General features: G+C 63.6%; 64 protein-coding genes (2 of these 64 running past the window's edge). 44 read left to right on the top strand and 20 right to left on the bottom strand.

Annotated features, from left to right (window positions below; translation table 11 throughout):
* The 34 genes from rpoC to NFH97_RS10875 form a co-directional block, all read left to right on the top strand.
* Positions 1 to 1,199 carry the 3' end of a DNA-directed RNA polymerase subunit beta' gene (gene rpoC, locus NFH97_RS10710; protein ID WP_045990866.1) on the top strand. The gene continues 3,019 nt to the left of window position 1, outside the view, so only the last 1,199 of its 4,218 coding nucleotides appear in the window; its start codon lies off the left edge, out of view; the stop codon is at positions 1,197 to 1,199.
* Positions 1,200 to 1,346: 147 nt separating this feature from the next.
* Positions 1,347 to 1,721: a 30S ribosomal protein S12 gene (gene rpsL, locus NFH97_RS10715; RefSeq protein ID WP_045990865.1), complete on the top strand. Its 375-nt coding sequence runs from the start codon at positions 1,347 to 1,349 to the stop codon at positions 1,719 to 1,721.
* Between the two features lie 112 nt (positions 1,722 to 1,833).
* The gene (gene rpsG, locus NFH97_RS10720; RefSeq protein WP_023007554.1) at positions 1,834 to 2,304 is read left to right on the top strand and encodes a 30S ribosomal protein S7; all 471 of its coding nucleotides are present in this window, start codon (positions 1,834 to 1,836) and stop codon (positions 2,302 to 2,304) included.
* 30 nt (positions 2,305 to 2,334) lie between these two features.
* Positions 2,335 to 4,455, top strand: a complete 2,121-nt coding sequence (gene fusA / locus NFH97_RS10725; RefSeq protein ID WP_045990864.1) for an elongation factor G — start codon at positions 2,335 to 2,337, stop codon at positions 4,453 to 4,455.
* A 28-nt stretch (positions 4,456 to 4,483) separates the two neighbouring features.
* The gene (gene tuf / locus NFH97_RS10730; RefSeq protein ID WP_045990863.1) at positions 4,484 to 5,677 is read left to right on the top strand and encodes an elongation factor Tu; all 1,194 of its coding nucleotides are present in this window, start codon (positions 4,484 to 4,486) and stop codon (positions 5,675 to 5,677) included.
* Positions 5,678 to 5,837: 160 nt separating this feature from the next.
* Positions 5,838 to 6,149, top strand: coding sequence for a 30S ribosomal protein S10 (rpsJ, locus tag NFH97_RS10735; protein ID WP_045990862.1), 312 nt, complete (start codon positions 5,838 to 5,840; stop codon positions 6,147 to 6,149).
* Positions 6,150 to 6,301: 152 nt separating this feature from the next.
* A complete protein-coding gene (gene rplC / locus NFH97_RS10740; RefSeq protein WP_045990861.1) occupies positions 6,302 to 6,940 on the top strand; it encodes a 50S ribosomal protein L3 in 639 nt (212 codons plus the stop codon).
* Between the two features lie 14 nt (positions 6,941 to 6,954).
* Positions 6,955 to 7,563, top strand: coding sequence for a 50S ribosomal protein L4 (gene rplD / locus NFH97_RS10745; protein WP_045990860.1), 609 nt, complete (start codon positions 6,955 to 6,957; stop codon positions 7,561 to 7,563).
* On the top strand, positions 7,560 to 7,856 hold the full coding sequence (gene rplW, locus NFH97_RS10750; RefSeq protein WP_045990859.1) for a 50S ribosomal protein L23: 297 nt from the start codon (positions 7,560 to 7,562) through the stop codon (positions 7,854 to 7,856). The genes rplD and rplW overlap by 4 nt, the downstream gene beginning before the upstream one ends.
* Before the next feature lie 17 nt (positions 7,857 to 7,873).
* Complete coding sequence (rplB, locus tag NFH97_RS10755; protein WP_108133879.1) at positions 7,874 to 8,704, top strand: 50S ribosomal protein L2; 831 nt, start codon at positions 7,874 to 7,876, stop codon at positions 8,702 to 8,704.
* A gap of 33 nt (positions 8,705 to 8,737) precedes the next feature.
* Positions 8,738 to 9,013, top strand: a complete 276-nt coding sequence (rpsS, locus tag NFH97_RS10760; RefSeq protein WP_045990857.1) for a 30S ribosomal protein S19 — start codon at positions 8,738 to 8,740, stop codon at positions 9,011 to 9,013.
* A gap of 18 nt (positions 9,014 to 9,031) precedes the next feature.
* Positions 9,032 to 9,364: a 50S ribosomal protein L22 gene (rplV, locus tag NFH97_RS10765; RefSeq protein WP_045990856.1), complete on the top strand. Its 333-nt coding sequence runs from the start codon at positions 9,032 to 9,034 to the stop codon at positions 9,362 to 9,364.
* An 11-nt stretch (positions 9,365 to 9,375) separates the two neighbouring features.
* The gene (rpsC, locus tag NFH97_RS10770) at positions 9,376 to 10,074 is read left to right on the top strand and encodes a 30S ribosomal protein S3 (RefSeq protein ID WP_045990855.1); all 699 of its coding nucleotides are present in this window, start codon (positions 9,376 to 9,378) and stop codon (positions 10,072 to 10,074) included.
* Positions 10,075 to 10,089: 15 nt separating this feature from the next.
* Positions 10,090 to 10,503: a 50S ribosomal protein L16 gene (gene rplP, locus NFH97_RS10775; RefSeq protein ID WP_045990854.1), complete on the top strand. Its 414-nt coding sequence runs from the start codon at positions 10,090 to 10,092 to the stop codon at positions 10,501 to 10,503.
* Complete coding sequence (gene rpmC / locus NFH97_RS10780; RefSeq protein WP_045990853.1) at positions 10,503 to 10,694, top strand: 50S ribosomal protein L29; 192 nt, start codon at positions 10,503 to 10,505, stop codon at positions 10,692 to 10,694. The genes rplP and rpmC overlap by 1 nt, the downstream gene beginning before the upstream one ends.
* Position 10,695: 1 nt before the next feature.
* Positions 10,696 to 10,956 (top strand): 30S ribosomal protein S17, encoded by a 261-nt coding sequence (gene rpsQ / locus NFH97_RS10785; protein ID WP_045990852.1) that lies wholly within the window; start codon positions 10,696 to 10,698, stop codon positions 10,954 to 10,956.
* 48 nt (positions 10,957 to 11,004) lie between these two features.
* Positions 11,005 to 11,376, top strand: a complete 372-nt coding sequence (gene rplN, locus NFH97_RS10790) for a 50S ribosomal protein L14 (protein WP_009723896.1) — start codon at positions 11,005 to 11,007, stop codon at positions 11,374 to 11,376.
* Between the two features lie 14 nt (positions 11,377 to 11,390).
* The gene (gene rplX / locus NFH97_RS10795; protein ID WP_045990851.1) at positions 11,391 to 11,708 is read left to right on the top strand and encodes a 50S ribosomal protein L24; all 318 of its coding nucleotides are present in this window, start codon (positions 11,391 to 11,393) and stop codon (positions 11,706 to 11,708) included.
* An 18-nt stretch (positions 11,709 to 11,726) separates the two neighbouring features.
* The gene (rplE, locus tag NFH97_RS10800; RefSeq protein WP_045990850.1) at positions 11,727 to 12,266 is read left to right on the top strand and encodes a 50S ribosomal protein L5; all 540 of its coding nucleotides are present in this window, start codon (positions 11,727 to 11,729) and stop codon (positions 12,264 to 12,266) included.
* Positions 12,267 to 12,276: 10 nt separating this feature from the next.
* Positions 12,277 to 12,582: a 30S ribosomal protein S14 gene (rpsN, locus tag NFH97_RS10805; protein WP_206944196.1), complete on the top strand. Its 306-nt coding sequence runs from the start codon at positions 12,277 to 12,279 to the stop codon at positions 12,580 to 12,582.
* Between the two features lie 32 nt (positions 12,583 to 12,614).
* Entirely contained in the window at positions 12,615 to 13,007 is a 393-nt protein-coding gene (rpsH, locus tag NFH97_RS10810; protein WP_045990848.1) for a 30S ribosomal protein S8, read from the top strand.
* A 9-nt stretch (positions 13,008 to 13,016) separates the two neighbouring features.
* Positions 13,017 to 13,547 carry a 50S ribosomal protein L6 gene (gene rplF, locus NFH97_RS10815; RefSeq protein WP_349624802.1) on the top strand — a complete coding sequence of 177 codons (531 nt, stop codon included), beginning with the start codon at positions 13,017 to 13,019 and terminating at the stop codon, positions 13,545 to 13,547.
* A gap of 9 nt (positions 13,548 to 13,556) precedes the next feature.
* A complete protein-coding gene (gene rplR / locus NFH97_RS10820; protein ID WP_045990846.1) occupies positions 13,557 to 13,907 on the top strand; it encodes a 50S ribosomal protein L18 in 351 nt (116 codons plus the stop codon).
* Positions 13,908 to 13,918: 11 nt separating this feature from the next.
* Entirely contained in the window at positions 13,919 to 14,419 is a 501-nt protein-coding gene (gene rpsE, locus NFH97_RS10825; protein WP_045990845.1) for a 30S ribosomal protein S5, read from the top strand.
* Positions 14,420 to 14,425: 6 nt separating this feature from the next.
* A complete protein-coding gene (gene rpmD, locus NFH97_RS10830; RefSeq protein ID WP_045990844.1) occupies positions 14,426 to 14,608 on the top strand; it encodes a 50S ribosomal protein L30 in 183 nt (60 codons plus the stop codon).
* A gap of 3 nt (positions 14,609 to 14,611) precedes the next feature.
* On the top strand, positions 14,612 to 15,046 hold the full coding sequence (gene rplO / locus NFH97_RS10835; RefSeq protein ID WP_045990843.1) for a 50S ribosomal protein L15: 435 nt from the start codon (positions 14,612 to 14,614) through the stop codon (positions 15,044 to 15,046).
* Positions 15,047 to 16,378 (top strand): preprotein translocase subunit SecY, encoded by a 1,332-nt coding sequence (secY, locus tag NFH97_RS10840; RefSeq protein ID WP_045990842.1) that lies wholly within the window; start codon positions 15,047 to 15,049, stop codon positions 16,376 to 16,378.
* 49 nt (positions 16,379 to 16,427) lie between these two features.
* A complete protein-coding gene (gene rpmJ, locus NFH97_RS10845) occupies positions 16,428 to 16,541 on the top strand; it encodes a 50S ribosomal protein L36 (RefSeq protein ID WP_031384759.1) in 114 nt (37 codons plus the stop codon).
* A 122-nt stretch (positions 16,542 to 16,663) separates the two neighbouring features.
* On the top strand, positions 16,664 to 17,020 hold the full coding sequence (gene rpsM, locus NFH97_RS10850) for a 30S ribosomal protein S13 (protein ID WP_045990841.1): 357 nt from the start codon (positions 16,664 to 16,666) through the stop codon (positions 17,018 to 17,020).
* 39 nt (positions 17,021 to 17,059) lie between these two features.
* Complete coding sequence (gene rpsK, locus NFH97_RS10855) at positions 17,060 to 17,446, top strand: 30S ribosomal protein S11 (protein WP_013331014.1); 387 nt, start codon at positions 17,060 to 17,062, stop codon at positions 17,444 to 17,446.
* A gap of 12 nt (positions 17,447 to 17,458) precedes the next feature.
* Positions 17,459 to 18,079, top strand: coding sequence for a 30S ribosomal protein S4 (rpsD, locus tag NFH97_RS10860; protein ID WP_045990840.1), 621 nt, complete (start codon positions 17,459 to 17,461; stop codon positions 18,077 to 18,079).
* A gap of 80 nt (positions 18,080 to 18,159) precedes the next feature.
* Positions 18,160 to 19,158 (top strand): DNA-directed RNA polymerase subunit alpha, encoded by a 999-nt coding sequence (locus tag NFH97_RS10865; RefSeq protein ID WP_108133880.1) that lies wholly within the window; start codon positions 18,160 to 18,162, stop codon positions 19,156 to 19,158.
* A gap of 39 nt (positions 19,159 to 19,197) precedes the next feature.
* Entirely contained in the window at positions 19,198 to 19,587 is a 390-nt protein-coding gene (rplQ, locus tag NFH97_RS10870) for a 50S ribosomal protein L17 (protein ID WP_045990838.1), read from the top strand.
* 226 nt (positions 19,588 to 19,813) lie between these two features.
* A complete protein-coding gene (locus NFH97_RS10875) occupies positions 19,814 to 20,389 on the top strand; it encodes a lysozyme inhibitor LprI family protein (RefSeq protein WP_287165704.1) in 576 nt (191 codons plus the stop codon).
* Between the two features lie 162 nt (positions 20,390 to 20,551).
* Here NFH97_RS10875 and uvrA read toward each other — a convergent pair whose 3' ends face one another.
* Entirely contained in the window at positions 20,552 to 23,422 is a 2,871-nt protein-coding gene (gene uvrA, locus NFH97_RS10880; protein WP_045990837.1) for an excinuclease ABC subunit UvrA, read from the bottom strand.
* Between the two features lie 184 nt (positions 23,423 to 23,606).
* On the opposite strand from uvrA, the gene NFH97_RS10885 reads away from it, so the two are divergent.
* Together NFH97_RS10885 and ssb are read left to right on the top strand one after the other, a co-directional pair.
* Positions 23,607 to 24,992 carry an MFS transporter gene (locus NFH97_RS10885; protein ID WP_108133424.1) on the top strand — a complete coding sequence of 462 codons (1,386 nt, stop codon included), beginning with the start codon at positions 23,607 to 23,609 and terminating at the stop codon, positions 24,990 to 24,992.
* Positions 24,993 to 25,246: 254 nt separating this feature from the next.
* Entirely contained in the window at positions 25,247 to 25,909 is a 663-nt protein-coding gene (ssb, locus tag NFH97_RS10890) for a single-stranded DNA-binding protein (RefSeq protein ID WP_348814953.1), read from the top strand.
* Positions 25,910 to 26,102: 193 nt separating this feature from the next.
* Here ssb and nadE read toward each other — a convergent pair whose 3' ends face one another.
* Entirely contained in the window at positions 26,103 to 26,933 is an 831-nt protein-coding gene (nadE, locus tag NFH97_RS10895) for an NAD(+) synthase (protein WP_349624803.1), read from the bottom strand.
* Positions 26,934 to 26,959: 26 nt separating this feature from the next.
* A complete protein-coding gene (locus NFH97_RS10900; RefSeq protein WP_045990833.1) occupies positions 26,960 to 27,484 on the bottom strand; it encodes a CinA family protein in 525 nt (174 codons plus the stop codon).
* Positions 27,485 to 27,688: 204 nt separating this feature from the next.
* Between NFH97_RS10900 and NFH97_RS10905 the strand changes: the two genes are divergently transcribed.
* The 3 genes from NFH97_RS10905 (at position 27,689) to NFH97_RS10915 (ending at position 30,346) form a co-directional block, all read left to right on the top strand.
* Positions 27,689 to 28,462 (top strand): sulfite exporter TauE/SafE family protein, encoded by a 774-nt coding sequence (locus NFH97_RS10905; RefSeq protein ID WP_045990832.1) that lies wholly within the window; start codon positions 27,689 to 27,691, stop codon positions 28,460 to 28,462.
* Positions 28,463 to 28,697: 235 nt separating this feature from the next.
* A complete protein-coding gene (locus NFH97_RS10910; protein WP_045990831.1) occupies positions 28,698 to 29,594 on the top strand; it encodes a sugar nucleotide-binding protein in 897 nt (298 codons plus the stop codon).
* A complete protein-coding gene (locus NFH97_RS10915) occupies positions 29,591 to 30,346 on the top strand; it encodes a lysophospholipid acyltransferase family protein (protein ID WP_045990830.1) in 756 nt (251 codons plus the stop codon). Before NFH97_RS10910 ends, NFH97_RS10915 begins: the two co-directional genes overlap by 4 nt.
* 72 nt (positions 30,347 to 30,418) lie before the next feature.
* Here NFH97_RS10915 and NFH97_RS10920 read toward each other — a convergent pair whose 3' ends face one another.
* The 4 genes from NFH97_RS10920 to fabA form a co-directional block, all read right to left on the bottom strand.
* Positions 30,419 to 30,982 carry a PH domain-containing protein gene (locus NFH97_RS10920; protein ID WP_287165702.1) on the bottom strand — a complete coding sequence of 188 codons (564 nt, stop codon included), beginning with the start codon at positions 30,980 to 30,982 and terminating at the stop codon, positions 30,419 to 30,421.
* 87 nt (positions 30,983 to 31,069) lie between these two features.
* On the bottom strand, positions 31,070 to 31,825 hold the full coding sequence (gene loiP / locus NFH97_RS10925) for a metalloprotease LoiP (protein ID WP_287165701.1): 756 nt from the start codon (positions 31,823 to 31,825) through the stop codon (positions 31,070 to 31,072).
* A gap of 292 nt (positions 31,826 to 32,117) precedes the next feature.
* Positions 32,118 to 33,335 (bottom strand): beta-ketoacyl-ACP synthase I, encoded by a 1,218-nt coding sequence (gene fabB / locus NFH97_RS10930; RefSeq protein WP_045990828.1) that lies wholly within the window; start codon positions 33,333 to 33,335, stop codon positions 32,118 to 32,120.
* A gap of 13 nt (positions 33,336 to 33,348) precedes the next feature.
* Positions 33,349 to 33,864 carry a 3-hydroxyacyl-[acyl-carrier-protein] dehydratase FabA gene (gene fabA / locus NFH97_RS10935; protein WP_045990827.1) on the bottom strand — a complete coding sequence of 172 codons (516 nt, stop codon included), beginning with the start codon at positions 33,862 to 33,864 and terminating at the stop codon, positions 33,349 to 33,351.
* 222 nt (positions 33,865 to 34,086) lie between these two features.
* Here fabA and NFH97_RS10940 point away from each other — a divergent pair, with 222 nt between their 5' ends.
* Positions 34,087 to 35,943 (top strand): putative bifunctional diguanylate cyclase/phosphodiesterase, encoded by a 1,857-nt coding sequence (locus tag NFH97_RS10940; protein WP_213230099.1) that lies wholly within the window; start codon positions 34,087 to 34,089, stop codon positions 35,941 to 35,943.
* 19 nt (positions 35,944 to 35,962) lie between these two features.
* On the opposite strand, the gene NFH97_RS10945 is transcribed toward NFH97_RS10940, so the two are convergent.
* The 10 genes from NFH97_RS10945 to NFH97_RS10990 form a co-directional block, all read right to left on the bottom strand.
* A complete protein-coding gene (locus NFH97_RS10945; RefSeq protein ID WP_349624804.1) occupies positions 35,963 to 36,463 on the bottom strand; it encodes a DUF2878 family protein in 501 nt (166 codons plus the stop codon).
* Between the two features lie 11 nt (positions 36,464 to 36,474).
* Entirely contained in the window at positions 36,475 to 37,743 is a 1,269-nt protein-coding gene (locus NFH97_RS10950; protein ID WP_108133432.1) for an SAM-dependent methyltransferase, read from the bottom strand.
* The gene (locus NFH97_RS10955; RefSeq protein ID WP_045990823.1) at positions 37,740 to 38,549 is read right to left on the bottom strand and encodes a DUF1365 domain-containing protein; all 810 of its coding nucleotides are present in this window, start codon (positions 38,547 to 38,549) and stop codon (positions 37,740 to 37,742) included. Before NFH97_RS10955 ends, NFH97_RS10950 begins: the two co-directional genes overlap by 4 nt.
* Positions 38,546 to 39,877, bottom strand: a complete 1,332-nt coding sequence (locus tag NFH97_RS10960; protein ID WP_349624805.1) for an NAD(P)/FAD-dependent oxidoreductase — start codon at positions 39,875 to 39,877, stop codon at positions 38,546 to 38,548. The genes NFH97_RS10955 and NFH97_RS10960 overlap by 4 nt, the downstream gene beginning before the upstream one ends.
* Positions 39,874 to 40,686, bottom strand: a complete 813-nt coding sequence (locus NFH97_RS10965; RefSeq protein WP_045990821.1) for an SDR family NAD(P)-dependent oxidoreductase — start codon at positions 40,684 to 40,686, stop codon at positions 39,874 to 39,876. The genes NFH97_RS10960 and NFH97_RS10965 overlap by 4 nt, the downstream gene beginning before the upstream one ends.
* A 219-nt stretch (positions 40,687 to 40,905) precedes the next feature.
* Positions 40,906 to 41,346, bottom strand: coding sequence for a nuclear transport factor 2 family protein (locus NFH97_RS10970; protein ID WP_045990820.1), 441 nt, complete (start codon positions 41,344 to 41,346; stop codon positions 40,906 to 40,908).
* A 229-nt stretch (positions 41,347 to 41,575) separates the two neighbouring features.
* Positions 41,576 to 43,006 (bottom strand): deoxyribodipyrimidine photo-lyase, encoded by a 1,431-nt coding sequence (gene phrB / locus NFH97_RS10975; RefSeq protein ID WP_349623020.1) that lies wholly within the window; start codon positions 43,004 to 43,006, stop codon positions 41,576 to 41,578.
* 79 nt (positions 43,007 to 43,085) lie between these two features.
* Positions 43,086 to 43,997: a MerR family transcriptional regulator gene (locus tag NFH97_RS10980; protein ID WP_045990818.1), complete on the bottom strand. Its 912-nt coding sequence runs from the start codon at positions 43,995 to 43,997 to the stop codon at positions 43,086 to 43,088.
* A 315-nt stretch (positions 43,998 to 44,312) separates the two neighbouring features.
* Positions 44,313 to 44,699, bottom strand: coding sequence for a sirohydrochlorin chelatase (locus NFH97_RS10985; RefSeq protein WP_349624806.1), 387 nt, complete (start codon positions 44,697 to 44,699; stop codon positions 44,313 to 44,315).
* Between the two features lie 52 nt (positions 44,700 to 44,751).
* On the bottom strand, positions 44,752 to 45,780 hold the full coding sequence (locus NFH97_RS10990; protein ID WP_348827175.1) for an NAD(P)/FAD-dependent oxidoreductase: 1,029 nt from the start codon (positions 45,778 to 45,780) through the stop codon (positions 44,752 to 44,754).
* Positions 45,781 to 46,155: 375 nt separating this feature from the next.
* On the opposite strand from NFH97_RS10990, the gene NFH97_RS10995 reads away from it, so the two are divergent.
* Positions 46,156 to 47,067, top strand: coding sequence for a TIGR01777 family oxidoreductase (locus NFH97_RS10995; protein WP_124805177.1), 912 nt, complete (start codon positions 46,156 to 46,158; stop codon positions 47,065 to 47,067).
* Between the two features lie 161 nt (positions 47,068 to 47,228).
* On the opposite strand, the gene rapA is transcribed toward NFH97_RS10995, so the two are convergent.
* Together rapA and NFH97_RS11005 are read right to left on the bottom strand one after the other, a co-directional pair.
* On the bottom strand, positions 47,229 to 50,168 hold the full coding sequence (rapA, locus tag NFH97_RS11000) for an RNA polymerase-associated protein RapA (protein ID WP_349624807.1): 2,940 nt from the start codon (positions 50,166 to 50,168) through the stop codon (positions 47,229 to 47,231).
* A 343-nt stretch (positions 50,169 to 50,511) separates the two neighbouring features.
* Positions 50,512 to 51,321 (bottom strand): TlpA family protein disulfide reductase, encoded by an 810-nt coding sequence (locus NFH97_RS11005; RefSeq protein WP_348827173.1) that lies wholly within the window; start codon positions 51,319 to 51,321, stop codon positions 50,512 to 50,514.
* Between the two features lie 169 nt (positions 51,322 to 51,490).
* On the opposite strand from NFH97_RS11005, the gene NFH97_RS11010 reads away from it, so the two are divergent.
* Complete coding sequence (locus NFH97_RS11010) at positions 51,491 to 51,769, top strand: hypothetical protein (RefSeq protein ID WP_222517124.1); 279 nt, start codon at positions 51,491 to 51,493, stop codon at positions 51,767 to 51,769.
* Positions 51,770 to 51,778: 9 nt separating this feature from the next.
* On the opposite strand, the gene NFH97_RS11015 is transcribed toward NFH97_RS11010, so the two are convergent.
* The gene (locus NFH97_RS11015) at positions 51,779 to 52,198 is read right to left on the bottom strand and encodes a VOC family protein (RefSeq protein ID WP_045994223.1); all 420 of its coding nucleotides are present in this window, start codon (positions 52,196 to 52,198) and stop codon (positions 51,779 to 51,781) included.
* 411 nt (positions 52,199 to 52,609) lie between these two features.
* On the opposite strand from NFH97_RS11015, the gene phnC reads away from it, so the two are divergent.
* Both phnC and phnD read left to right on the top strand, forming a co-directional pair.
* Entirely contained in the window at positions 52,610 to 53,479 is an 870-nt protein-coding gene (phnC, locus tag NFH97_RS11020; RefSeq protein WP_108133444.1) for a phosphonate ABC transporter ATP-binding protein, read from the top strand.
* A 58-nt stretch (positions 53,480 to 53,537) separates the two neighbouring features.
* Positions 53,538 to 53,820: the start of a phosphonate ABC transporter substrate-binding protein gene (phnD, locus tag NFH97_RS11025; RefSeq protein ID WP_045994225.1), read on the top strand. Its footprint extends 749 nt past the window's final position; the window shows 283 of its 1,032 coding nt (coding positions 1-283); it begins with the start codon at positions 53,538 to 53,540; its stop codon lies beyond the right edge, outside the window.

Raw genomic sequence — 53,820 nt, forward strand, 5'->3', positions numbered from 1 at the left:
GTGACGGTGATGCGGTCGATCCCGGCCAGGCCGTGGCCAAGTGGGATCCGCACACCCACCCGATCGTCGCCGAAGCGGAAGGCCAGGTGCACTACGTCGACATGGACGAAGGCCTGACCATGCACCGCAGCGTCGACGAGATGACCGGTCTGTCCTCGATCGAGATCATCGAGTCCGCGGCGCGGCCGATGGCCGGTCGTGACAAGCGCCCGATGATCATGCTCAACGACGCCGCCGGCAAGCCGGTGACCGTCTCCGGCAGCGACACTCCGGTGCAGTACCCGCTGCCCGGCAAGGCGATCGTCACCGTCGACAATGGCTCGTCCATCGGCATCGGTGAGATCGTTGCGCGTATCCCGGTGGAGGCGTCCGGCAACAAGGACATCACCGGTGGTCTGCCGCGCGTCGCCGACCTGTTCGAGGCGCGCAAGCCGAAGGAGCCATCCATCCTGGCCGAGATCAGCGGTGTGATCAGCTTCGGCAAGGAAACCAAGGGCAAGCGTCGTCTGACCATCACCCCGTCCGAAGGCGACCCCTTCGAGATGCTGATTCCCAAGTGGCGTCAGATCGCGGTGTTCGAGGGCGAGACGGTCGAGAAGGGCGAGGTGATCTCGGATGGTCCGAGCAACCCGCACGACATCCTGCGACTGCTCGGCATCGCCGAGCTGGCCAAGTACATCGTGGCCGAGGTGCAGGACGTCTATCGTCTGCAGGGCGTTGGCATCAACGACAAGCACATCGAAGTGATCGTGCGTCAGATGCTGCGCAAGGTCGAGATCACCGACGCCGGTGACTCCGACTTCATTCCGGGTGATCAGGTCGAGCTGGTCCGTGTGCTGGAGCAGAATGCCGTGCTCCAGGCCAATGACAAGTTCCCGGCCAAGTACCAGCGCCTGCTGCTGGGTATCACCAAGGCCAGCCTGGCCACCGAGTCGTTCATCTCTGCGGCCTCCTTCCAGGAGACGACCCGCGTGCTGACCGAAGCGGCGGTCACCGGCAAGCGCGACTACCTGCGCGGCCTGAAGGAAAACGTGGTGGTGGGACGTCTGATCCCGGCCGGTACCGGTCTGACCCACCACGAGGAGCGTCGTCGCAAGCGTGAAGACACCGAGCGACTGCTCCAGCCGTCGGCCTACGACGTCGAGCAGGAGCTGGGCGCCCAGCTCACCGCGCTGGACTCGGACGACGACGAGATCTGATGTCGGCAAAAGCCTGGAGCCTTTGCGGCTCCGGGCTTGACGCGCCTTGGCATCAGCCAGTAGAATGCGCAGCCTTTAACAGTGGGGTGGGTGTATCCGCGCCACTGTGAAAAGGCTTAGGCAACCCATTGGAGTCAGCTAACAGCTATGGCAACGATTAATCAGCTCGTGCGCAAGCCGCGCAAGCGTCAGGCCGCGAAGACCGACGTGCCTGCGCTTCAGGCCTGCCCGCAGAAGCGCGGCGTTTGCACCCGCGTCTACACCACCACCCCGAAGAAGCCGAACTCCGCACTGCGGAAGGTCTGCCGTGTGCGCCTGACCAACGGCTACGAGGTGTCCTCTTACATCGGCGGTGAAGGCCACAACCTCCAGGAGCACTCTGTGGTCCTGATTCGTGGCGGTCGAGTAAAGGACCTTCCGGGTGTGCGTTATCACACCGTTCGCGGCGCTCTCGACACCTCTGGTGTCCAGAACCGTCGTCAGGGCCGTTCCAAGTACGGCACCAAGCGTCCGAAGTCCTAAGGGCTGCGTCGCTTTCCATTACCAAGTTTGACCCGGTCTGATAAGAGTAAGGTCGAGCCGCCAAGCGCGAGTCTCGGGTTTACCTGAAGGACCCTTCAACCGAGGGCTTATCATGCCTAGAAGAAGAGTTGCGGCCAAGCGCGAGATTCTGCCGGATCCCAAGTTCGGATCCGAGCGTCTGGCCAAGTTCATGAACCACCTGATGATCAGCGGCAAGAAGTCCGTAGCTGAGCGTATCGTCTATGGTGCGCTGGACAGGGTTGCCGAGCGTTCCAATGAAGAGCCGCTGGAAATCTTCGACAAGGCGCTGGAAACCATCCAGCCCATGGTCGAGGTGAAGTCTCGCCGCGTAGGCGGTGCGACCTATCAGGTGCCGGTCGAAGTCCGTCCGTCCCGCCGCCAGGCGCTTGCCATGCGCTGGCTGGTGGACGCCGCTCGCCGTCGTGGCGAGAAGACCATGGTGCAGCGTCTGGCTGGCGAAATGCTGGATGCAGCCGAAGGCAAGGGTTCGGCAGTCAAGAAGCGTGAAGACGTGCATCGCATGGCAGAAGCCAACAAGGCCTTCTCTCACTACCGCTTCTAAAGCGCATCGCCAACCAACGGGAGTTACATCGTGGCTCGCAAGACTCCGCTTAAGCGTTACCGCAATATCGGTATCGTGGCCCACGTCGACGCCGGTAAGACGACTACTACCGAGCGTGTCCTGTTCTATACCGGTCTGTCCCACAAGGTCGGTGAGGTCCATGAGGGCGCCGCCACCATGGACTGGATGGAGCAGGAGCAGGAGCGTGGTATCACCATCACCTCCGCGGCGACCACCTGCTTCTGGCAGGGCATGAACAAGCAGTTCGATGAGCACCGCATCAACATCATCGACACCCCTGGACACGTTGACTTCACCATCGAAGTCGAACGTTCCCTGCGTGTGCTTGACGGTGCCGTCGTCGTGCTGTGTGGCTCCTCCGGTGTGCAGCCGCAGACCGAGACCGTCTGGCGCCAGGCCAACAAGTACGAAGTTCCGCGCATGGTGTTCGTCAACAAGATGGACCGCAGCGGCGCTGACTTCTTCATGGTCGTCAACCAGCTGAAGGATCGTCTCGGCGCCAACGTCGTGCCGATCCAGATCAACTGGGGCTCCGAGGACGAGTTCAAGGGCGTCATCGACCTCATCCAGATGAAGGCCATCCTGTGGGATGAAGACAACTTCGGGATGAACTACGACCTCGTCGATATCCCGGCGGAGCTCCAGGAGACCGCCGAAGAGTATCGCGAGCAGATGGTCGAGGCCGCCGCCGAGGCGTCCGAAGAGCTGATGGACAAGTACCTCGAAGAGGGCGAGCTGACCAACGACGAGATCAAGGCTGGTCTGCGTCGTCGTACCCTCGACAACGAGATCGTGCTGGTCACCTGTGGCTCTGCGTTCAAGAACAAGGGCGTTCAGGCCGTTCTCGATGGCGTCATCGAGTACATGCCGTCACCCACCGAGGTCAAGGCGATCGAAGGTGAGCTCGACGACAAGGACGGCACCATCGCGACCCGTGAGGCCGATGACAGTGCGCCTTTCGCCGCGCTGGCGTTCAAGATCGCGACCGACCCCTTCGTTGGCACCCTGACCTTCATCCGCGTCTACTCCGGCGTGCTGAAGTCAGGCGACAGCGTCTACAACTCCGTCAAGCAGAAGAAGGAGCGCGTCGGTCGTATCGTCCAGATGCACTCCAACTCGCGCGAGGAGATCAAGGAAGTTCTGGCCGGCGACATCGCCGCCTGTATCGGCCTGAAGGACGTGACCACCGGTGATACCCTGTGCGACCTGAACGACAAGATCGTTCTCGAGCGCATGGAGTTCCCGGATCCGGTTATCTCCGTGGCCGTGGAGCCGAAGTCCAAGGCTGACCAGGAAAAGATGGGTATTGCACTGGGCAAGCTGGCCCAGGAAGATCCGTCCTTCCAGGTCAAGACCGACGAAGAGACTGGCCAGACCATCATCTCCGGCATGGGCGAGCTTCACCTCGACATCATCGTTGACCGCATGCGTCGCGAGTTCAAGGTCGAGGCGAACATCGGCAAGCCGCAGGTGGCCTACCGTGAGACGATTCGTCAGAGCGTCGAGCAGGAAGGCAAGTTCGTTCGTCAGTCCGGTGGTCGCGGTCAGTACGGTCACGTACACCTGCGCATCGAGCCGTTGACGGCCGAAGACAAGGGCGACGACGAAGAGATGCACTTCAAGTTCGCTTCCGAGATCGTCGGCGGCGTGGTTCCGAAGGAATACGTGCCGGCCGTCGAGAAAGGGGCCTATGAGCAGCTCCAGAACGGTGTCATCGCGGGCTACCCGATGATCGACGTCAAGGTAACGCTGTTCGACGGTTCCTACCACGACGTGGACTCCAACGAGACCGCGTTCAAGGTCGCCTCTTCCATGGCGATCAAGCAAGGCGCTCCCAAGGCCAAGGCAGTTCTGCTCGAGCCGGTGATGAAGGTCGAGGTCGTGACCCCTGAAGAATTCATGGGTGACGTCATGGGTGACCTGAACCGCCGCCGGGGCCTGGTCCAGGGTATGGATGACTCTTCCTCCGGCAAGGTCATTCGCGCCACCGTGCCGCTGGCTGAGATGTTCGGTTACGCAACCGACCTGCGCTCTCAGACCCAGGGCCGCGCAAGCTACACCATGGAGTTTGCGGACTACGAAGAGGCGCCGTCCAGCGTCGTTGAAGCCGTCATCAACCAGAACGGTTAACCGTTAGCTAACGAAAGAGGTCATAGCAGTGGCTAAGGAAAAATTCGAACGTTCCAAACCGCACGTCAACGTCGGCACCATCGGTCACGTCGACCACGGCAAGACTACCCTGACGGCGGCCCTGACTCGCGTTTCTGCCGAGGTGTTCGGCGGTGACTGGCGTGAGTTCGACACCATCGACAATGCTCCGGAAGAGCGTGAGCGTGGTATCACCATCGCCACCTCTCACGTCGAGTATCAGTCCGAGGAGCGTCACTACGCTCACGTCGACTGCCCGGGACACGCTGACTACGTCAAGAACATGATCACCGGTGCTGCCCAGATGGACGGCGCTATCCTGGTCTGTTCCGCTGCTGACGGCCCCATGCCGCAGACTCGCGAGCACATCCTGCTGTCTCGTCAGGTTGGCGTTCCGTTCATCGTCGTGTTCCTGAACAAGGCCGACATGGTCGACGACGAAGAGCTGCTCGAGCTGGTCGAGATGGAAGTTCGTGAACTTCTGTCCGAGTACGACTTCCCGGGCGACGACACTCCGATCATCACCGGCTCTGCCCTGATGGCTCTGGAAGGCAAGGACGACAACGGCATGGGTACTACCGCCGTTGCCAACCTGATCAAGGCTCTGGATGCTTACATCCCCGAGCCGGAGCGTGCTGTCGACCAGCCGTTCCTGATGCCGATCGAAGACGTGTTCTCCATCTCTGGTCGCGGTACCGTTGTGACCGGTCGTGTCGAGCGCGGCATCGTCAAGCCGGGCGAAGAGATCGAGATCGTTGGTATCAAGGACACCACCAAGACTACCGTTACCGGTGTCGAGATGTTCCGTAAGCTGCTCGACGAAGGTCGTGCTGGCGAGAACGTCGGTGCCCTGCTGCGTGGTACCAAGCGTGACGAAGTCGAGCGTGGTCAGGTTCTGGCCAAGCCGGGCACCATCACTCCGCACACCCAGTTCGAGGCGGAAGTGTACGTGCTGAGCAAGGACGAGGGTGGTCGTCACACTCCGTTCTTCAAGGGCTACCGTCCGCAGTTCTACTTCCGTACCACCGACATCACCGGTACCTGTGAACTGCCGGAAGGCGTCGAGATGGTCATGCCGGGCGACAACGTCCAGATGGTCGTCAACCTGATCGCTCCGATCGCCATGGACGAAGGTCTGCGCTTCGCCATCCGCGAAGGCGGCCGTACCGTCGGCGCTGGCGTCGTGGCCAAGATCCTGGTCTAAATCAGACCGGTGATCACCGAAGGGGGCTCCGCAAGGAGCCCCCTTTTCTGCGCATCGTCATTGAGGGTTTGACTCTCGATGGCGCGGCGCATATAATGCGCATCCTTTGAATGCGTGGGTTGACGGCTCGCGCCGTCAAGTTCCATTGGAGTTAGGGCAAATGCAGAACCAGAAGATTCGCATTCGGTTGAAGGCTTTCGACCATCGCCTGATCGACCAGTCCGCCGCGGAGATTGTTGAAACCGCCAAGCGTACCGGCGCCCAGGTTCGTGGTCCGATTCCTCTGCCGACCAATCGCGAGCGTTACACCGTGCTGGTTTCCCCGCACGTGAACAAGGACGCCCGTGATCAGTACGAGATTCGTACCCACAAGCGTGTGCTCGACATCGTCGAGCCGACCGAGAAGACCGTTGATGCCCTGATGAAGCTCGACCTCGCCGCTGGCGTGGACGTGCAAATCAAGCTCGACTGATATCACTAGACACTCGCGGCCCAGCGTCCCTCTCATCCAGTAGAGGTTCAGCAGCCGCCACGCCGGGATGGCGTTACACAACGTGCTAGTGGAATGCTCTGGAAAGGGCAGCCATAGCGGGTGATAGCCCCGTACACTAAAGGAGACTAAGCATGACTATCGGTTTGGTCGGTAGGAAGGCCGGCATGACCCGTGTCTTCACCGAAGACGGCGCGTCTGTGCCCGTAACCGTTATCGAGGTTGATCCCAACCGCGTGACCTGCGTGAAGTCTGTCGAATCCGACGGCTACGCCGCGGTCCAGGTGACAACCGGCTCCCGCAAAGCCAAGCATCTGTCCAAGGCCCAAGCTGGCCTGTACGCCAAGGCAGGTGTCGAGGCTGGTCGTTCCCTGATGGAGTTCCGCCTGAGCGAAGGCGACGAAGCTCCGGAAGTGGGCGGCGAACTCACCGTATCCCTCTTCGAAGCTGGTCAAAGCGTTGACGTGACCGGCACCTCCAAGGGTAAGGGCTTCCAGGGCGCAGTGAAGCGCTGGAACTTCCGTACCCAGGACAACAGCCACGGTAACTCTCTGTCCCACCGTGCTCCGGGTTCCATCGGCATGTGCCAGACCCCGGGCCGCGTGTTCAAGGGCAAGAAGATGGCCGGCCAGATGGGCAACGCACGTTGCACCGTTCAGAGCCTGGAAATCGTCCGTGTCGATGCCGAGCGCAACCTGCTGCTGATCAAAGGCGCCGTTCCTGGTGCTACCGGCAGTGATGTCATCGTGCGCAGCGCCGTCAAAGCTGGCTGAAGGGGAACTTTCCAATGAATCTGAATCTTGCAGGTGCAAGCGCCGGGACCGTTGAGCTGTCCGACGCTACCTTTGGCAAAGAATTCAACGAAGCGCTCGTGCACCAGGTCGTCACCGCCTATCTGGCTGGTGGTCGTCAGGGCACCCGCGCCCAGAAGAACCGCTCCGACGTCCGTGGCGGCGGCAAGAAGCCGTGGCGCCAGAAGGGCACCGGTCGCGCTCGCGCCGGTACCATTCGCTCGCCGATCTGGCGCAGCGGTGGTGTGACCTTCGCGGCCCGTCCGCAGGACCACTCCCAGAAGGTCAACCGCAAGATGTACCGTGCGGCCATGCGCTCGATTCTGTCCGAGCTGGTCCGTCAGGAGCGTCTTGTTGCCGTTGATGCCTTCTCTGTCGAGTCACCCAAAACCAAGCAGCTGGTCGCCAAGCTTTCCGACCTGGGCCTGGAGAAGGTGCTGATCGTCACCGAAGAAGTCGACGAGAACCTGTACCTGGCAGCCCGCAACATCCCCAACGTGGATGTGGTGGACGTCGCCGCCGCCGACCCGGTCAGCCTGGTCGCCTTCGACAAGGTCCTGGCTACCGTCTCCGCACTGCGCAAATTCGAGGAGAAGCTGGCATGAACCAGGAGCGTGTATTCAAGGTTCTGCTTGGTCCGCACGTGACCGAGAAGGCCGCCATGGCCGCCGAGCGTAACCAGTACGTGTTCAAGGTGGCGAGTGACGCAACCAAGCCCGAGATCAAGGCTGCCGTCCAAGAGCTGTTCGGCAAGAAGGTCGATCGCGTTTCTGTTCTGAACGTGAAGGGCAAGACCAAGCGCACCGCGCATGGTGTTGGTATGCGCAAGGGTTATCGCAAGGCGTACGTGACACTGGCCGCCGGCGAGACGCTTGAAGACTTCTCTGGCGCCGAGTAAAGGCAGGAGTACGGATCATGGCAATCGTCAAGACAAAACCCACATCCGCCGGTCGTCGCCACGTCGTCAAGATTGTTGGTGAGGAACTGTACAAGGGCCGCGCTTACGCGCCGTTGCTCGAGAAGCAGTCCAAGTCCGGTGGTCGTAACAACCAGGGTCGCATCACCACTCGCCACGTCGGCGGTGGTCATCGCAACCACTATCGGATCATCGACTTCAAGCGCACCAAGGATGGCGTTCCGGCCATCGTCGAGCGCCTGGAGCATGACCCGAACCGTAGCGCCCACATCGCGCTGCTGAAGTACATCGACGGTGAGCGTCGCTACATCATCGCCCCCAAGGGCGTGAGTGCCGGTGATCGCCTCGAGTCCGGCGTCAATGCGCCGATCAAGAAGGGCAACGCACTGCCGCTGCGCAACATCCCGCTGGGTTCCACGGTGCACTGCATCGAACTGAAGCCTGGCAAGGGTGCTCAGATCGCACGCAGCGCCGGTACCAGCGCCCAGCTGGTGGCTCGTGAAGGCAACTACGCCACCCTGCGTCTGCGCTCCGGCGAGATGCGCAAGGTGCTGGCCGAGTGCCGCGCGACCCTGGGTGAGGTGAGCAATTCCGAGCACAGCCTGCGTCAACTTGGCAAGGCCGGTGCAAAGCGCTGGAGAGGTGTGCGCCCGACTGTTCGCGGTGTCGCGATGAACCCGGTGGATCACCCGCACGGTGGTGGTGAAGGCCGCACCAGCGGTGGTCGTCATCCGGTGTCCCCGTGGGGTATGCCCACCAAGGGCCACAAGACCCGCAAGAACAAGCGCACCGACAAGCTGATCGTCCGCCGCCGCAAGGCTCGCGGTTAAGATCCCACGCCAAGACATTAAGAGGTAACGGCTGTGCCACGTTCACTGAAGAAAGGTCCTTTTGTAGACCTTCATCTGCTGAAAAAGGTTGAGACTGCAGCGGAAAAGAACGATCGCAAACCGATCAAGACCTGGTCGCGTCGTTCAATGGTCCTGCCCAACATGGTCGGGCTCACCATTGCAGTCCATAACGGTCGCCAACACGTCCCGGTGCACGTCTCCGAGGAAATGGTTGGCCACAAGCTGGGCGAATTCGCTGCTACCCGCACCTATCGCGGCCATGCGGCGGATAAGAAAGCCAAACGGTAAGCCAGAGAGGATTAAGAGATGGAAGTCACAGCAAAGCTGCGTGGCGCCAGTTTATCCGCCCAGAAGGCCCGTTTGGTGGCTGATCAGGTGCGCGGTAAGCCTGTCGCCGAAGCAATCGACCTGCTGACCTTCTCACCGAAGAAGGCGGCCAAGCTGGTCAAGAAGGTGCTGCAGTCCGCCATCGCGAATGCGGAAGAAAACAACGGCATGGACATCGACGAGCTGCGCGTCTCGACCATCTGTGTCGATGAGGGTACGACGCTCAAGCGCATCCGTCCGCGCGCCAAAGGCCGTGCGGATCGCATTTTGAAGCGCACTTGCCACATCACCGTCAAGGTAGCCGAGAAGTAGGAGTCGACCAGATGGGTCAGAAAGTCAATCCGACAGGCATCCGACTGGGTATCGTCAAAGACCATACCTCTGTCTGGTACGCCGAGCGCGGCGCCTATGCCGATAAGCTCAACAACGACCTCGCGGTGCGTAGCTTCCTGGAAGAGCGTCTGAAAAACGCCTCCGTTAGCAAGATCACCATCGAGCGTCCCGCGAACAACGCGCGCATCACCATTCACACTGCCCGTCCGGGCATCGTGATTGGCAAGAAGGGCGAAGATGTCGATCGCCTGCGTCGCGACGTCACCGAGATGATGGGCGTGCCTGTTCACGTCAACATCGAGGAAGTTCGCAAGCCCGAGCTGGATGCTCAGCTCGTCGCACAGAACATTGCCGGCCAGCTCGAGCGCCGTGTGATGTTCCGTCGCGCCATGAAGCGCGCTGTCCAGAACGCCATGCGTCTGGGCGCTGGCGGCATCAAGGTGCAGCTCTCCGGTCGCCTCGGCGGCGCGGAAATTGCCCGCACCGAGTGGTACCGCGAAGGTCGTGTTCCGCTGCATACCCTGCGTGCGGACATCGATTACGCCACCTACGAAGCAAAGACCACCTACGGCATCATCGGTGTCAAGGTCTGGGTCTTCAAGGGTGAAATCCTCGGGGGCATCGAGGAGGTCCGCGCCAAGGCGAAGCAGAGCCAGGCAGCGCCCTCCAAGAAGAAAGGTTCCAGGTAAGGGGAGAGCGATTCGATGTTACAACCCAAGCGTACAAAATTCCGTAAGGTGCAGAAGGGCCGCAACCGTGGCCTGGCGCATCGCGGAAGCAAAGTGAGCTTCGGCGAGTTCGGCCTCAAGGCCACCGGCCGCGGTCGTGTCACCGCCCGTCAGATCGAAGCTGGCCGTCGTGCCATCACCCGTCACGTCAAGCGTGGCGGCAAGATCTGGATCCGTGTCTTCCCGGACAAGCCGATTTCCAAGAAGCCCCTGGAAGTCCGGATGGGTAAAGGTAAGGGCTCCGTCGAGTACTGGGTCGCACAGATCCAGCCCGGTCGTGTCCTTTACGAGATCGAAGGCGTTTCCGAGGAACTGGCCCGCGAAGCTTTCGCACTGGCCGCCCAGAAATTCCCGGTCTCCACCACCTTTGTGAAACGGACGGTGATGTGATGAAAGCCCAGGAAATTCGTGAAAAGTCCGCCGAGCAGCTCAACGAGCAGCTCCTCGAACTCCTCCGCGAGCAGTTCAACCTGCGCATGCAGAAGGCCACCGGCCAGCTGAGCCAGACTCATCTGCTCAAGCAGGTTCGTCGGGATATCGCCCGCGTGAAGACTGTGCTCAACGAGAAGGCAGGTGTCTGAGATGGCCGAAGAGAAAAAAGCCCGTACGCTCACCGGCAAGGTGGTGAGCGACAAGATGGACAAGTCCATCGTTGTAATGATCGAGCGTCGTGAGCGCCACCCGATCTACGGCAAATACGTTAAGCGCTCCACCAAGCTGCACGCCCACGACGAGACCAACCAGGCCAAGGCCGGTGACACGGTATCCATCCAGGAATGCCGTCCGCTGTCCAAGAAGAAGGCCTGGACCCTGGTCGAGGTTGTCGAACAGGCCAAGGGTTAAGGCCACGGCCTTAACCTCGTGCAGTCAGTTTAGGTTTGGAGAAAACCGATGATTCAGACTCAGACAATGCTGGATGTCGCCGACAACAGCGGAGCGCGCCGGGTGCAGTGCATCAAGGTGCTGGGTGGTTCACACCGCCGCTACGCTCGCGTTGGTGACGTCATCAAGGTCACGGTGAAGGAAGCTATTCCGCGCGGCAAGGTCAAGAAAGGCCAGGTGCTGAAAGCGGTAGTTGTCCGGACCCGCAGTGGCGTCCGTCGCAGCGACGGTTCGCTGATTCGCTTCGATGGAAATGCGGCCGTCTTGTTGAACAACACCAACGAGCAGCCGATCGGTACCCGTATCTTCGGGCCGGTGACGCGTGAACTTCGCAACGAGAAGTTCATGAAGATCATTTCCTTAGCGCCTGAAGTGCTGTAAGGGAGCGAGGCGACATGCAAAAGATCAAACGTGATGATGAAGTGATCGTCATCGCCGGCAAGGACAAGGGTAAGCGCGGTACCGTGAAGCGCGTCCTCAAGGACGAGCGGTTCGTGGTAGCGGGTGTGAACATGATCAAGCGTCACACCAAGCCGAACCCCATGGCCGGCAATCAGGGCGGTATCGTCGAGCGCGAGGCTCCGATTCACGCGTCCAACGTAGCCATCTTCAATCAGGAGACCGGTAAGGCGGATCGCGTCGGCTTCCAGATCAAGGAAGACGGTACCAAGGTACGTATCTACAAGTCGACGCAAGCGCAGATCGACGCCTAACGCGAGTCGGGTAGCAAAATGGCGAACTTGAAAGAACGTTATCAAAACGAGGTGGTGGCTCAACTGAAAGAGCAGTTCAGCTACGCCAACGTTATGCAGGTACCCCGGATCACCAAGGTGACTCTGAACATGGGTATCGGCGAAGCGACCAGCGATAAAAAGCTGATCGACGCTGCCGTCGGCGACCTGGAGAAGCTCTCCGGTCAGAAGCCGATGGTGACCAAGGCACGTAAGTCCATCGCGGGCTTCAAGGTGCGTGAAGGCTGGCCGATCGGCGTGAAGGTCACACTGCGCAGTGAGCGCATGTGGGACTTCCTCGATCGCCTGGTGAATATCGCGATCCCCCGCGTTCGTGACTTCCGTGGTCTCAACCCGAAGTCCTTCGACGGTCGTGGCAACTACAGCATGGGGGTGCGTGAGCAGATCATCTTCCCGGAGATCGAGTATGATAAGATCGACCGGATTCGTGGTCTGGATGTCACCATCACCACCACTGCCAACACCGATGACGAAGGTCGTGCGCTGCTGAGCGCACTGAACTTCCCGTTCAAGAAATAGGGGTGGGATCATGGCAAAGAAGAGCATGATTGAGCGTGAGCAGAAGCGCGCGCAACTGGTTGAGAAGTATGCTGCCAAGCGTGCCGAGCTCAAGGCGATCATCCAGGACGTGAACAGCTCCGATGAGGAGCGCTTCGATGCGCAGCTGAAGTTGCAGTCGCTGCCGCGTGACTCCAGCCCCGTGCGTCAGCGTAACCGCTGCCGCGTGACTGGCCGTCCGCACGGCTACTACAACAAGTTCGGCCTCGGTCGTAACAAGCTGCGTGAAGCCGCCATGCGTGGCGACGTGCCCGGACTGAAGAAGTCCAGCTGGTAACGCCACGTAGAATCATCAGGAGCGCAAGTTAAATGAGCATGCAAGACACTCTGGCGGATATGTTTACCCGTATCCGCAATGCGCAGCAGGCCACCAAGGAGACGGTCACCATGCCGTCCTCCAAGATCAAGGTTGAAGTGGCCCGCGTGCTGAAAGAAGAGGGTTACATCACTGACTTCGCCGTGAGCGAATCAGCCAAGCCCGAGCTGACCGTCAGCCTCAAGTACTTCGAAGGCAAACCGGTCATCGAGCATCTGCAGCGGGTTTCCAAGCCGTCCCTGCGTAGTTACAAGGGCAAGGATGCGCTGCCGAAGGTCGCCGATGGCCTGGGTGTCGCGATCGTCACCACATCCAAGGGTGTGATGACCGATCGTGCCGCGCGTCAGGCTGGTGTCGGCGGCGAAGTCCTCTGCACCGTATTCTAGGAGTTTGGAATGTCCCGCGTAGCCAAATATCCGGTTAAAGTGCCCGCTGGCGTCGAGGTCAAGATCGACGGCGCCACGCTGACCGCCAAAGGCGGTCAGGGCACCCTCTCCATGCCCGTTCACGACGATGTCGTGGTCGCGCAGGAAGATGGCCAGCTGACCTTCCAGCCGAGCGAATCTGCTAAGAGCTGGGCCATGGTCGGCACCACCCGTGCCCTGGTTCAGAACCTGGTCACCGGCGTGTCCGAGGGCTTTACCAAGTCTCTCGAAATCATCGGCGTCGGTTATCGCGCTCAAGCGAAAGGCCAGACGCTCAACCTGACACTGGGCTTCTCTCACCCGGTCGACTATCAACTGCCTGAAGGTGTCACGGCGGAAACGCCGAAGAACACCGTCATCGTGCTGAAGAGCGCGGACAAGCAGAAGCTCGGCCAGGTCGCAGCGGAAATCCGCGCTTTCCGTCCGCCTGAACCCTACAAGGGCAAGGGTGTGCGTTACGCGGATGAGCAGGTCCGCCGTAAAGAAGCCAAGAAGAAGTAAGGCAGGGTTATGAACGCGAAGAAAGAATCTCGTCTCCGTCGTGCCCGCCGCGCTCGCGCGAAGATCCGCGAGCTGGGCGTGTCTCGCCTGTGCGTCAATCGTACCCCCCGTCACATCTACGCGCAGATTATCTCGCCGGATGGTGGCAAGGTCCTGGCCAGCGCTTCCACGCTGGACAAGAGCCTGCGCGAGGGTTCGACCGGCAATGCAGACGCCGCAGCCAAAGTTGGTGCGCTGATCGCTGAACGCGCCAAGGAAGCGGGCATCACCCAGGTGGCCTTCGACCGCGCTGGCTTCAAGTACCACGGTCGTGTGAAGGCCCTGGCCGACGCCGCACGTGAAGGCGGCCTGGAATTCTAAAGGGTTTTACGATGGCGAAGAACGAACAGCAAAACGGCGATCTGCAGGAAAAGCTCGTGCAGGTCAACCGTGTCGCCAAGGTGGTCAAGGGTGGCCGTATTTTCGGCTTCACCGCTCTGACTGTCGTGGGCGACGGTAACGGTCGCGTCGGCTTCGGTCGTGGCAAGGCACGTGAAGTGCCGGTCGCGATTCAGAAGGCGATGGACCAGGCGCGCCGCAACATGATCAAGGTGAACCTGGTCGGCGGTACCCTCCAGTATCCGGTCAAGGCTCGTCATGGCGCCTCCAAGGTGTACATGCAGCCGGCCTCTGACGGTACTGGTATCATCGCCGGCGGCGCCATGCGCTCCGTGCTGGAATTGGCCGGCGTGCACAACGTCCTGGCCAAGTGCTATGGCTCCACCAATCCGGTGAACGTGGTCCGTGCGACCGTGAATGGCCTGGCTTCCATGCAGTCGCCGGAAGACGTGGCCGCCAAGCGCGGTCTCTCAGTCGAAGCGATCACGGGGTAATACACCATGGCAGCTACGATCAAGGTTACCCAGACCCGCAGCACCATCGGCACGTTGGCCAAGCACAAGGCCACCATGAAGGGCCTCGGCCTGCGCCGCATCGGTCACACGGTTGAACTGGAAGACACCCCTGCCGTTCGCGGCATGATCCACAAGGTCAACTACCTTGTGCGTGTTGAGGGAGAGTAATCCATGAAACTTAACAGCCTGAGCCCGGCACCGGGCTCCAAGCACGCTGAAAAGCGCGTCGGTCGTGGCATCGGTTCCGGTCTGGGCAAGACCGGCGGCCGTGGCCACAAGGGCCAGAAGTCGCGCAGCGGTGGCAGCGTGAAGCCCGGCTTCGAGGGCGGTCAGATGCCCCTGCAGCGTCGTCTGCCGAAGTTTGGTTTCACCTCCGCCAAGTCTTTGGTTTCCGAGGAAGTCCGCCTGGCCGAGCTGGCCAAGGTCGCGGGTGACGAAGTCACCCTGGAAAGCCTCAAGGAAGCCAATGTGCTGAAGGATTCCACGCAGCATGCGAAGGTGATCCTTTCCGGCGATCTGAACAAGGCGGTCACCGTTCGCGGTCTGCGGGTCACCAAGGGTGCCCGCGCAGCGATCGAAGCCGCCGGTGGCAAGGTAGAGGACTAAATGGCCAAGTCAGGAAACATGCCGGCGATGGGCAGCGGTCTGAGTGAACTGTGGGCGCGTCTGCGCTTCGTGCTCCTCGCCATCGTGGTCTACCGTATCGGTGCCCACATACCCGTTCCCGGTATCAATCCTGACCAGCTTGCTGCCTTGTTCAGGGAGCAGCAGGGCACCATCCTGGGCATGTTCAACATGTTCTCGGGCGGTGCCCTGGAGCGCATGAGTATCCTCGCCCTCGGCATCATGCCGTACATCTCGGCGTCGATCATCATGCAGCTCCTGACCGCCGTCTCGCCCCACCTCGAGCAGTTGAAGAAGGAGGGCGAGAGCGGCCGCCGCAAGATCAGCCAGTACACGCGCTACGGCACGGTGGTGCTGGCCCTGGTTCAGGCCACCGGCATGTCCGTGGGTCTGGCCAGCCAAGGCATTGCCTATACGGCCGATCTCAGCTTCTATTTCACCGCGATCATCACCTTCGTGAGTGGCGCGGTGTTCTTGATGTGGCTGGGTGAGCAGATCACCGAGAAGGGCATCGGCAACGGCATTTCGCTGCTGATCTTCGCGGGTATCGTCGCCGGCCTGCCCGGAGCTGTGGCTCAAGCCTTCGAGCTTGCCCGCAACGAGGGCGCGTGGAATGTGTTGCCGCTGTTGGCGCTTAGCCTTCTGGGTATCGCCACCGTGGCGTTCGTCGTGTTCATCGAACGCGGCCAGCGCCGGATCACGGTGAACTACCCGCGCCGCCAGGTAGGCAACAAGATGTATGCAGGGCAGAGCAGCTACCTGCCGCTCAAGGTCAACATGGCGGGTGTCATTCCGGCCATCTTTGCCTCGAGCATCCTGTTGTTCCCCGCCTCCCTCGGTCAGTGGGTAGGTGCGGGCGACGGCATGGAATGGTTGCAGCGCGCGTCCCAGGCGTTGGCCCCAGGTCAGCCCCTTTATATCTTGCTTTTCGCGGCGGCGGTGGTATTCTTCTGCTTCTTTTACACAGCGCTGGTCTTCAACCCCAAGGATGTGGCCGACAACCTCAAGAAGTCGGGTGCCTTCCTTCCGGGGATTCGTCCTGGCGAGCAGACCGCTCGTTATGTCGACAAGGTCATGACTCGTCTGACCCTGTTCGGCGCTCTCTACATCACTGCGGTTTCCCTGATGCCCCAGTTCCTGATCGTAGCGTGGAACGTGCCGTTCTTCTTTGGCGGTACCTCGCTGCTGATCGTGGTCGTGGTCATCATGGACTTCATGGCCCAGGTGCAGTCGCACCTCATGTCGCACCAGTATGAGTCGGTGATGAAGAAGTCCAACCTGAAAGGCTACGGTAGCGGCGGCATCATGCGCTAAGGCGCCGCAGGCCGATTTGGCACGCCGCAAGCCGATTTTGGAGAGAACGATGAAAGTTCGAGCTTCCGTGAAGAAAATGTGCCGCAATTGCAAGATCATTCGTCGCAATGGCGCTGTTCGCGTCATCTGCACCGAGCCGCGGCACAAGCAGCGCCAGGGTTAATCCTGGCCTGAATTGAACCGGGTGCTGGCATACCCCTTGCCCTAATGACGGGAAGGGGGTATGCTATTGCGCCTTTTGTAGTTGATTAACCGAGCAAGCCGCTCAAACTTCGGAGTAAGCTGATGGCCCGTATTGCAGGCGTCAATATCCCGGACAACAAGCATGCGGCGATCTCGCTGACCTACATCTTCGGGATTGGCCGTACTCGCGCACAGGAAATCTGTGAAGCGACCGGCATCGCGCCGACCACCAAGATCCAGGATCTGTCATCTGAAGAGATCGACAGCCTGCGTAGTGAAGTCGGCAAGTATACCGTTGAAGGCGACCTTCGTCGTGATGTGACGCTGAACATCAAGCGTCTCATGGACTTGGGTTGCTACCGTGGTCTGCGTCATCGTCGTGGTCTTCCGATGCGCGGTCAGCGCACCAAGACCAACGCGCGTACCCGTAAGGGACCGCGTAAGCCGATCCGCAAATAACACGCACGTTCTGGCGTAAAGACAGGAATTGACATCAACATGGCTAACCCGCGTAGCAACCGTAAAAAGGTTAAAAAGCAGGTAGTGGATGCCGTTGCGCATATCCATGCCTCTTTTAACAACACGATCATTACGATCACAGACCGCCAGGGCAACGCTCTTTCCTGGGCGACAGCCGGTGGTTCGGGTTTTCGTGGTTCTCGCAAGAGCACCCCGTTCGCTGCTCAAGTGGCAAGCGAGCGTGCAGCAACTGCTGCAGCCGAGTATGGTGTGAAAAACGTCGACGTGCTGGTCAAGGGCCCCGGTCCTGGCCGTGAATCCGCCGTGCGTGCACTCAACGCCGCCGGCTTCCGCGTGCAAAGCATCACCGACGCGACGCCCATTCCCCACAATGGCTGCCGTCCGCCGAAGAAACGCCGCGTTTAAGGAGACAGATTCATGGCTCGTTACATTGGACCGAAGTGCAAACTGTCTCGCCGGGAAGGTACCGACCTCTTCCTCAAGAGCGGTGTCACTCCCTTCGAGAAAAAGTGCAAATCCGAACAGATTCCGGGTGTGCACGGCCAGCGCCGTCAGCGTCTTTCCGACTACGGCTTGCAGCTTCGCGAGAAGCAGAAAGTACGTCGCATGTACGGCGTACTCGAAAAGCAGTTCCGCAACTACTACAAGGAAGCCGCCCGCCTGAAGGGTGCGACCGGTGAGTTGTTGCTGCAGCTGCTTGAGTCCCGACTGGACAACGTCGTCTACCGCATGGGCTTTGGCGCCACTCGCTCCGAGGCTCGTCAGCTGGTAAGCCACAAGGCGATTGCCGTCAACGGCAAGACCGTCAACGTGGCCTCCTACCAGGTCAAGCCCGGCGACGTGGTATCCGTTCGTGAAAAGGCCAAGCAACAGGCGCGTATCCAGAACGCCCTGAGCATCGCCGCCAACCGTGGCGACGTGGCCTGGATCGAACTCGACGCCAAGAAGATGGAAGGCACCTTCAAGGCCCTGCCTGAGCGCGGTGACCTGACTGCCGACATCAACGAGCAACTGATCGTCGAGCTGTACTCGAAGTAAGCGGTCCGTCCGCGCCGCCCTCCTCCGGGAGGGCGGCGATTATTACCGAGTATTCGTTTGGCAGCCTGAAAGGTGTTCATATGCAGCGTTCAGTGACAGAGTTTCTCCGTCCTCGCGACATCAAGGTCGAAGAGATCAGCGCACACCACGCAAAGATCGTGCTCGAGCCGTTCGAGCGTGGCTTCGGCCACACGTTGGGCAATGCTCTGCGTCGTATCCTGCTCTCGTCCATGCCCGGCTGCGCCGTGGTGGAGACCGAGATCGCTGGTGTCGACCATGAGTACAGCGCGATTGAGGGTGTCCAGGAAGATGTCATCGAAATCCTCCTGAACCTCAAGGACGTGGCGATCAAGATGCACAGCCGCGACGAGGCGATGCTCTCGCTGAACAAGCAGGGCCCGGCCGTCGTCACCGCTGGTGACATCGCCGTCGATCACGACGTCGAAGTGGTCAACCCCGAGCACGTCATCGCCCACGTCAATGAAGGCGCCGAGCTCAAGATGCAGCTGAAGGTGGCCCGTGGTCGCGGCTATGAGCCTGCGGATGTCCGCAGCGAAGCCGACGACGAGACACGCGCCATCGGCCGTCTGCAGCTGGATGCGACCTTCAGCCCCGTGCGCCGCGTTTCCTACAGCGTCGAAGCCGCCCGCGTCGAACAGCGCACCGACCTCGACAAGCTGATCATCAACCTGGAAACCGACGGCACCCTGGATCCGGAAGAGGCGATCCGTCGCAGCGCGACCATCCTGCAAGAGCAGCTGGCAGCGTTCGTCGACCTGGAAGCCGACAAGGAACAGGAAGTGGTCGAGGAAGAGGATCATATCGATCCCATCCTGCTGCGCCCCGTAGACGATCTCGAGTTGACCGTTCGTAGCGCCAACTGCCTGAAAGCCGAGAATATCTACTACATCGGCGATCTGATTCAGCGCACCGAGGTGGAGCTGTTGAAGACCCCGAACCTCGGCAAGAAGTCCTTGAACGAGATCAAGGACGTGTTGGCTGCTCGTGGTCTGTCCCTTGGCATGCGGCTTGAAAATTGGCCGCCGGCTAGCCTGAAGGACGACAAGGCCACCGCCTAAGCGTCGGCTCGAGTCCCAGTTTGGTAAGGAATCACAACCATGCGTCATCGTAAGAGTGGTCGTCACCTCAATCGTACCAGCTCGCACCGCCAGGCCATGTTTCGCAACATGAGCGTGTCGCTGGTCGAGCACGAAGTGATCAAGACAACCCTTCCCAAGGCCAAGGAGCTGCGTCGTCATATCGAGCCGCTCATCACCCTGGCCAAGGAAGACAGCGTCGCCAACCGGCGTCTGGCCTTCAGCCGTACCCGCTCGAAGGAAGCGGTCGGCAAGCTCTTCAATGAGCTGGGTCCGCGTTACGTCGAGCGTCCGGGCGGTTACGTCCGTATTCTCAAGTGCGGTTTCCGCACCGGCGATAACGCCCCCATGGCCTACGTCGAGCTGGTCGATCGCCCCGTCGTTGAAGAAGAGGCCGTCGGCGAGGAGTAATCCTTTCGACAGCGCTTCGACACGACGCGAAACCGACACCTCCGGGTGTCGGTTTTTTTATGTCTGTCATTTGTCGACGGGACTCTTGGGCATGATGGTCGGAAGCTGGGCCGGCCCGAGAGGGCTGGCATCCAGGGGCAGCGATGACATAAGCGCCAGGGCTGTGTGTCCGCACGGCGTGGCTTCCCCTATGCTGTCAGTCAGGGACAAGGTATCGGGGGAAGGCATGCAAAGGACGTGGCAGAGGCTGTTGTCGATGCTGGTGCTATCGCCAGTCATCGCCGTGGCGCAGACGCCGGGCGATCCTCGAGAAGCGGGCAAGGAGGCTGCCCAGGCGTCATCATTGGCCGAGGAGGGGGGCAGTACGGCGCCCACGGTCGACACCGCCGAGGTGCGCGACTGCTTTGTACAGATGGGCCAGGGGGCGGTGGGTGACTGCATCGGACTCGCCGCCGACGCCTGCCAGCAGAGCCCGGGCGGGGCCACGACCCTGGGCATCGTCGATTGTCTGGCCCAGGAGACCCGGGTCTGGGATGAACTGCTCAACGCCCAGTACCAGGAGCTGCGCGCGCTGATGCGCGAGCAGGACGAGGGGAATCCTGACGTGGGTATCTCTCGGGTGGACGCGCTAAGAGACGTGCAGCGTGCCTGGATCACCTTCCGCGACGCCGAGTGCGGCTACGCCTATGCCCGCTATCAGGATGGCACCATCCGCAGCGTCGTCGCGGCCGCCTGTCAGCTTGAACAGACCGCCCGGCGGGCGCTTGCCTTGAAGGGCATCCTGCACGAGAGCAGCCTTTAGGTAGGGTGTGGCTGACGCTGCTGTGTCCTCGCGCTTCTGTGTGAAACAAAGAGCGAACCATCAGGAACAGAAAAGGGGAAGGCCTTGGCCTTCCCCTTTCGCTGCTTCTTTCATCGCTGCTTTCGATTGTCGCTGCGGCTACACGCGTTCCACCCGCGGGCCTCAGGCGGTCGCGGTTTCCTTGTCGCCCTTGCGCGAGGTGGGGGCGGCGCGTTTGAGCAGCGGCTTGAGGAAGCGCCCGGTGTGGGAGACCTCCATCTCGGCGAGCTGTTCCGGGGTGCCTTCGGCGATGATGCGTCCACCGCCGGAGCCGCCCTCCGGGCCCAGATCGATCAGCCAGTCGGCGGTCTTGATCACGTCAAGGTTGTGCTCGATGACCACCACGGTGTTGCCGTGGTCGCGCAGCCGGTGCAGGACCGTCAGCAGCTGGCGGATGTCCTCGAAGTGCAGGCCGGTGGTGGGCTCGTCGAGGATGTACAGGGTCTTGCCGGTATCGCGCTTGGCCAGCTCCCGGGCCAGCTTGACCCGCTGGGCCTCGCCGCCGGACAGGGTGGTGGCGCTCTGGCCCAGTCGGATGTAGGTCAGGCCCACGTCGACCAGGGTTTGCAGACGACGGGCGATGGCGGGCACCGGGCTGAAGAACTCCAGCGCCTCCTCCACGGTCATCTCCAGCACCTCATCGATGGTCTTGCCCTTGTAGTGGATATCCAGGGTCTCGCGGTTGTAGCGCTTGCCCTTGCACACGTCGCAGGGCACATAGATATCCGGCAGGAAGTGCATCTCGACCTTGATCATGCCCTCGCCCTGACACGCCTCGCAGCGCCCGCCCTTGACGTTGAACGAGAAGCGGCCGGGCTTGTAGCCGCGTGAGCGCGCCTCCTGGGTGCCGGCGAACAGTTCGCGAATGGGGGTGAAGATGCCGGTGTAGGTCGCCGGGTTGGAGCGCGGCGTGCGGCCGATCGGGCTCTGGTCGATGTCGATGATCTTGTCGAGCTGATCGAGCCCCTCGATGCCGGTGTAGGGCGACGGCGTCAGGGTAGTGGCCTTGTTCAGCTCGCGCGCGGCGATCGGCATCAGGGTCGAGTTGATCAAGGTCGACTTGCCCGAGCCGGACACCCCGGTGACGCACACGAACAGCCCCAGCGGCAGCTCCAGGGTGACGTCCTGGAGGTTGTTGCCCGAGGCGCCGGTGAGCTTGAGCATCTTTTCCGGGTTGCCGGGGATGCGCCAGGGCGGTACCTCGATGGCGCGGGTACCGGACAGGTACTGACCGGTCAGCGAGGCCGGGTTGGCCATGACCTCCTCCGGGGTGCCCTCGGCGACGATCTCGCCGCCATGGACACCGGCGCCGGGGCCGATGTCGAGGACATGGTCGGCGGCACGAATCGCGTCCTCGTCGTGTTCGACCACGATCACCGTGTTACCCAGGTCGCGCAGGCGTTCCAGGGTCTGCAGCAGGCGGTCGTTGTCGCGCTGGTGCAGGCCGATGGAGGGCTCGTCGAGGATGTACATCACGCCCACCAGGCCGGCACCGATCTGGCTGGCCAGGCGGATGCGCTGGGCCTCGCCACCGGACAGGGTCTCGGCGCTGCGCTCCAGGTTGAGGTAGTCGAGGCCGACGTTGACCAGAAACTCGAGTCTGGCCGAGATCTCGTTGAGGATCTTCTCGGCGATCTCGCCGCGCCGACCAGGCAGGCTCAGTTCACTGAAGTAGCGCTGGGCGTCGCCGATCGGCAGGCGCACCACCTCGGGCAGAGTGGTGTCGTCGACGAACACGTGGCGGGCTTCCTTGCGCAGGCGCGAGCCCTCGCAGGTGCGGCAGGGCTGCACCGCGATATAGCGGGCGAGTTCCTCGCGGACCATGCTTGACTCGGTCTCGCGGTAGCGGCGCTGCATGTTCGGCAGCACGCCCTCGAAGGGATGCTCGCGGGTGACCTTCTTGCCGCGATCATTGACGTAGCTGAAGGCGATGTCGTCCTTGCCGCTGCCGTTGAGGATCACCTCGCGCTCGTGACGGGCCAGATCCTGCCACGGGGTCTCGAGGGTGAAGCGGTAGTGCTCGGCCACCGACTTCAGCTGGTTGAAGTAGTAGACGCTGCGCCGGTCCCAGCCCTTGATCACGCCTTCCGCCAGGGACAGCTCCGGGTGGCTGATCAGCTTTTCCGGGTCGAAGAACTGCTGCACCCCCAGGCCGTCGCAGGTGGGGCAGGCGCCGGCCGGGTTGTTGAACGAGAACATCCGCGGTTCGAGTTCGGCGATGGAGTAGCCGCAGACCGGACAGGCGAAGCGTGCCGAGAACGCCATGTCGTCCTGTTCACCGTCCATGAAGTGGACCATGGCGGTACCGTCGGCCAGACCCAGGGCGGTCTCGAAGGATTCCGCCAGGCGCTGCTCGAGGCCTTCGCGTACCTTGATGCGGTCCACCACCACGCTGATGTCGTGCTTGCGGTTCTTGTCCAGCGGGCGCACGTCGTCGAGTTCCAGCACCTGGCCGTCGACCATGGCGCGTACAAAGCCCTGGGAGCGCAGCTCTGCCAGCAGCTGCAGGTGCTCGCCCTTGCGACCGCTGACCACCGGGGCCAGCAGCATCAGCTTGCTGCCTTCCGGCAGCGCCATCACCTGGTCGACCATCTGCGAGATGGTCTGGGCCTCGAGGTCCTCGCCGTGTTCCGGGCAGCGCGGGGTGCCGGCACGGGCGAACAGCAGGCGCAGGTAATCGTAGATCTCGGTGATGGTGCCGACGGTGGAGCGCGGGTTGTGGGAGGTGGACTTCTGCTCGATGGAGATCGCCGGCGACAGCCCCTCGATATGGTCCACGTCGGGCTTTTCCATCATCGACAGGAACTGGCGCGCATAGGTGGACAGCGACTCCACGTAGCGGCGCTGCCCCTCGGCGTAGAGGGTATCGAAGGCCAGCGACGACTTGCCGGAGCCAGACAGCCCGGTGACCACGATCAGCTTGTCACGGGGTAGTTCGACGTCGATCTGCTTGAGGTTGTGGGTGCGGGCACCCCTGACCAGAATCTTGTCCATTCCCACCTCGAAGACGCGGCAAAAGGTCAATTATACGTGGCCGGTCGCCCGGCCGGCAAAGCCACCGGTGAAAAGACGCTTGTGAAATGACTCGAGTGTCGGCATTTTCTGGATCGCCCCCAGGCGCTAGAATATGCGGTCCACCTTCGGGGCTCTCTCCCCGCTCTCAAGCCGGAATTCGTTCATGTCCAAGGCCAGACTCTTGTTAGCCTCCGAGCGGCGCGCCATCGTCGGTCTGGCGGGGCTCTACGCCACACGCATGCTCGGGCTGTTCATGGTGTTGCCCGTACTCGCCCTCAACGCCGACCACCTGGTCGGGGCCACCCCTCTGCTGGTGGGGCTGGCGCTCGGCGTCTATGGCCTGACCCAGGCGGTACTGCAGATTCCCTTCGGTCTGCTGTCGGATCGCATCGGGCGCAAGCCGGTGATTGCTGCTGGCTTGGGGCTGTTTCTGATCGGCAGCGTGGTCGCCGCCCAGGCGGACTCCATCGCCATGATGATTGTCGGTCGCAGTCTGCAGGGCAGCGGTGCGGTGGCCGCCGCCATCATGGCGCTTCTGGCCGACCAGACCCGCGAGCAGGTTCGCACCGCCGCCATGGCGACCATCGGTCTGTCGATCGGCGTGGCCTTTGGCGTCGCCATGGTGCTCGGCCCGCTGGTGGCCAGCCACTTTGGCCTGGCCGGGGTGTTCTACTTCACCGCCCTGCTGGCGGCGCTGGGGATGCTGGTGCTGTGGAAACTGGTGCCGCCGGCGCCGCGCCGGCGCGGCCATCGTGACGTCGGCCTCGATCGCGGGCAGCTCGCCAGCATCCTCGGGCGCATGGACCTGTGGCGCATGGACGCCTCCATCTTCAGCCTGCACCTGATCCTGATGGCGATCTTCACCGCCGTGCCGTTCAAGCTGGTCGATGCCGGTGTCGTCGAAGCCCGCCATGGCCTGGTCTACCTGGTGGTGATGGGGCTGTCCTTCGTCGCCATGGTGCCGCTGGTGATCGTGGCCGAGAAGAAGCGCAAGATGAAGCTGATGTGCCTCGGCGCCATCGCCACCATCACCCTGAGTCTTGTCGGGCTGGGCCTCGCCGGTTCGGGCCTGGTAGCCCTGGGCGCCTGGCTGTTGGCCTTCTTTACCGCCTTCAACCTGCTCGAGGCCACCCTGCCGTCGATGATCAGCAAGCTGGCGCCGGCCGGGGCCAAGGGCACGGCCATGGGGGTCTATTCCACCAGCCAGTTCCTGGGGGCCTTCCTCGGTGGCGTGATGGGCGGCTTCCTGGCCCAGCAGTTCGGGCTGTCGGCGGTGTTCCTGGGGGCAGCGCTGCTGGGGCTTGGCTGGTTCGTGCTGATGCTCGGCATGCGCGCACCGCGCCACCTGTCCAGCGAGGTGGTGGCCCTGGCCGACGAACACGAGAGCGATACCCTGGACAACCTGATGGCGCGCTTTGCCGCCGTCGCCGGTGTCGAGGACGTGCTGGTGGTGCCGGAAGAGCGGCTGGCTTACTTGAAGGTGGATCGCGCCACCCTGGACACCGAGGCGCTGGCGCGGCTGACCCGTTCTTCGACCCAGCGCTCCTAGTAGCGGTAGATAGCCGCGGTAGATAGTCGCGGTAGATAGTGTCGGCACCTTGTCGCGACATCACGTCGCCGCACACTGTCTGCGCTCGAGTGCCGAGGCGTTCTTCACGGCGGCGAATCGTCTCGATCTCGCGTATAGTAGCGACATCCGCTTTTGTGGCGTCGACCGATCGACGCCGACCGATTGTCACCGGGGGCGTGGCAGCTATCCTGCCCGCCGGCCCGGCACCCATTGTCTGCATCAAGGAGTCAACCATGGCCCGTGGCGTCAACAAGGTCATCCTCATCGGCAACCTCGGCCAGGATCCGGAGGTGCGCTTTACACCGTCCGGCACCGCCGTGGCCAACCTGAACCTCGCGACCACCGATACCTGGATGGACCGCCAGAGCGGCCAGCGCCAGGAACGCACCGAATGGCACCGGGTGGTGATGTTCAACAAGCTGGCCGAGATTTCCCAGCAGTACCTCAAGAAGGGCTCGAAGCTGTACATCGAAGGCCGCCTGCAGACTCGCAAATGGCAGGACCAGAACGGCCAGGATCGCTACTCCACCGAGATCGTCGCCAACGACATGCAGATGCTCGATGGTCGCGGTGAAGGCGGCCAGGGTGGCGGCTTCGGCGGCGGCCCTCAGGGCGGCGGCAACTTCGGCGGTGGTCAGCCCCAGCAGGGTGGCAACTTCGGTGGTGGCCAGCCCCAGCAGGGTGGCAACTTCGGTGGCGGCCAGCCCCAGCAGGGCGGCAACTTTGGCGGTGGCCAGCCCCAGCAGGGCGGCAACTTTGGCGGTGGCCAGCAGGGTGGCGCTCAGCAGAACCGTCCGCCCCAGCAGGCGCCCAACCAGGGCGGTGGTCAGAAGGGCGGCTTCGGCGCACCGGACCCGGGCAACTTCGACGACTTCGACGACGAGATCCCGTTCTAAGTCCCGTTGTGGATGCCATCAAATAGCGTCATTAGCAAACCAAGGAGGCCCTGCATCGGCAGGGCCTCCTTGCGTTCCGGGTCTTCTTTTTTGGTCAGCGCCTCTTCAGTGCAGTGCCTCTTCTCGCCCAGTGCCTCTTTCTCTTGCAGCGTCTCTCTTCGGCCAAGGCGCTTCGCCTCAAGTGCCCGGGGTATCAGGGCGTCTTGGGCATGGCACGCTTGTGGGCGGTGCGCCGCCAGGTGGCGATGATGCGCTCGGCGTCCTCGGGGGCGACACTCTCGCCGGTGAGGAAGCGGTCGATGGCGGCGTAGCTGACGCCGAGGGCTTCCTCGTCACTCAACTGCGGGCGCAGTGACTCCAGGTCCGCCGTCGGCACCTTGTTGACCAGGGTGTCCGGGACGCCCAGCTGTGCAGCCATGTCGCGGACCTGGCCCTTGGTCAGGCCGGCCAGTGGCACCAGGTCGCAGGCACCGTCACCGTGCTTGGTGTAGAAGCCCATCACTGCCTCGGCGGCCTGGTCGGTGCCGATGACCAGGCCACCTTGAGCGCCGGCCACGGCGTACTGGGCGATCATCCGCTGGCGCGCCTTGATATTGCCCATCACGAAGTCGCGGTGGGCCTGGTCGCGAAACTCAAGGCCTGCCTGCTCCAGCGTTTCCAGCATGGCGTCGCTGGCCGGCTTGATATTGACCGTCAGGCACTCGTCCGGCTGGATGGCGTCCAGCGCCTGCCTGGCGTCGTCATTATCCTGCTGCTCGCCATAGGGCAGACGCATGGCGATGAAGCGTGCTTCGGGCAGTCGCTCCCGCGCCGCCTCGACCGCCCGCTGGGCCAGCAGGCCGGCGCTGGTCGAGTCCACGCCGCCACTGATGCCGAGCACCAGGCAGTGCTGGCCGGTGGTGTGAAGCTGGTCGATCAGAAACGCCTGGCGCCGCTGAATTTCATCCCTGATGTCCGCCCCGGGCTGGACTTCGAGTTCACGCGCGATGATGCGCTGCAACTGGTCGATATCGTCGTGGGTCATCCGTGCCTCCTTGCGGGATTGGGGTGTCAGTCGTGCTCACGCCAGTAGGGCGCGAGCTTGCCGTCGCGAATGTCGCGATGCCAGTCACACACCCGTTTGAGGGCATGATGGGCCGCCGCCAGGCGGACCTCGTTGCGATCCCCGTCGAAATGCTCGGTGGTGGTGATCACGTAGATCTTGTCCTCGTAGCGAAAACCCCAGCCCAGGCACACCGTGCCCTTGGGCGGTCCATCCTCGGGTTCGCCTGGGCCGGCGATGCCGGTGTTGGCGATCGCCAGCTTGGCGTTGGAGTTGTTCAGGGTGCCCAGCACCATCTCCCGGGTGATCTCCTCGCCGGTCAGGCCGTAGCGCGAGATGGTCTCGAAGGGGATCCCCAGGTAGCGGTTCTTGGCCTCGGGCGAGTAGACGGCCAGTCCGCTGTCGATGACCTGGCCGCTGCCAGGTACGCGGGCCAGTTCCGAGGCGATCAGACCGGCGGTGCAGGACTCCGCGGTGGCCAGCTTGATGTCGTGCTCGGTCAGGTAGTCGACAAGATCTTCCAGCCATTCCATGGCGTGCTCTCCTGCGATGATGAGAGTGGGAAATGCTCGTTTTGGCAAATTCAGCATAGGGGCTGAAGGCCGGGTCTTCCAACCCACTCCTTGCGAGACGGATGCCTCTCTATCTCCACTGATGTCTTATGTTGCCGTGCAGCCAGACAGGCTAAAGTGATAAGCAGACAAATAATTTTAGTGGTGATCCAGAGGGAGCGGCGGATGCAGGATCTGTTGTGGTACCAGTACGCGTTGATCGGGCTGATCTTCTGCTGGAGCGGTTTCGTGCGCTCCAGTCTGGGGTTCGGTGGGGCGGTGCTGGCGCTGCCCTTCCTGCTGCTGGTGCTCGATGAGCCACTGGTGTTCCTGCCGCTGGTGGCGGTGCATCTGTTGATCTTCTCGAGCTGGATCGCCTGGCGCGGCCATCGTCAGATCCAGCAGACCGGCAATACCGGAGACAGCAATATCGACTGGCGCTACTTGAAGCGCGCGCTGGCGATCATGATCGTGCCCAAGCTGATCGGCGTGGTTGGCCTCTTGACCCTGCCGGCTGAGCTGATGACGGCGGTGATCTTCGTGATCGTGATCGTCTACGGCGCCAGCTACGCCCTCAATCGCCCCTTTCGTAGCCGCAGCAAGACGGTGGACGTGGTGCTGCTGGCGCTGGGCGGCTACGTCAGTGGAGCATCGCTGATCGGCGCTCCGCTGATCGTCGCGGTATTCGCTTCCCATGTGGCCAAGCACCAGTTGCGCGACACCCTGTTTGTGCTGTGGTTCATCCTGGTGGTGATCAAGATGGTGTCCTTCATCATCGCCGGAGTGGACCTGCAGCTCGAGCATCACCTGTGGCTGTTGCCCTGCGCCATGGTGGGCCATGTACTCGGCGAGCGGGTCCACCAGGCGCTGCTCGGTGCTCGCTCCGAGGTGTTCTTCCGGGTGCTCGGGGTGGTGCTGGTGGCGGTCAGCCTGGTGGGCCTTGCGACCAGCGTCGGCTGATCGCGCCAACCGGCAGCCAGACGTTTCCACCTCGATGGATGGCGAGAGTCTGCTACCTCCAAGAGGGGCGCTGATCGATGAGCAGTTGGTGTAGAATATGGCCCTTTGGTGTCCTCGGGCGTGATGTGCGAGTGGCGGTTCTCGCCGCTATTCCTGTCGCAGCGTCTGGACACCGGCCGTAACGCCAGGGCGTCGTACGAGTCTCGTGCGGCGCTCTCATGGACGAGGAGTCGTCGTGAAGCTGCTGATTCTGGACGCCGGGCATTGTCTGTCCCTGGCCCTGGCGCGGGAAAGCAATCGGCGCGGTGATACCGAGCTGGTGATCGATCCCGCGACCCGCGTGGATCCTGAAGCGCTGCGTACGCTGGCGCCGGACGCGCTGATCATTCCCCCCTTGTCGCGCCCCTTCAGCGTGCCGCCCGCTGCGGTGGTCGAACACGCCGAGGCGGTCGAGGCCTGCATGGAGGCGTGCCGTGACGTTGGCATACCGCTGGTGTGGTGCGTCTGTGACCAGCTCTACGAGGATGGCCACGATTCGCCCATCGACGAGCACGTGATTCCGGCCCCCCGGGACGAGGGGCTGCGCCGGCTGGTGGCGACGGGCGACCGCATCCGTGCCGAGTGCCCCGAGCACCTGATCGTGCGGGTCGGTCCCATGTTCGCCCTGGAGGGTAGCCACGCCTGGCTCGGCGAACTGCTCGATACCCTGATCGATGGTGGCACCGTGCCCGCCGAGACCGACGTGACCCTGTGCCCGACGTCCGCTGATGCCGTGGCCATGGCGCTGATCGGCATGCTGCAGCAGCAGTCCTGCGGCGCCAATGCCTGGGGCAGCTACCATCTGGCCGGGGTAGAGCCGGTCAGCGCCTATACGTTCGTGTGCATGGTGCGCACCCAGTTGGGCACGCGTCTGGAAGGCCAGGGCGAAAATATCGCGCTGGGCGAGGTGAAGGCGCTCAGCCACCACCATGATCAGCCGCTGCGCCGGGTACTCAACTGTCGCCGGGTGCTGGAAGTGTTCGGGGTACACCAGAAACCCTGGCGGCTCGAGGTGGGTCGCATGCTCGACACCTGGTGTCGAGCGCGGGAAGACGTGGCCTGCCAGGCGACGAGTCAGGGGAAGGACGCATGAATCTGCTGCGCAGCGTGATCTTCTATATTGGCTATTTTGCCGCGATGCTGGTGTGTGGCTTGCTGTTTCTGCCGCCGGCGCCGCTGCTGCCACTGCGCTCGCGCTATCGGCTGCTCAACCTCTACAACCACTTCATCATCGCCTGGTTCAGCCTGGTGTGCGGGGTGCGCTACGAGATGAAGGGGCGTGAAAAACTGCCCGATGGGCCGGTGGTGATCCTGTCCAATCACCAGTGCGAGTGGGAAACCGTCTACCTGCAGTTGCTCAAGCCTCCGGTGTGCACGGTGCTCAAGAAGGAACTGTTGAACTTTCCGATCTTTGGCTGGGGGCTGCGCCTGTTGCACCCCATCGCCCTGGACCGCTCCAAGCCTGCCCGGGCCATGCGCCAGGTACTGAGCCAGGGAGGCCAGCGGCTCAAGGAGGGGTTGTCGGTGCTGATCTTTCCCGAGGGAACCCGGGTAGAGCCAGGCAAGCGTCGCCGCTACAACAAGAGTGGGGCGGTGATCGCCTGCCGCGCCGGGGTGCCGGTGGTGCCGGTGGCCCACAACGCCGGCGAATGCTGGCCGGGGCGTGACTGGATCAAGCGGCCTGGCCGCATCTCGCTGGTGGTGGGCGAGCCTATCGCCACCGAAGGACGCACCCCTGAAGAGGTGCTGGTCGAGACCGAAGCCTGGATCGAGGCGCGCCTGGAAGAGATCTCCAGCGTGCCGAGACCCGCGCCCGAAGAACTGGCGCGCAGTGTCAGTCGCTGAACGCGATCCGGCCCCACTGGAGCCGGTCTTGGGGCGCTCGGCATCATCGCCGATCGCCGAGAGAAAAGGCGGTCAAGCCGTCGCTTCGGTGGTGTTTTCCATCTCCTGATAGCCTGTCCGCTGTCTTTCGGCAACGCTCAGGTCATGTACACGCTCTCGCATGCCGTGGACGTCCTTGATGCCGGGAATAAGTTGGCGCGGATGGGTCCGGTCTGCCGTCAGCAGTATCAGGTTACCCAAGCCAAAGAGCCTGAGCAGCAAAGGCTCTGATGTCGACAGGTCGCGGATGCGTGCGATCTCCAACTGATCCACGCGGCGATTCAAGACGCCGTGATAGTAGTAGACTCGGCGCGGTGTGATATCAAACTTGGTGGTGGCCAAGCCAATGATCTTGCAGATGGGAATAATAAGACAGATCACCCAAACAGTGATGATGGCGCAGGATCGGTTCAAGATGATTGAACTGCCTGGAATGTGCAGGCTGATGAGAAACCCATAAAGATAAACGGCAACATGTACTAAATAGTATGTGCCGATTGATGCGAGCAACAATCCAACTATCAGTGAACCCACTCCCGCCAAAATCGAAGGCTTCAGCGTTGCGATAACGCTTTCATTCGAGGTGCTGCCGCTCATGGTCTTCTCCTTTTGTCGTTGATGCGGGCAAAGCGAGTGTGGCAGCTCCGAGCATGAAAGGGCTGAAGCTGCCACCTATCGTCAGTCCTAGCCGTTGGCCAGGCGCTCGCGAATATTGTCGGCGCGTTCCATGGAGCCCGGGTGTGACGACATCAGGCTGCTTTCGCCGCCGTCGAGATCGGCGAACTTCTGGAAGCCGGTCATCAGCCCCTCGCGCGGGATGCCCCGCTCGGTCAGCAGGTCGAAAGAGAAGTTGTCGGCGTCGCTTTCCTGACTCTGGGAGAACTGGGCGTTGATGAACTGCTCGCTCAGGTCACCCAGTTGGGAGTCCGACAGGGTCGCCATCGCGCTGTTGCCAGATGCCGCCATGGCATCCCGGGCGATCGCGGTGGCGTAGGCCGTCTGCATGCGCTTGCGGCTATGCCCCAGGGCCACGTGGCCGAGTTCGTGGCCCAGTACGCCCTCGATCTCGTTGTCGTTCATCATGTCCATCAGCCCGCTGTAGACACGCACGCAGCCGTTGGCCATGGCCCAGGCGTTGATGTCGTCGGTCATGTAGACCTTGTAGTTGACCGGGGTGCCTTCGATCTGGTGACCCAGGTGGTCGGCAATGCTTTTTAGGCGCTGTGCATACTCAGAGTCGGGCGACGCCAGGACGGATTGGCTGTCCATCTGCTGGCAGCTCTGGTCAGACATGGCCTTGACCTCGGCGTCGCTGATGGTGGCGGCGTTGAAGCCGGCGAGCCCGGTGTTGATCATGCTGTCGGTGGACATGTTCTCGCAGCCGGTCAGCAGGCTGGTGCAGCCAAGCACGGCGAGAGAAAGCGTAAGGCGTAGGTTCATGCTCATCATCCTTGATGAAAGAGGGAGTCGGGATGGTTCCTGCAGGACAGGGTCCTGATCGGCGGTTGCGCGCGCAGGATCGCGACGGGAGTTTCTGGAGCGCAAGCTGACCGTGTTCGGAGTTGTAGCACGCGCTATTGCAGCGCAACAAACCTACCCATTTTTCGTGTTTTTCAGACAACACTTTGTCAGCAATATCGTCTTGCTCTCCCTGGCAGTGGGAATAGCGCTATCCACAAACAACGACGGCGCCCCGAGGGGCGCCGTCGTGTTACTACCTGGCCGGGCTGGATCAGTCGTTGAAGCGCTGCAGCACCAGACAGGCATTGGTACCGCCGAAGCCGAAGCTGTTGGACAGTACGCGATCCAGCTTCACGCCATCACGGCGGCTGGTGACGATATCGAAGCCCTGGGCCTCGTCGTCCAGGTCGCTGACGTTGGCCGAGGCGGCGATGAAGTCGTTCTCCATCATCAATAGCGAGTAGATCGCTTCCTGCACGCCGGTGGCGCCCAGGGAATGCCCGGTCAGAGACTTGGTGGAACTCATCGCCGGGGTGCTGTCACCGAAGACCTCGCGCACCGCCTTGAGCTCGGCCACATCGCCCACCGGCGTGGAGGTGCCATGGGTGTTGATGTAGTCGATGTCGCCGTCGACGCTGGCCATGGCCTGGCGCATGCAGCGAATGGCGCCTTCACCTGACGGCGCGACCATGTCCTTGCCGTCGGAGGTGGCGCCGTAGCCGACCACCTCGGCGTAGATCTTGGCGCCGCGAGCCTTGGCGTGCTCGAGCTCTTCAAGCACCAGCATGCCGCCGCCGCCGGCGATGACGAAGCCGTCGCGGCTCTTGTCGTAGGGGCGAGAGGCGGTCTGCGGGTCGTCGTTGTAGCTGGTCGACAGCGCACCCATGGCGTCGAACAGACACGACAGCGTCCAGTGCTCCTCCTCGCCGCCGCCGGCGAATACCACGTCCTGCTTGCCGAGCTGGATCTGTTCCATGGCGGAACCGATACAGTGGGCAGAGGTGGCGCAGGCAGAAGAGATGGAGTAGTTCACGCCCTTGATCTTGAACGGGGTCGCCAGACAGGCCGAGACGGTGCTGCCCATGGTGCGGGTGACCCGGTAGGGGCCCACACGGCGCAGACCCTTCTCGCGCATCACGTCGGCGGCCTCCACCTGGTTGGCGCTGGAGGCGCCGCCGGACCCGGCGATCAAGCCGGTACGTTCGTTGGACACCTGCTCGGGCGTGAGGCCGGAATCCTCGATGGCCTGGGCCATGGAGACATAGGCGTAGGCCGCAGCGTCACCCATGAAGCGGCGCAGCTTGCGGTCCACCAGTTCGTCCAGGTCGATGTCGACCACGCCGGCGACGTGGCTGCGGAAGCCACGCTCGGCGTATTCTTCCTTGAAACGAATGCCGGACTGGCCGTTCTTGAGTGCCTCGAGTACCTGTTGCCGGTCATTGCCCAGGCACGACACGATGCCCAGACCGGTGACTACCACTCGTCGCATGGGAGCCTCCTGATCAGAAATTCGCGGTGGAGGTGAACAGGCCGACACGCAGGTCGTTGGCCTGATAGATATCGCGGCCATCGACGGAAACGGTGCCGTCCGCCATGCCCAGAATCAGGCGGCGGGTGATGACGCGCTTGATATTGATGCGGTAGGTGACCTTCTGGGCGTCAGGCATGATCTGCCCGCTGAACTTGACCTCGCCGCAGCCCAGCGCCCGGCCGCGTCCGGGGTGACCGAGCCAACCGAGGTAGAAGCCCACCAGCTGCCACATGGCATCGAGGCCGAGGCAGCCGGGCATGACGGGGTCGCCCGGAAAGTGGCAATCGAAGAACCACAGGTCAGGGCGGATATCGAGCTCGGCGATCAGTTCGCCCTTTCCGTACTCGCCACCCTCTTCGTAAATACGCGTGATGCGGTCGAGCATCAGCATGTTGGGGGCCGGCAGCTGGGCATTGCCCGGGCCGAACAGCTCACCGCGGCTGCAAGCCAGCAGTTCATCGCGATCAAAAGAGTGTTGCTTGGTCACTGGAGCGTTCCGAGAGTCGAAGTGATGTACGCCGCGCACGGCAATCTGCCGCCATGCGGCCTGCCTAGTCTACTGTTCGTGGGGGCTGAATGCACCCCGTGGGCCTTCGATCATGGTCGTGGTAGACAGAAAGTCTGCTTTGACACTACAGATTCCGGGCAAAGCGCCGATAACGACAGCACACTTTTTTCGCGTTCTCTATCGCGGGAGTCCAATTCGACCATGTGGCCTCGGTTATCTTTCAATCGCCCGCTGATCTGGCTCGGGCTCTCGGCGATGTCAGCCGTCCTGTGGCTGCCGAGCGTCTCGCTCAGGCTCGGTGCGCTGTTGCTGATGGCGGTGGCCATGTGGGACGGCTGGCGTCAGGTGAAGCTCGAGCAGCGTCGCTCGCGGTTGACCGAGCAGGTGATGCGACAGTCGGGGGAGGCGGTGATGATCACCGACGACCAGCACCGTATCCAGGCGGTCAACCCGGCCTTTACCGAGCTCTCGGGATTCGAGCTGTCCGAGGTGGCCGGCCTCAGCGCCAGCAACCTGGCGGCGGCGCGCCATGACAGTGCCTTCTTCGAGCGCTTCTGGCAGGCGCTGATCAGCGCCGGTCGCTGGGAAGGCGAGCTGTGGCAGCGACGCAAGGATGGCAGCGAGTACCCCATGTGGCTGGAGGTCCAGGTGATCACCGACCCCCATGGCCGCGCCGAGCACCATATCGCCACCTTTACCGATATCTCGCTGCGCAAGGCCCGGGAGCAGGACCTCAGGCGGATCGGTCGGGAAGACCCGCTGACCGGCCTGCCCAACCGTTTCCGTCTTCATGAATTGCTGGCCTCGCGTCTGCGTCATCTGCGTGCCGGTGAGTGCCTGGATCTGGCGCTGATCGATATCGATGGTTTCAAGGAGATCAACGACGGCCTCGGTGTCAGCGCCGGTGATCGATTGCTGGCACGTTTCGGCAAGCGCCTGGCCGGGCATGTGGCCGGCGGTGTGGTCGGGCGGCTGGGCGGGGACGAATTCATGGTCCTGCGTACCACTACCTACGACGATCACGAGCGCTGGGTCGAGGGCTTGAGGAGCCATCTGGGGGAGCCGTTCGAGATCGACGGCAGCACCTTGAGGCTCGGTATTACCATCGGCAGCTGTCGTGCGCCGGAGGACGGCAATAGTGACGGCGTGCTGTTTCAGCGCATGGAGGCGGCGCTGGCGTCCGCCCGCCGCCATGGCGGTAATTGCTGCCAGCGCTTTCGGCCTGCCCTGGACGTCGGCGACGGTCCCAATCTGACGCTGCTCAATGACCTGCGGGAAGCGCTGGCCCAGGGAGGGCAGCTTGAGCTTCACTACCAGCCGCAACATCGCCTCGCCGATGACGCCATGATCGGCATGGAGGCCTTGCTGCGTTGGCGTCATCCCCGCGACGGGATGATCTCCCCGGCGGAGTTCATCCCCCTGGCGGAGCGTCATGGACTGATGGCACCGCTGGGTGACTGGGTGATTCATCAGGCCTTGACCCAGCTCGCCCACTGGCGCTCGCGGGGGCTATCGCCGCTGCCGGTGTGGATCAACATCTCGGCGATGCAGCTGTTCCAGGGCGACCTGGAGAAGACCCTGGCCACCGGCCGCGCGCGCCATGACGTGGCGTCCCAGTGGCTGGGGCTCGAGCTGACCGAGTCGGTGCTGCTGGACGATCGTGGCGGCGATATCGTGCCGCGCCTGGAGCGATTGCGTGACCTGGGCCATCGCATCGCCCTCGACGACTTCGGTACCGGCTATTCGTCGCTGGGCTATCTCAAGGAGTTGCCGCTGGACAAGCTGAAGCTGGATCGTGCCTTCATCAAGGCGCTGCCGGGTGACAGCGCCGATGCGGCCATCGTCAACGCGGTCACGGCGATGGCCCGAGGATTGTCACTGGAGATACTGGCCGAGGGTGTCGAAACCGCAGAACAGCGCGACTACCTGCGCCAGGCCGGCTGCGATGAGGTGCAGGGGTACTTCTACGCCCGGCCGATGCCGGCCCACGAGCTCGAAGCCCTGTGGCGGGAAAGCGCTACCCGTCAAGAGGCCAATACCCGTCAGGCGGTGGCCTGATGGCGCCTTTAGCCCTTGTTCAGCCTGAGCGTCGACGCAGGCCGATGCCGATGACCAGGCACAGCGAGGCCCAGATCAGCGCCTGGGTCGGAAGCAGCCACTTGGCCAGCTCGACGCCCGCCAGTGCCGCGCCGCCCAGGTAGGACGAGGGGCCGCCGATCAGGCCGCCGAGGGCGGCGAGCCAGGGGCGCGTCCATAGCCACTCCAGCGAGTGATGAATCAGGGTGGCGAACAGCGGCCACAGCCACAGCAGCCACAACGCCAGCGGACCGAGCCTCGGGCTCTGCGGGTCGAAGCGATAGCCGCCCAACGCCGCCAGCGAGCCATCGATCACGACCCCAGCCAGCAGAAACCCCAGCAACCAGCGCCATTCTCCGGGCTTGGCCAACCAGCGCAGGTGCGCCACGATCACCGCCAGGGCAATGGCTCCGCCGGCCCAGGCGCCCATCAGCACACAGCCGAACCAGCCCAGCTGGAAGCCCGCCACATTGAGCAGCGAGGCCTGCCAGCGGGGGGGCATCGGTCCCCTGATCACGGCTTGCCGAGCCGAGTTCGCGGCCGCGCATCGGGCTTGGCCAGCAACAGGTGGCAGGTGCTGATGGTGCGCTCCGCGAAACCCGCCTCGCAGTAGCACAGATAGTAGCGCCACATGCGCACAAAACGCTCGTCGTAGCCCAGCTTGCCGACCTGATCGAGGCTCGCCTCGAAACGCTGGCGCCACTCACGCAGGGTGCGGGCGTAGTGCGGGCCGATATCATCCAGATCGACCAGGTTCATCGAGGTGTGTTTCGTCAGGTTCTGCAGCAGTACCGTGGGCGATGGCAGAAAACCACCGGGAAAGATGTAGCGCTTGATGAAGTCCATCTCTCTGCGCGCCGCTTCATAGCGCTGGTCACGTACGGTGATGGCCTGCAGCAACGCCAGCCCCTGGGGCGCCAGCAACTGGTCCAGGGTCTTGAGGTAGCGCGGCAGGTAGTCGGCGCCGACCGCCTCCACCATCTCCACCGAAATCAGCCGGTCATAGCGCCCGCTAAGTTCGCGGTAGTCCTCGTTGAGCAGGGTGACCTGGTCCTCGAGTCCCTCCTCGGCCAGGCGGCGAGCGGTATGCTCGTATTGCTCGCGGGAGATGGTGGTGGTGGTCACCCGGCAGCCGCGGGTACGGGCGGCATGGATCGCGAGTCCGCCCCAGCCGGTGCCGATCTCCAGCAGGTGGTGGTGAGGTCTGACGTCTAGCTTGTCGAGCATGACATCGAGCTTGTGCGTCGAGGCCTGCTCGAGGGTAGCCTCCGGGGAGGGGAAGATGGCACTGGAGTACATCCAGTGTTCACGGTCCAGAAAGGTCGCGAACAGGTCATTGCCGATGTCGTAGTGGGCCGCAATGTGGCGCCGGGAGCCCTTGCGGGTATTGCGCTGCAGACGCAGCAGCGTGGACAGCAGGGCGCGTCCCAGGCCGGCCAGGCCGCCTTCCACATCGTCATTGACCCGGTCGATGTTGCGCGCAAACAGACGCACCAGTCCGACCAGATCGTCCACGTCCCAGTCACCGTCCATGTAGGCTTCTGCCGCCCCCAGGGTGCCGCCCAGCGCCATGCGCTTCCACACCCGACTGCGGCGTACCACCAGGGTTACGCTCAGTTCCCCCTGTTCCCCAAGCTGATGGCGCTCATGGCCGTCGACAAGGGTGATGCTGCCGTGGCGCAGTTGGCCCAATTGCGCCAGCACCCGAGGCTTGAGCCAGTGGCTGAGCCTGTCGCCGCGTCGGCTGATGGTGACGCCTTGTTCGCTCCTGAGTGTGGTCAAGACGGAGTCTCCTCGGATCTGGATGAGAGGCCTTCGGCCGGCGGTGGGTGATCGTGCAGCGGGACGCCCTTGAGCCACAGCCTGATTGCCTCCCAGTGGATGGCAGCCAGGGTCTTGGTGGCCATCCAGGGTTGCCGCGCAAGGCCGGCGAGCAGCGCCGGTCGGGTAGCCGGCCGGCCTGCCAGGGTCAGGGTGGCATCGAAGTGGCGCTGGCCATCCCGCCAGGTCTCCATGTGCATGGCGAGCTCACGCCCCGGGCTGTTGAAGCGCCAGTGGTAAGTCATGCCCATGGGCAGAAAGGGCGATACGTGCAGGTCCTTGTCGAACTCAGCGCGGTGGCTGTGACGCTCGGGGTCTACCGCGGCAGCGTAACGGGTGCGCTCGCGCCAGGGGGTATTGGTGACTTCACCGAGTATCGCGCCCAGACGCTCGCGTCCCTCGCCGTCGGGTTCGTGGTAGAGGTAGTAGAGCGAGATGGGATTGAACGACACCCAGGGAGAGCCAAGCTGGGTCAGCAGGCAGACCCGGCCCTGGGGCGCCTGGCCCAGGCGCTCGCGGACCTCGGCCCTGGCGGCGTCGGCCAGGGTTATCTCGCTGCCCCGTGCCGGCAGGTAATCCTCGCGCCTGAAGCGGGCCAGCGCCGGCCTGCGGGCACTGAAGCCGGGCACCCGGTCGAACAGTTCGGGCAGCTCCTCCAGGTCGAGCCAGGCCATCCATACGCGATAGGCAAACTCGTGGGGTCGCGGCAGAAAGCGCCGATGGCGCAGGGTGCCGCGGTAGATCCGCGAACGCGGCTTGGCGATCATGGTGCCACCGCCTCCAGCCGCTCATGGTCGCTTTCCTCGCAGCCCAGCGCCTTTGCCACCCGCAGCGCGCTCCATACGCCATCCTCGTGAAAGCCGTTGCGCCAGTAGGCGCCACAGAAGTGAGTACGCAGCGCCGCAGAGGAGATCTCGGCATGACGCGCCTGGGCCAGGCTACCCTGGGCCGTGAACTGGGGATGGGCGTAGCGAAAGCGCCCGAGCACCTTGGCCGGGTCGATGCTGTCGGCGTCGTTCAGGGTCACGCAGAAGGTGTGCGGCGCGCTCAGGCGCTGGAGGATATTCATGTCGTAGGTGACCGAGACCCGGTCAGCGTCGCTGCGGCTGTCGAGGCGATAGTTCCAGCTGGCCCAGGCGCGCCGACGGCGCGGCAGCAGGCGAGTATCGGTGTGCAGTACCACCTCGTTGTCGGCGTAGGGCAACGCCGACAGCACCTCGCGTTCGGCGTAGCTGGGGTCATCGAGCAGCCCGAGCGCCTGGTCGGCGTGGCAGGCCAGCACCAGTTGGTCGAAGCGTTCCTCGCCGGCATCGGTGCGCAGCACCACGCCGTCGTGTTCCCGACGAATACTGCGCACCGGCGTCGCCAGGCGGATGGCGTCGGCGTAGGGCGCCACCATGGCATCGATATAGCCGCGCGATCCCCCTTCCACGGTGTACCACTGGGGCCTGTCGTTGACCGACAGCAGCCCATGGTGGTGGAAGAAGCGCAGGAAAAAACGTGTGGGAAAGGCGCGGATATCGGCCAGGCTGGCCGACCAGATGGCGCCCCCCATGGGCAGCAGGTAGTGGCGCTGAAAGTCGTCGCTGAAGCCATGGCCATCGAGATAGTCGCCAAGGGGCATCAGCAGGGCATCGCTGGACGTATCCTGGCCCGGTCGCGCCAGATCGGCGATGGCCAGTCGGTTGAAGCGCAGGATCTCGCCCAGCAGGCGGTAGAACGCAGGGCGCAGCAGGTTGCGACGCTGGGCAAACAGCGAGGTCAGGGTGTGGCCGTTGTACTCGAAGTCGCGGTCGGTGCGATGCACCGAGAAGCTCATCTCGGTGGCCTGAGCGTTCACCCCGAGGTGTGCCAGCAGGCGCTGGAAGTGCGGATAGGTGCGATCGTTGAAGACGATGAAGCCGGTGTCGATGGCGTAGTCCCGTCCGTCCAGGCTGACATCCACGGTAGCGGTGTGTCCCCCCAGCCGGTCGGCGGCCTCGAACAGCGTCACCCGGTGACGCGCGCTCAAGTAGCGGGCGGCGGCCAGGCCGCTGATACCCCCACCGATCACCGCGATGCGCTGGGCCTCGAACGGCGGTTGAAGGCGAGTCATTGGTTGCGTTCCTTGTGGGGGGTGGAAGCGTCATCGTCTTCGCGCCTGACCAGGCGCTTGCCCAGGGCGATCCTCAGCCGCAGGGGCAGGATGCCCATGAACTTGACCAGGTAGGTGAAGCGCCGCGGGAAGTGGATGTCCCGTCGGCGTGCCGACAGTCCTTCGAAGATCGCCTTGGCCGCCTGTTCCGGCGTGACCGCCATGGGCATGGGGAAGTCGTTGCGTTCGGTCAACGGCGTCTTGACGAAGCCGGGGTGGATGACGCTGACGTCGATGCCTTGATGGGCCAGGTCGAGTCGCAGCGACTCGAGAAAGTAGCTCAGTGCCGCCTTGGACGCGCCGTAGGCTTCGGCACGCGGAAGCGCCAGATAGGCCGAAGCACTGGACGTCGCCACGATCTGCGGGCGGGCACCCTGGCGTCGGGCCTTGTGCAACAGCGGCAGAGCCACCTCGATGCCATGGATGGTGCCGAAGAAGTTGGGTTCGAAGTTGTCGCGAACCAGGGTGGTGTCGACGCGGCCGCCGTCGAGGTAGACGCAGGTCCCGGCATTGAAGATCACCATGTCGAGGCCGTCGAAGGCCTCGTCGATGCGTGCGGCGGCGTCCTGCATCGACGCGCGGTCGGTGATGTCGGCGGGGACCGGCATGGCATTCTCGTGATCCTTGGCCAGTCGTTCGAGGCCAGCCTTGCCGCGCGAAGTCAGGGCGACGCGATGGCCATCGTCGAGCAGGCGTCGTGCCAGTGCCTCGCCGATGCCGGAGGTGGCGCCGGTCAGCCAGATGCGCTGAGGGTTGGGGTCGCGTGCCATCTACTGTCGCTCCTTTTGCGGTGCGGCCTTGCTGTCTGAGCTTGCTGTGGGCTCGATTCAAGCTCGCTGCGATTCACGCTTGTCGAGATTCACTCTTGTTGTACAAGGTCGGATCAGAATTCTGGGCCTGCTGTCAGCTACGTATCGGCGCCGTCCATGGTTTCAGCCGACGGTGCGTATATTTACCGAAGGCGCGGGCATCGGCCGGCGCTGCCAGCCTCAACCGGCGGCGTATCGCTTGATGCTGCGTATCACCGCGCCGAGCAACGGCAGGCGCTCGTAGAGCAGCGCACCGGCGTCGAAGTGGTCCTGGTGGTGGACCACCTTGCCGCCGTCTGGTGAGGCGAAGCGCAATACCGAGCAGCCTTCCACGTCGATCTGGCGGCCTTTGCAAAGGCGCCGGTGGCGCAGCGCCATGGTCCAGCACACGAAGCCCCGGTCGCCGTCCCGCAGGCCATGGTGAAAGCGGAAGCGGCAGTCGATCACGTTGGCGTATAGGGCGTCGAAGTCGCGCTTCAGTGCCTCTATGCCTTCCACCCGATGCAATGGGTCGATAAAGACGATGTCACTAGAATATATACTGTATAGCTTTTCTGTACAGGTATTGTCTAGTTTATTGAAGGTGTCGCAAAAGGTCGCCAGCACAGGGTCCTGGATCATGGGGTGCTCCTTGTCGGTGTTGTTGTCGTCGGCAGATCGGACTGAGGTGGATCGGGCTTAGGTGGATCGGGCTTAGGTGGATCGGTCTGAGGTGCTCAGGGCTTAGGTGGTTCGGGCTTAGGTGGTCAGGGTTTAGAGGGTTCGGGCCGGGGCGGATCAGCAAAGGGACCTCAGAATGACTCTGGCTTGTGCCGGGCTATCTCACGCCAGGCCAAGCCAGACAGTGTCCTTATCCCGCGTCCTTCGACAGGCTCTTGAAGGCGTCGAGTGCGCGCTCGCGGGCGGCGCGGTGGTCGACGATGGGGGCGGGGTAGTCGAGGTCGGTGAGCAGATCCCGGGTCGGGGCATGTCGCTTCTTCGGCGCCAGTGACGCAAGCTCCGGCACCCAGCGCGCGATGAATTCGCCTTCGGGATCGAAGCGTTCGGATTGGGTGGTGGGGTTGAAGATGCGGAAGTAGGGCGCGGCGTCGGTACCGGTGGACGCCGCCCACTGCCAGCCGCCGTTGTTGGCGGCGAATTCACCGTCGACCAGGTGCTCGAGAAAGAATCGCTCTCCACGTCGCCAGTCGATCAACAGGTGCTTGGACAGGAACATGGCGGTCACCATGCGCAGGCGATTGTGCATCCAGCCGGTGGCGACCAGCTGGCGCATGGCGGCGTCGACCAGCGGATAGCCGGTGCGTCCTTCGCACCAGGCGGCAAAATCCTCGGGGGCATCGCGCCAGTCCAGGGCCTCGGTGTGGCGTTGAAAGGCCCGATAGCGGCACACCCTGGGGAAGCCTGTGGCCACGTGCTGGTAGAACTCTCGCCACACCAGTTCGCTGACCCAGGCGGTCAGGCCGGCGTCGCCGTCGCTCAAGCTACCGTCGTTGATCGCCATCACCGCCTGCATGCACTGACGCCAGGAGATCATGCCCAGCGCCAGATAGGGCGATAGCTCGCTGGTGCCGCGTCTGGCCGGGAAGTCCCGCTGCTCCCTGTAGCGCTTCGCCGGGCTGTCAGGGAAACCTCGCAGAAAGCGCGACAGACGGTCACTGGCGGCCTCCTCGCCGGCCGGCCAGTGGCGACCATCCACGCTCTTGTTCGGATAGTCGCGGCGCTGGCTGGCGCTGGAGGACAGCTCCAGCGGCGCCTGGCGCTCCGGTGGGTCCAGCACCTCGAGTCGCTCGGCGCTGATGGCCTTGTGCCAGGCCTTGGCGAAGGGGGTGAAGACGCCATAGTAGTCGCCCTTGCCGGTGAGCAGTTCGCCGGGACTGAAGGCCACGGCGTCGCGCAGGGCACGCGCCTCGAGGCCGTTGTGCTCGGCCTGCGCCAGCACCGCCTGGTCGCGCCTGACCTCATCGAGGGGGTACTCGCGATTGAAATAGAGGGCGTCGGCGCCGAGTTCCTCGGCCAGCGCCATCAGTGCCTGGGGGGCGTCATCGAAGCGTGGCACCTGACGCTGGATCAACGGAATATTGCGCTCGGCCAGGGCTTCGCCCAGGGCCTCCACGCCACGACACAGAAAGTCGAGCTTGTTGTCGCCGTGGCCATGTTCGCGCCACTGCTGTTCGGCGTGCAGAAAGACCCCGATAACCGGGCCGCGCCGGGCGGCGTGGTAAAGCGCAGTATTGTCGTGAATACGCAGATCGCTGCGAAACCAGACCAGAGTGACAGGCATGGGGAGCTCCCGCGAATCGTGTCGTGGTTAGAGTGGGCATCGCGCCGCGACGGGGATGATCAGGCTGTCTTGTCGTGGCTCAGTGCTGGCGAATCAGCGGCCTCAGCCGGTCCAGCGCCATGGGGATGTCGTCACCGAGCACCTCGATCTGGCTGTCGGCCAGTTCGGCGGCGCGGATGCGTGCCACCGGGCCGCACAGCGCCAGCGGAGTGTCGAGCTGTTCGGCCAGGCGAGGCAGCAGTCGACGGACCACGTCGGAGCGTTCGGCCTTGCCGCTGCACAGCACCACCGCACCGGGGCGCAGGCGCTCCAGCGCCAGCGGCAGATCGGTGAACGGCAGCGGCGCATCCATCAGGGCGATGCGGTAGCCGCGTTCACTGGCGGCGAGCGCCAGCATCAGGGTCCACAGCGAACCGTCATCGTCCGGCAGGGTGTCCAGCAGCAGGGTGGAACCACGGGCGGTGCGATTGGCGTGAAACAGGCGAATACCGATGCGCGTGCGCAGGAAGCTCTCCAGACTGCGTCGCTGCAAGGCCGCGCCAAGCTGCCCTTCCCAGCGCTCCTCGAGCTCCTGGACCACCGGCTGCCATAGCTCACTGATGCAGGTGCCGACCGGGTAGAGGGCCAGGGACTGCTGGTACAGGCCGTCCAGATGATCCATGTCGAGGGCATCCACCGCACCCAGCATCTGGCGGCGCTGCGAGGTCCAGTCACCGGCGGCGGGCGGTGCCGTCTCGGCGGGCTCGGGCTGGGTCAACAGATCCTTGACCTGACTGACCGGGACACCGCGGTTGAGCCATTGCAGAATACGCTCGACCCGCTCGATGTCTTCCCGAGCGTAGAGGCGATGCCCCTTGGGCGTGCGGCGCGGCTCGATCAGTCCGTAACGCCTCTCCCAGGCACGCAGGGTCACCGAATTGACCCCGGTGAGCCGCGACACTTCGCGGATGGGGTAGAGAGGAGATTCGGTGGGGGGCGCCGTATGACTCATGAGGGCCTCGATGCGTGTCCTGGTGCGATTGTGAAGGCGCAAGCTGCGCCCTGTCCCTGGAAGTTGTCGATGGCGTAGGTGACTCGACGTTTCCGTAGCTGTACAGACGCTACAAAGTGTACAACAGTTTTACCGCTTTTCGCTCACGCTGATTGAACGTCTAGGCTTAGTCCGAAAAGTCGGCGAGCGAAGGTTAGACAAGGCAAAAATCGGTGAGACAGCGCAGTTTACGGGGTGTAAATGAGCATGTTGATCCGATTTTTAACGCCGTATTACCGAGCGTAGGCACTTTTCAGACAAGCCCTAGGGGGCTGATCAGGGGGCCGGTGACAGCGTCTCGCCGACCTGGTCGGCCACTGCGCTTGCCAGCGCCTCGACGAACACGGGGTGTTCTCCTACCGGCGCCAGCAGCGTCAGCTCGAGCCCCGGGTGTTCGCTGCGCAGGGCGCCGATCTGGGCAGGCACATCCTTGCGCAGATGACGACCGGCGGCGAAGAACAGCGGCAGCACCTCGATGCGGGTAACGCCGGCTGCGCTCAGTTCGGCCACGGTGGTCTCCAGCGACGGCTCGCACAGCTCCATGTAGGACAGCCGGATCGGCGTGCCAAGGCGTGGCGCCAGGGCGTCGCGGAAGTGCTCGAAGGGCGCCCGCCAGTTGGGATCGCTGGAGCCGTGTGCGAGTAGTACCAGTGCGTATGACATGTTCGGTTTCCTGATGACCTGAAAATGGGTAAGCCTGCGACTGGCGCCCGCTTCAGGCGTCGGTGGCAGTACGATGCAGGGCCTCGGCGACGTGCACGCCCGACAGCCAGGCATCCTCGATACGTCCGCCGCGCAGACCGTCACCGGCCAGTGCCAGGCCATCCTCGCCGAGACGGTGATCGGGCGCCGCCAGCGTAAGGTCCGCGGTGGCGTAGCGCCAGCGATGGGCACCGCTGGCCGTGATCTGGGGCAGAGAGGAACCTGTCGGCAACTGGGTTGCGAGGGCCTTCTGCAGGGCTGCCGTCAGCCTGCTGACCACGTCCTCGGCGTCGTCCTCGAGATGGCGCTGACTCCACTCGTCTTGGGCCAGCAGCGAAAGCGTCTCGCTCTGGTGCTCGCGTCCGGGCTTGCGATTCTGGCGAACCGCCAGGCGCAGCGGCCCCTGGTCAAAGCGTACCACTGGCCAGTCGGCGTCGATGCCCTCGAGCGTCAGCGCGGTGTCGAAGCGCACCCAGGCACTCCAGCAGGGCAGCATGCGGATCTCACGACAGGCCTGCGCCAGCGCCTCGTCGTGGGGGCGCAGCAGGGGTTCGGCCTGGGCCGCCGGCGCGGTCACCACCACCCGGTCGAAGGGGCCGTAGCTGTCGCCCTGCGGGTCCTCTAGCCACCAGCCGTCCAGGCGATCGGTCAGGCGGGTGACGCGAGTCGCCGCAAACAGCTCATGGGGGGCGGCCAGGTGGCGGGTGATGGCGCTCATGCGTGGAGTGCCGCAGTAACGATGTTGATCGTCGCCTTCCTCATGCCAGGCGCCCGAGGCGTCGACCCGATAGCTGGAGGGCGGCCAGTGCGTGGCTACCCCTGCGGCTTCCCAGCGGTCGACCTCGGCGGCGAAGGTAGCGTCACGCACGCTGAAGTATTGAGCACCCAGGTCGAGGGATTCGTCTCCCTCTCGGCGAGAACTGCCACGCCCACCGGGCCCTCGGCCCTTGTCGAACAGCACCGCACGGTGACCGTGTCGGCGGAGCTGGCCGGCGCAAGCCAGGCCGCTGAACCCCGCTCCAATGATGGCGACCTGCAGCATCGACGGAAGCCCTCCTCGAGTCTGTGGTGTCAATATCTTGGATGTAGCGTATAAGTGATGTACAACTTGAGTCAAATGAAGTCCTAGGCTCTGTCCGAAAAGTCGACGAGCGAAGGTTAGACAAGGCAAAAATCGGTGAGACAGCGCAGTTTACGGGGTGTAAATGAGCATTTTGACCGGGCTGGCGCACCAGCCGATTTTTAACGCCGTATTACCGAGCGCAGGCACTTTTCAGACAAGCCGTAGACCGGCCAGCGCACAACCGACTAGGCTGAAATCAGGCTGGTCGCACGCTGCGGTGGCCGCTGCCGTTAGAGAGGGCCGACGGTATGTGGTCGGGGCCAGGGATCGTTGTGTATTGCGAGAGGACAAGCTATGCGAGTACTGATCACCGGTGGCAGTGGCTTTGTGGGCCAGCGTCTGTGTCGACGCCTGGTGGACGCCGGTCACCGCGTACAGGTGGTCTCCCGCTCACCGGCGCAGGCGGCGAAGGTGCTGCCCGAGGGGGCGGATGTACGGGTCAGCGCGCTGGACTTCGTCGACGCGCCGCCCGGGGTGCTGGTCAACCTGGCTGGCGAGCCCATCGCCGACAAGCGCTGGAGTGACACCCAGAAGGAAAGACTTATCGATTCGCGCATCAACGCCACCAGGGAACTGGTGATGCTGTGCGAACAGTTGTCGCAGACCGCCAAGGCCCCCAGGGTGCTGGTCAGTGGTTCGGCCATGGGCTTCTACGGCGATCAGGGCGGGGGCGAGGATGCGCCGCCGGTAACCGAGCAGACAGCGCCCCATGATGAATTTGCCCACCGCCTGTGCAAGCGCTGGGAACAGGCCGCCGCTGGAGTGAAGGACTTCGGCGTGCGCCTGGCGATCCTGCGCACCGGCCTGGTGCTGGATGAAGGCGGCGGCATGCTCAAGAAGCTGCTGCCACCGTTCAAGCTGGGGCTGGGGGGGCGGCTCGGCAAGGGCGATCAGTACATGCCCTGGATCCATCGCGAGGATCTGGTGGAAATGATCCTGTGGTTGATCGAGAAGGAGCACCTGAGCGGGCCCTTCAACGGCAGTGCCCCGGAGCCCGTCACCAACCGCGAGTTCACCGAAGCGATCGGGCGTCACCTGAAGCGCCCGACGCCCTTTCCGGTGCCGGCGATGGTGCTGGAGACCGCCTTCGGCGAAATGTCGCGGTTGCTGCTGACCGGCGCGCGCATGGTGCCGCAGCGCTTCGAGGAGGAGGGCTTCAGCTTTCGCTACCCGACCCTGGACAAGGCGCTGGACGACATTCTTTAAGACGGCGCGAGTTCCGCTGTTCGATACCGGCGGTCGCTACTGCCGGTCGATACCCCAGGCGACTCACGTTACGCCAAGGCCTTGCACCGGATACATCTCGCAAACAGCAGGAGCCCCGCGCTGTCGGTCGCAGCGCGGGGCCGCCTCATCCGAGACGATCCTTAGGCGCTGTCGTCGTCGATGGTCACGATCACACGCACGGCGTCCAGGCGCAGGCGGGTGCCTTCGATGGCCTGGTCCAGCGCCTGGCGCTCGTCGCGCAGGGCGGTGATCTCGTCCTCGCGTACCGACGGGTTGCGCTGTGCCAGGGCCTCGAGTCGGGTCAGCTCGTTGTCCAGCGTCTGGCGCATGCGCACCTGGGCGGCCTCGACGATCGTCGGCAGCTCTCGCTGGGCCTCGGCCTCGGCGCTGTCGAGCAGGTCGCGCAGCTGGTCGTGACGACTCTTGATCAGGTCCCGCGCCACCGCCTTCTTGACCTTCTTGAGGTTCTTCGAAAGACCGGTGAAAGACACCTTGTCGGTGAGGTTGGCGCCGGACTCGTCGAGCAGCACCCGCACCGCGGTGGGCGGCAGGAAGCGATTGAGGTGCAGGCGCTTCGGTGCCGGACAGTGGGTGCGGAACACCAGCTCCGCCATCAGCCGGCCGGCAGGGATCGCCGGATGCTTGAGCAGGGCAAGGGCGGTGTTGCCCATGTTGCCGTCGAGGATGCGGCCCATCATCTCGCGCAGCAGCGGGTGTTCCCAGGACAGCCGCTGGACGTCGTCCCGGGCCAGCGCGCGGGAGCGCGAGGTGGTCACGGTGAAGCCTTCCTCGCCCTTCACCAGCCCTGGCAGGCCGTCGAGCATGTGCGAGCCCGGTGACAGCAGGGTCAGGTCGTTGCCAAGTTCGCGACTGTCGACGCCGAAGATGTCCAGCGCCTGGTCGAGGTAGCGTGGCAGGGCGCGGTCCTCGTCGAGTTCGACGATCCCCTGTTTGACCGACTCGACCCGCTCGGGACGGCAGGCGTTGAGCTCCAGCAGGCGATTGCGACCGGCGTCGCGTTCGGCCAGCTTGGCGTCGAACAGCGCGCGGGTCTCACCGATGACTTCTTCCAGAGCCTCGTCGTCGAGCAGGCTCTCGGCCAGGTCGTCGCCGAAGGCGTCGAACAGGTCATTGCCGATACCGTGCGGCGCACTGAAGGCGTCCATCCCCTCCTGATACCAGCGCAGCAGTTTCTCGCCGGGGCTGCCTTCGAACACCGGCACATGGATCTCGATGGCGTGGCGCTGGCCGATGCGGTCGAGACGGCCGATGCGCTGCTCAAGCTGATCCGGGTGCAGAGGCAGGTCGAACATCACCAGATGACGACAGAACTGGAAGTTGCGGCCTTCGGAGCCGATCTCGGAACACACCAGCACCTGGCAGCCGTCCTCGTCATCGGCGAAGGCGGCGGCGGCACGGTCGCGCTCGACCAGCGACAGGTCCTCGTGGAACACCGGCGCCTGTACCCCGCCGAGCACGCGCAGGCCGTCGGACAGCCCCTGGGCGGTCTCGCGGTCGTGGGCGATCACCAGGACCTTGTCGTCGCCCATCTCGGTCAGCCGTTCGAGCAGCCAGGTCACCCGGGGGTCGAACTGCCACCAGGGTTCGGCGTTGAGCGGATCCTCGGTCAGGGCGCTGTACATGCCGTCCAGATAGACCATCACCTCGGGGTGGTCGAGGCCGGTCTCGATCAGCAGCTCGTCGAGGTAGTCCTCGTCCCGCGCCAGGCGACGCAGCACTCGGCGATAGGACGACGGCAGCTCCAGCTTGTCGACGTGCAGGCGACGTTTAGGGAAGCCGCCGACGTGGCGACGGCTGTTGCGGAACATCACCCGGCCGGTGCCGTGGCGGTCGAGCAGCTGGTCTCGCAGCTGGGCGCTGGCCTGCTGGCGCTGTTCCAGGCTGCATTCGGGGTTGGACAGGGTCGCCAGCAGCGCCTGGCTGTCGCCGTCGTCGGCGACAGCGCCGATGGTGTCCCGGGCGCCGGCATCCAGCGGCCCGTCGACATCGCCCAGGGCGTCGATGGCCTCGGCCACCGCCACATAGCCCTGCTCTTCGGCGCGGAAGGCCTCCAGGTCCGAGTAGCGATCGCGATCGAGCAGGCGCAGCCTGGCAAAGTGGCTGGCCAGCCCCATCTGTTCCGGCGTCGCGGTCAGCAGCAGCACGCCCTCGGTGGCGCCGGACAGGCGCTCGACGCAGGCGTAACCGGGGCCGACCTCGTCCTCGCTCCACTCCAGGTGGTGGGCCTCGTCGACGATCAGCAGGTCCCACTCGCAGGCTTCGGCCTGCTGCTGGCGGTGGGTGTTGGCGAACAGCCAGTCCTGGCTTGCCAGCACCAGCTGGCCGGCCTCGAAGGGATTGGTGTCACCGTGGGCCTGGCTCTGCTGTTCGTCGAGCAGGGTCACCGACAGCGAGAAGCGTCGCAGCAATTCCACCAGCCACTGGTGAGTCAGGCTCGCCGGCACCAGGATCAGCGCCCGCTCGACCCGCCCGGTCAGCAGCAGGCGATGCAGGATCAGTCCGGCTTCTATGGTCTTGCCGAGGCCGACTTCATCGGCCAGCAGCACGCGAGGCGCCTGACGCGAGGAGACCTCGTCGGCGATGTACAGCTGATGGGGTATCAGATCGATGCGTGGGCCGGCCAGACCCAGCGCCGGGTTCTGCTCGATGCGATGGTAGTGATGCAGGGTGCGAAAGCGCAGGTCGAACCAGTCGTTGCGATCGACCTGGCCGGTCAGCAGACGATCTCGGGCCTGGTCGAACTGCATGCTGTCGGCCAGCCGGGCCTCCGGCAATTCGCACAGCTCGCCCTTGTCGTCTTCGCCGATATAGACGATCAGGCCATCGATTTCCTTGGTGTCGTCCACCGTCATCTGCCAGCCCTCGGCGGACTGGATGCGATCACCACTGCCGAAGGCGACTCGGGTCAACGGGGCAAGACGGGTACTGTAGGTGCGGGTTTCCTGGCTGGCGCCGAAGAGCACGGTGACGCTGCGCGCGTCGCAATTCAGGATAGTGCCCAGGCCGAGTTCGGCCTCGCCGTCGCTGATCCAGCGCTGGCCGGGAGAGAAGTCGCTCATGATGCCTCGGGAGATGCGTCGTTACGGTTCGTGGTCGCGGGCCAGGCCCGCCGCCGACAGGGCGCGGTATCTTACAGCAATCTTCAGTCTGGCTTAAGCGCCATCGTCATGCCCGTGATCAGATGTCGCATGGCGGCTGAAACCTTCGCATCGAGGCGTTCCCGAAACGCCCCCGCGCTTGCCGCCGTGCCCGGGCCAGCGATGAGCTTGGCCGTGAGGTGGCGGATTCAGGCTACGTCAGTGCAGGAAAAGACAGGTTGGGCGGGCCGAGGCGGGGTGTCCCCCTCGGCCCTGAGACTGCGGGTGCGGTTCACCTGCAGTATGTGCTCAGGTTGGCAAAGTTTCAGCGCGCCAGCCAGTCGTCCAGCAGAGGCAGGGTCAGCTCCCCCACATGGCGCTCGAGCAGCTTCCCTTCGGCGTCGAACAGCAGTGTCGTGGGTAGCCCGGGAGATTGACTCGCGGCCAGCAGTTGCTGGCGCGGGTCGAGCAGGGGGTAGCGAAAGTCCAGGCCGGCCTCGTCCAGGTAGCGCGCGACCTGAACCAGCGGCTCTCCCTGATTGGCCACGACCACGGTGACGTCGTCGCGTTGGTCGATGTCGGCCAGCAACGGCATCTCGCGCCGGCAAGGAGGGCACCAGGTGGCCCATAGATTGATGATCAGCGGCTTGCCGGTGGGGCCGCCTGCCAGCGAGGCCAGTTCGATGGGGGCGCCGTTGACGTCTTCCAGGGTCAGCTCTGGCACGCGTTGTGGCGCCGGACTTGCCGACAGCGGCGCCCAGCTGACCAGCGCCAGCCAGGCAAGCGAGGCGACCAGCGTCAGACCCAGGGCACCGAGCAGGGCGCCAAGGCGATCACGCAGTGACCACAGGGTCCACAGGGCGGCGGCGACCAGCCCCCAGACCCCGCTGTAGCCGGGCAGCCACAGCTTGATGATATCCAGCCATTTGTCCTGATAGGCGGCCCAGTGCGGCAGCACGTGCCCGAGCCGAGCGCCGACCAGCCAGGCCAGCATCAGGCCGTTGAACCAGCGACCGTGGCGGCGGCGGGGCAGGCCCAGCAGGAAGGCGCTGGCGGCCAGCAGCAACAGGGTGACGACGAGGGCGTAGAGACGCGGCAGGCTCACTAGCACCGGTCCGATGGCGATGGCATCCATGGATGGGGCGAACTCCATTGGGGAAACGCGAAAGCACGAAAATGCGCAGGCGAGCAGGTACACTTGGTGGGCTCGATCCGGCAAGGCTACTGCGCCCGATGCGCGCTGTCATCCCGAGCCGCCTGCCGGGCCATCGGTTTTCGAGCCATCTCTCTGATCAGGATCTGTGATGTCACCACCCAAGACCTTCGACCCCCTGCGCGCCCTGGCCATCGGCAGCCAGGCCCTCGGCTTCGTGATGATCTTTGTGCTCGGCACCACCCTGGACCACCCGCGCCCGTGGCAGGGGCTCACCTTGGGGCTGATGCTGGTGGTGGCGCTGGTAGTAGCGATCGTCCGGCGCTACCGCAACAACCGCCTGCAGAAGTTCCGTGACGAACGGCGCCAGCGGCTGTTGGGTGATGACGAGGGTGACGAAGAAGCGGGAGACGGCGAGGGTCGCGATTGATCAACGGCGTCAGGCCCGGACCTCTCGGGTCGATGAGGCGCAGCGGGCCGGATCGATGGCGGTAAGCCTCAGCCAGTGCCCCTCCGGCATCCGGCACAGCACCACCCGAAAGGCGCACTGACGCGAGGTGCTGTTGTCTCCCTCCCAGCTCTGTACAAAGCCGCACTCGTGTCCGCAGTCTTCCAGGCGTCGACGCAGCGCAGGAAAGCTGGCGGCGTCGACCTCGAGATTCAGTGTTCTCGGCGGCGTCGGGGTGTGGCTCGCCAGCAACATCAGCACCTGGGTGTTCTCGCCGCCTCCCAATTCAAGGGTCACCCCAGTGTCGCTGGCGACCAGCACCCGAAGGCCCAGTGTCGTCTCGAAGAACCGACGCATTCCCGCCAGGTCGCTGACCTCCAGGGCGCCCGGCTCCAGACTGAGATGCTGCATGACATGCCTCCGTGGGATCATGTGTCGGATTCAGTCTGGCGCCGAAGCCGCCGGTTTTCCCTTCAAGCCTGTTTATGGCCTTTATCGCCTGGCGCTATGGGCGTGGCGATTGGCCGCTTGCTGGTGCCTCCTTGCAAGACTTTTCAGGGCGTCTTGTCCATCTTCCTTTTCGTACAGATGGACGACGTCTTCGTCCATAGGTCGCCCTGCCTGAGTATGACGAATCGGCGGCAATGACGTGACCGCTGCATGACAGTCGACCCCAACTCCTTGTTTTTTCTACCTCTGGCGAGGTAGTGCCGGTGCGCTTGCTCCGTGTGCAGGGAAATTTGTCATCTCAATGACATTGTCTAGACAACTGGCCTTCATCTTTGATGTCCAGACTGGCGCCATTCCTAGAGGAGAGGCGTCATGTCCATTCCCACCATCATCGTCGAGCGGCTCAACAAGAACTTCGGCCATAGCCGAGTGCTCGAGGATGTCAGTTTCGAGATCACCCCGGGGGAGATCGTTGCGCTGATCGGCCCGTCCGGCTCCGGCAAGTCCACCCTGATGCGTCATCTGGTCGGACTGACCTGCTGCAACCGTGATCGCGGTGGCCGAGTCAGCCTGCTGGGGCGCGAGATCCAGGCCAGCGGTCGCCTGCGCCGGGCCAGCCGTGGCCAGCGTTGCCGGGTCGGCTACATCTTCCAGCAGTTCAACCTGGTCAATCGCCTCAGCGTGCTGACCAATGTGCTGATCGGCCAGCTCGGGCGCATGCCGCGGGCGCGGGCGCTGCTCGGTCGCTTCAGCGACGAGGAACGCCAACGGGCCCTTCAGTGCCTGGCTCGGGTCGGCCTCGAGGGCATGGCCTACCAGCGTGCCAACACCCTTTCCGGCGGTCAGCAGCAGCGGGTGGCCATCGCCCGGGTGCTGATGCAGGACGCCGACGTCATCCTCGCCGACGAGCCCATCGCCTCGCTGGACCCGCGCAGCGCCCGGGAGGTGATGGAGATCCTCGAGCGGATTCACGCCGAGGATGGCCGCACCGTGGTCATCACCCTGCATCAGGTCGATATCGCCCGGCGCTACTGCCACCGGGCCATCGCGCTCAAGGATGGGCGCCTGTACTTCGACGGCAAGACCTCCGAGCTGACCGACGCACGCCTCAAGACCCTGTACGAGAACGCCGGCCTCGACGAGCTGCGTGCCGGCAGTCAACCCGACCTGCCGTCACCGCTGCGTGAGCCGAGCTACACCCAGGCCCAGACGGCTGTGTCGGCGCAGGTCGTCCATAGCTGAGCCACCACATCCTGCGACACCTGTTCCCACAACGACCGATAACCTTCAGGAGAATCCCATGTCTCTCGCATCCTTTCGTCGCCTGTCGCTGCCATTGATCGCCGGTATTGGCCTTGCCGCCAGTGCCCAGCTGGCCGCCGCCGAGACCGAGACCCTCAAGTTCGGCATCATCTCCACCGAGGCCAGCCAGAATCTGGCGCCGCTGTGGGACCCGTTCCTGGCCGATATGTCCGAGCAGATCGGCATGGAGGTCGAGCCCTTCTTCGCCACCGACTACGCCGCGGTGATCCAGGCCATGCGCTTTGATCAGATCGACCTGGCCTGGTACGGCAACAAGTCGG

This window comes from Halomonas sp. SCS19 (assembly GCF_040147015.1).
Classification (GTDB): domain Bacteria; phylum Pseudomonadota; class Gammaproteobacteria; order Pseudomonadales; family Halomonadaceae; genus Halomonas; species Halomonas litopenaei.

Bases quoted from the DNA above. Each gene is read 5' to 3' on its own strand.
- NFH97_RS10985 (WP_349624806.1), bottom strand. From the start codon at position 44,699: ATGTCATACGCACTGGTACTACTCGCACACGGCTCCAGCGATCCCAAC.
- ssb (WP_348814953.1), top strand. From the start codon at position 25,247: ATGGCCCGTGGCGTCAACAAGGTCATCCTCATCGGCAACCTCGGCCAG.
- rpsH (WP_045990848.1), top strand. From the start codon at position 12,615: ATGAGCATGCAAGACACTCTGGCGGATATGTTTACCCGTATCCGCAAT.
- rplN (WP_009723896.1), top strand. From the start codon at position 11,005: ATGATTCAGACTCAGACAATGCTGGATGTCGCCGACAACAGCGGAGCG.
- NFH97_RS10920 (WP_287165702.1), bottom strand. From the start codon at position 30,982: ATGAGCGGCAGCACCTCGAATGAAAGCGTTATCGCAACGCTGAAGCCT.
- uvrA (WP_045990837.1), bottom strand. From the start codon at position 23,422: ATGGACAAGATTCTGGTCAGGGGTGCCCGCACCCACAACCTCAAGCAG.
- NFH97_RS10900 (WP_045990833.1), bottom strand. From the start codon at position 27,484: ATGGAATGGCTGGAAGATCTTGTCGACTACCTGACCGAGCACGACATC.
- NFH97_RS10995 (WP_124805177.1), top strand. From the start codon at position 46,156: ATGCGAGTACTGATCACCGGTGGCAGTGGCTTTGTGGGCCAGCGTCTG.
- rpsN (WP_206944196.1), top strand. From the start codon at position 12,277: ATGGCAAAGAAGAGCATGATTGAGCGTGAGCAGAAGCGCGCGCAACTG.
- NFH97_RS10955 (WP_045990823.1), bottom strand. From the start codon at position 38,549: ATGATCGCCAAGCCGCGTTCGCGGATCTACCGCGGCACCCTGCGCCAT.
- rplO (WP_045990843.1), top strand. From the start codon at position 14,612: ATGAAACTTAACAGCCTGAGCCCGGCACCGGGCTCCAAGCACGCTGAA.
- NFH97_RS10905 (WP_045990832.1), top strand. From the start codon at position 27,689: ATGCAGGATCTGTTGTGGTACCAGTACGCGTTGATCGGGCTGATCTTC.
- rpsG (WP_023007554.1), top strand. From the start codon at position 1,834: ATGCCTAGAAGAAGAGTTGCGGCCAAGCGCGAGATTCTGCCGGATCCC.
- rplW (WP_045990859.1), top strand. From the start codon at position 7,560: ATGAACCAGGAGCGTGTATTCAAGGTTCTGCTTGGTCCGCACGTGACC.
- rpsC (WP_045990855.1), top strand. From the start codon at position 9,376: ATGGGTCAGAAAGTCAATCCGACAGGCATCCGACTGGGTATCGTCAAA.
- phnC (WP_108133444.1), top strand. From the start codon at position 52,610: ATGTCCATTCCCACCATCATCGTCGAGCGGCTCAACAAGAACTTCGGC.
- NFH97_RS10865 (WP_108133880.1), top strand. From the start codon at position 18,160: ATGCAGCGTTCAGTGACAGAGTTTCTCCGTCCTCGCGACATCAAGGTC.
- rpsK (WP_013331014.1), top strand. From the start codon at position 17,060: ATGGCTAACCCGCGTAGCAACCGTAAAAAGGTTAAAAAGCAGGTAGTG.
- rpsD (WP_045990840.1), top strand. From the start codon at position 17,459: ATGGCTCGTTACATTGGACCGAAGTGCAAACTGTCTCGCCGGGAAGGT.
- loiP (WP_287165701.1), bottom strand. From the start codon at position 31,825: ATGAACCTACGCCTTACGCTTTCTCTCGCCGTGCTTGGCTGCACCAGC.
- rplE (WP_045990850.1), top strand. From the start codon at position 11,727: ATGGCGAACTTGAAAGAACGTTATCAAAACGAGGTGGTGGCTCAACTG.
- rplP (WP_045990854.1), top strand. From the start codon at position 10,090: ATGTTACAACCCAAGCGTACAAAATTCCGTAAGGTGCAGAAGGGCCGC.
- NFH97_RS11010 (WP_222517124.1), top strand. From the start codon at position 51,491: ATGTCACCACCCAAGACCTTCGACCCCCTGCGCGCCCTGGCCATCGGC.
- rpsL (WP_045990865.1), top strand. From the start codon at position 1,347: ATGGCAACGATTAATCAGCTCGTGCGCAAGCCGCGCAAGCGTCAGGCC.
- NFH97_RS10960 (WP_349624805.1), bottom strand. From the start codon at position 39,877: ATGACTCGCCTTCAACCGCCGTTCGAGGCCCAGCGCATCGCGGTGATC.
- NFH97_RS10915 (WP_045990830.1), top strand. From the start codon at position 29,591: ATGAATCTGCTGCGCAGCGTGATCTTCTATATTGGCTATTTTGCCGCG.
- phrB (WP_349623020.1), bottom strand. From the start codon at position 43,006: ATGCCTGTCACTCTGGTCTGGTTTCGCAGCGATCTGCGTATTCACGAC.
- NFH97_RS10980 (WP_045990818.1), bottom strand. From the start codon at position 43,997: ATGAGTCATACGGCGCCCCCCACCGAATCTCCTCTCTACCCCATCCGC.
- NFH97_RS10885 (WP_108133424.1), top strand. From the start codon at position 23,607: ATGTCCAAGGCCAGACTCTTGTTAGCCTCCGAGCGGCGCGCCATCGTC.
- NFH97_RS10940 (WP_213230099.1), top strand. From the start codon at position 34,087: ATGTGGCCTCGGTTATCTTTCAATCGCCCGCTGATCTGGCTCGGGCTC.
- secY (WP_045990842.1), top strand. From the start codon at position 15,047: ATGGCCAAGTCAGGAAACATGCCGGCGATGGGCAGCGGTCTGAGTGAA.
- rpsQ (WP_045990852.1), top strand. From the start codon at position 10,696: ATGGCCGAAGAGAAAAAAGCCCGTACGCTCACCGGCAAGGTGGTGAGC.
- fabB (WP_045990828.1), bottom strand. From the start codon at position 33,335: ATGCGACGAGTGGTAGTCACCGGTCTGGGCATCGTGTCGTGCCTGGGC.
- rapA (WP_349624807.1), bottom strand. From the start codon at position 50,168: ATGAGCGACTTCTCTCCCGGCCAGCGCTGGATCAGCGACGGCGAGGCC.
- NFH97_RS11005 (WP_348827173.1), bottom strand. From the start codon at position 51,321: ATGGATGCCATCGCCATCGGACCGGTGCTAGTGAGCCTGCCGCGTCTC.
- NFH97_RS10945 (WP_349624804.1), bottom strand. From the start codon at position 36,463: ATGCCCCCCCGCTGGCAGGCCTCGCTGCTCAATGTGGCGGGCTTCCAG.
- NFH97_RS10970 (WP_045990820.1), bottom strand. From the start codon at position 41,346: ATGATCCAGGACCCTGTGCTGGCGACCTTTTGCGACACCTTCAATAAA.
- rpmD (WP_045990844.1), top strand. From the start codon at position 14,426: ATGGCAGCTACGATCAAGGTTACCCAGACCCGCAGCACCATCGGCACG.
- rplB (WP_108133879.1), top strand. From the start codon at position 7,874: ATGGCAATCGTCAAGACAAAACCCACATCCGCCGGTCGTCGCCACGTC.
- NFH97_RS10875 (WP_287165704.1), top strand. From the start codon at position 19,814: ATGCAAAGGACGTGGCAGAGGCTGTTGTCGATGCTGGTGCTATCGCCA.
- rplC (WP_045990861.1), top strand. From the start codon at position 6,302: ATGACTATCGGTTTGGTCGGTAGGAAGGCCGGCATGACCCGTGTCTTC.
- NFH97_RS10965 (WP_045990821.1), bottom strand. From the start codon at position 40,686: ATGGCACGCGACCCCAACCCTCAGCGCATCTGGCTGACCGGCGCCACC.
- rpsJ (WP_045990862.1), top strand. From the start codon at position 5,838: ATGCAGAACCAGAAGATTCGCATTCGGTTGAAGGCTTTCGACCATCGC.
- rpsE (WP_045990845.1), top strand. From the start codon at position 13,919: ATGGCGAAGAACGAACAGCAAAACGGCGATCTGCAGGAAAAGCTCGTG.
- rpmJ (WP_031384759.1), top strand. From the start codon at position 16,428: ATGAAAGTTCGAGCTTCCGTGAAGAAAATGTGCCGCAATTGCAAGATC.
- rplR (WP_045990846.1), top strand. From the start codon at position 13,557: ATGAACGCGAAGAAAGAATCTCGTCTCCGTCGTGCCCGCCGCGCTCGC.
- NFH97_RS10990 (WP_348827175.1), bottom strand. From the start codon at position 45,780: ATGCTGCAGGTCGCCATCATTGGAGCGGGGTTCAGCGGCCTGGCTTGC.
- rplX (WP_045990851.1), top strand. From the start codon at position 11,391: ATGCAAAAGATCAAACGTGATGATGAAGTGATCGTCATCGCCGGCAAG.
- NFH97_RS11015 (WP_045994223.1), bottom strand. From the start codon at position 52,198: ATGCAGCATCTCAGTCTGGAGCCGGGCGCCCTGGAGGTCAGCGACCTG.
- rpsM (WP_045990841.1), top strand. From the start codon at position 16,664: ATGGCCCGTATTGCAGGCGTCAATATCCCGGACAACAAGCATGCGGCG.
- rplV (WP_045990856.1), top strand. From the start codon at position 9,032: ATGGAAGTCACAGCAAAGCTGCGTGGCGCCAGTTTATCCGCCCAGAAG.
- rplQ (WP_045990838.1), top strand. From the start codon at position 19,198: ATGCGTCATCGTAAGAGTGGTCGTCACCTCAATCGTACCAGCTCGCAC.
- nadE (WP_349624803.1), bottom strand. From the start codon at position 26,933: ATGACCCACGACGATATCGACCAGTTGCAGCGCATCATCGCGCGTGAA.
- rpmC (WP_045990853.1), top strand. From the start codon at position 10,503: ATGAAAGCCCAGGAAATTCGTGAAAAGTCCGCCGAGCAGCTCAACGAG.
- rplF (WP_349624802.1), top strand. From the start codon at position 13,017: ATGTCCCGCGTAGCCAAATATCCGGTTAAAGTGCCCGCTGGCGTCGAG.
- rplD (WP_045990860.1), top strand. From the start codon at position 6,955: ATGAATCTGAATCTTGCAGGTGCAAGCGCCGGGACCGTTGAGCTGTCC.